At 71.8% G+C, this 56751-nt stretch carries 50 protein-coding genes and 1 tRNA gene; 33 read left to right on the top strand and 18 right to left on the bottom strand.

Annotated features, from left to right (window positions below; translation table 11 throughout):
- Positions 1–326: 326 nt before the first annotated feature.
- A tRNA-Arg gene (locus tag ACF09K_RS04270) sits at positions 327–398 on the bottom strand.
- A 111-nt stretch (positions 399–509) separates the two neighbouring features.
- Here ACF09K_RS04270 and ACF09K_RS04275 point away from each other — a divergent pair.
- From ACF09K_RS04275 to ACF09K_RS04400, 26 genes are all read left to right on the top strand, one after another.
- Positions 510–1052 (top strand): response regulator, encoded by a 543-nt coding sequence (locus ACF09K_RS04275; RefSeq protein WP_392240909.1) that lies wholly within the window; start codon positions 510–512, stop codon positions 1050–1052.
- A gap of 110 nt (positions 1053–1162) precedes the next feature.
- Entirely contained in the window at positions 1163–2296 is a 1134-nt protein-coding gene (gene nrtL / locus ACF09K_RS04280; protein ID WP_392240910.1) for an ArgS-related anticodon-binding protein NrtL, read from the top strand.
- Between the two features lie 15 nt (positions 2297–2311).
- Positions 2312–3703 carry a diaminopimelate decarboxylase gene (lysA, locus tag ACF09K_RS04285; protein ID WP_392240911.1) on the top strand — a complete coding sequence of 464 codons (1392 nt, stop codon included), beginning with the start codon at positions 2312–2314 and terminating at the stop codon, positions 3701–3703.
- 163 nt (positions 3704–3866) lie between these two features.
- On the top strand, positions 3867–5159 hold the full coding sequence (locus ACF09K_RS04290; protein ID WP_392240912.1) for a homoserine dehydrogenase: 1293 nt from the start codon (positions 3867–3869) through the stop codon (positions 5157–5159).
- 6 nt (positions 5160–5165) lie between these two features.
- Positions 5166–6224, top strand: coding sequence for a threonine synthase (thrC, locus tag ACF09K_RS04295; RefSeq protein WP_392240913.1), 1059 nt, complete (start codon positions 5166–5168; stop codon positions 6222–6224).
- A gap of 363 nt (positions 6225–6587) precedes the next feature.
- A complete protein-coding gene (gene thrB / locus ACF09K_RS04300) occupies positions 6588–7517 on the top strand; it encodes a homoserine kinase (protein ID WP_392240914.1) in 930 nt (309 codons plus the stop codon).
- Between the two features lie 405 nt (positions 7518–7922).
- The gene (gene rho / locus ACF09K_RS04305) at positions 7923–9935 is read left to right on the top strand and encodes a transcription termination factor Rho (RefSeq protein WP_392240915.1); all 2013 of its coding nucleotides are present in this window, start codon (positions 7923–7925) and stop codon (positions 9933–9935) included.
- A gap of 137 nt (positions 9936–10072) precedes the next feature.
- Complete coding sequence (locus tag ACF09K_RS04310) at positions 10073–11848, top strand: trypsin-like serine protease (RefSeq protein ID WP_392240916.1); 1776 nt, start codon at positions 10073–10075, stop codon at positions 11846–11848.
- A 163-nt stretch (positions 11849–12011) separates the two neighbouring features.
- The gene (locus ACF09K_RS04315; protein WP_392240917.1) at positions 12012–13166 is read left to right on the top strand and encodes an LCP family protein; all 1155 of its coding nucleotides are present in this window, start codon (positions 12012–12014) and stop codon (positions 13164–13166) included.
- A 244-nt stretch (positions 13167–13410) separates the two neighbouring features.
- Complete coding sequence (gene rpmE, locus ACF09K_RS04320) at positions 13411–13632, top strand: 50S ribosomal protein L31 (protein ID WP_382783064.1); 222 nt, start codon at positions 13411–13413, stop codon at positions 13630–13632.
- A 108-nt stretch (positions 13633–13740) separates the two neighbouring features.
- Positions 13741–14817, top strand: coding sequence for a peptide chain release factor 1 (gene prfA / locus ACF09K_RS04325; protein ID WP_392240918.1), 1077 nt, complete (start codon positions 13741–13743; stop codon positions 14815–14817).
- A gap of 81 nt (positions 14818–14898) precedes the next feature.
- A complete protein-coding gene (prmC, locus tag ACF09K_RS04330; protein WP_392241041.1) occupies positions 14899–15738 on the top strand; it encodes a peptide chain release factor N(5)-glutamine methyltransferase in 840 nt (279 codons plus the stop codon).
- Positions 15739–15871: 133 nt separating this feature from the next.
- Positions 15872–16519: an L-threonylcarbamoyladenylate synthase gene (locus tag ACF09K_RS04335; protein ID WP_392240920.1), complete on the top strand. Its 648-nt coding sequence runs from the start codon at positions 15872–15874 to the stop codon at positions 16517–16519.
- A complete protein-coding gene (locus tag ACF09K_RS04340) occupies positions 16516–17193 on the top strand; it encodes a protein-tyrosine-phosphatase (RefSeq protein WP_392240921.1) in 678 nt (225 codons plus the stop codon). The genes ACF09K_RS04335 and ACF09K_RS04340 overlap by 4 nt, the downstream gene beginning before the upstream one ends.
- 91 nt (positions 17194–17284) lie before the next feature.
- Complete coding sequence (gene glyA / locus ACF09K_RS04345) at positions 17285–18523, top strand: serine hydroxymethyltransferase (RefSeq protein ID WP_392240922.1); 1239 nt, start codon at positions 17285–17287, stop codon at positions 18521–18523.
- A gap of 129 nt (positions 18524–18652) precedes the next feature.
- Positions 18653–19984, top strand: coding sequence for an MraY family glycosyltransferase (locus ACF09K_RS04350; RefSeq protein ID WP_392240923.1), 1332 nt, complete (start codon positions 18653–18655; stop codon positions 19982–19984).
- Positions 19985–20299: 315 nt separating this feature from the next.
- Positions 20300–20746 carry a hypothetical protein gene (locus ACF09K_RS04355; RefSeq protein ID WP_392240924.1) on the top strand — a complete coding sequence of 149 codons (447 nt, stop codon included), beginning with the start codon at positions 20300–20302 and terminating at the stop codon, positions 20744–20746.
- A gap of 210 nt (positions 20747–20956) precedes the next feature.
- A complete protein-coding gene (gene atpB / locus ACF09K_RS04360; protein WP_366057223.1) occupies positions 20957–21793 on the top strand; it encodes a F0F1 ATP synthase subunit A in 837 nt (278 codons plus the stop codon).
- A gap of 76 nt (positions 21794–21869) precedes the next feature.
- Positions 21870–22109, top strand: a complete 240-nt coding sequence (locus tag ACF09K_RS04365) for an ATP synthase subunit C (RefSeq protein ID WP_005311859.1) — start codon at positions 21870–21872, stop codon at positions 22107–22109.
- Positions 22110–22152: 43 nt separating this feature from the next.
- A complete protein-coding gene (locus tag ACF09K_RS04370) occupies positions 22153–22701 on the top strand; it encodes a F0F1 ATP synthase subunit B (RefSeq protein WP_392240925.1) in 549 nt (182 codons plus the stop codon).
- Positions 22698–23513: a F0F1 ATP synthase subunit delta gene (locus tag ACF09K_RS04375; protein ID WP_392240926.1), complete on the top strand. Its 816-nt coding sequence runs from the start codon at positions 22698–22700 to the stop codon at positions 23511–23513. Before ACF09K_RS04370 ends, ACF09K_RS04375 begins: the two co-directional genes overlap by 4 nt.
- A 126-nt stretch (positions 23514–23639) precedes the next feature.
- The gene (gene atpA, locus ACF09K_RS04380; RefSeq protein WP_392240927.1) at positions 23640–25229 is read left to right on the top strand and encodes a F0F1 ATP synthase subunit alpha; all 1590 of its coding nucleotides are present in this window, start codon (positions 23640–23642) and stop codon (positions 25227–25229) included.
- 20 nt (positions 25230–25249) lie between these two features.
- A complete protein-coding gene (locus ACF09K_RS04385; RefSeq protein ID WP_392240928.1) occupies positions 25250–26167 on the top strand; it encodes a F0F1 ATP synthase subunit gamma in 918 nt (305 codons plus the stop codon).
- On the top strand, positions 26167–27603 hold the full coding sequence (gene atpD / locus ACF09K_RS04390; RefSeq protein ID WP_392240929.1) for a F0F1 ATP synthase subunit beta: 1437 nt from the start codon (positions 26167–26169) through the stop codon (positions 27601–27603). The genes ACF09K_RS04385 and atpD overlap by 1 nt, the downstream gene beginning before the upstream one ends.
- Before the next feature lie 132 nt (positions 27604–27735).
- Entirely contained in the window at positions 27736–28110 is a 375-nt protein-coding gene (locus ACF09K_RS04395) for a F0F1 ATP synthase subunit epsilon (RefSeq protein ID WP_392240930.1), read from the top strand.
- 138 nt (positions 28111–28248) lie between these two features.
- Positions 28249–28695, top strand: coding sequence for a DUF2550 domain-containing protein (locus ACF09K_RS04400; RefSeq protein ID WP_392240931.1), 447 nt, complete (start codon positions 28249–28251; stop codon positions 28693–28695).
- A gap of 371 nt (positions 28696–29066) precedes the next feature.
- On the opposite strand, the gene ACF09K_RS04405 is transcribed toward ACF09K_RS04400, so the two are convergent.
- From ACF09K_RS04405 to ACF09K_RS04415, 3 genes are all read right to left on the bottom strand, one after another.
- Positions 29067–30887 (bottom strand): glycosyl hydrolase family 18 protein, encoded by a 1821-nt coding sequence (locus ACF09K_RS04405; RefSeq protein WP_392240932.1) that lies wholly within the window; start codon positions 30885–30887, stop codon positions 29067–29069.
- Positions 30888–31026: 139 nt separating this feature from the next.
- Positions 31027–31668, bottom strand: a complete 642-nt coding sequence (locus ACF09K_RS04410; RefSeq protein WP_392240933.1) for a response regulator — start codon at positions 31666–31668, stop codon at positions 31027–31029.
- A gap of 112 nt (positions 31669–31780) precedes the next feature.
- Positions 31781–32956, bottom strand: coding sequence for a sensor histidine kinase (locus ACF09K_RS04415; protein WP_392240934.1), 1176 nt, complete (start codon positions 32954–32956; stop codon positions 31781–31783).
- A 152-nt stretch (positions 32957–33108) separates the two neighbouring features.
- Between ACF09K_RS04415 and ACF09K_RS04420 the strand changes: the two genes are divergently transcribed.
- Positions 33109–33711, top strand: a complete 603-nt coding sequence (locus tag ACF09K_RS04420; RefSeq protein WP_392240935.1) for a hypothetical protein — start codon at positions 33109–33111, stop codon at positions 33709–33711.
- 255 nt (positions 33712–33966) lie between these two features.
- On the opposite strand, the gene ACF09K_RS04425 is transcribed toward ACF09K_RS04420, so the two are convergent.
- Entirely contained in the window at positions 33967–34539 is a 573-nt protein-coding gene (locus ACF09K_RS04425) for a cob(I)yrinic acid a,c-diamide adenosyltransferase (protein WP_392240936.1), read from the bottom strand.
- Positions 34540–34987: 448 nt separating this feature from the next.
- Between ACF09K_RS04425 and ACF09K_RS04430 the strand changes: the two genes are divergently transcribed.
- Positions 34988–35311 carry an STAS domain-containing protein gene (locus ACF09K_RS04430; RefSeq protein ID WP_392240937.1) on the top strand — a complete coding sequence of 108 codons (324 nt, stop codon included), beginning with the start codon at positions 34988–34990 and terminating at the stop codon, positions 35309–35311.
- 244 nt (positions 35312–35555) lie between these two features.
- The gene (locus tag ACF09K_RS04435) at positions 35556–38111 is read left to right on the top strand and encodes an ATP-binding protein (RefSeq protein ID WP_392240938.1); all 2556 of its coding nucleotides are present in this window, start codon (positions 35556–35558) and stop codon (positions 38109–38111) included.
- Positions 38112–38228: 117 nt separating this feature from the next.
- On the opposite strand, the gene nucS is transcribed toward ACF09K_RS04435, so the two are convergent.
- Positions 38229–38900 carry an endonuclease NucS gene (gene nucS / locus ACF09K_RS04440; protein ID WP_363090937.1) on the bottom strand — a complete coding sequence of 224 codons (672 nt, stop codon included), beginning with the start codon at positions 38898–38900 and terminating at the stop codon, positions 38229–38231.
- 308 nt (positions 38901–39208) lie between these two features.
- Here nucS and ACF09K_RS04445 point away from each other — a divergent pair, with 308 nt between their 5' ends.
- The gene (locus ACF09K_RS04445; protein WP_363090936.1) at positions 39209–39601 is read left to right on the top strand and encodes an SCO5389 family protein; all 393 of its coding nucleotides are present in this window, start codon (positions 39209–39211) and stop codon (positions 39599–39601) included.
- 71 nt (positions 39602–39672) lie between these two features.
- Here ACF09K_RS04445 and ACF09K_RS04450 read toward each other — a convergent pair whose 3' ends face one another.
- Positions 39673–40701 (bottom strand): LLM class flavin-dependent oxidoreductase, encoded by a 1029-nt coding sequence (locus ACF09K_RS04450; RefSeq protein ID WP_392240939.1) that lies wholly within the window; start codon positions 40699–40701, stop codon positions 39673–39675.
- Between the two features lie 232 nt (positions 40702–40933).
- Between ACF09K_RS04450 and ACF09K_RS04455 the strand changes: the two genes are divergently transcribed.
- A complete protein-coding gene (locus ACF09K_RS04455; protein WP_392240940.1) occupies positions 40934–41266 on the top strand; it encodes an ATP/GTP-binding protein in 333 nt (110 codons plus the stop codon).
- A 27-nt stretch (positions 41267–41293) separates the two neighbouring features.
- On the opposite strand, the gene ACF09K_RS04460 is transcribed toward ACF09K_RS04455, so the two are convergent.
- From ACF09K_RS04460 to mce, 7 genes are all read right to left on the bottom strand, one after another.
- Positions 41294–42160 (bottom strand): ABC transporter permease, encoded by an 867-nt coding sequence (locus ACF09K_RS04460; RefSeq protein WP_392240941.1) that lies wholly within the window; start codon positions 42158–42160, stop codon positions 41294–41296.
- Positions 42157–43470: an ABC transporter ATP-binding protein gene (locus ACF09K_RS04465; protein WP_392240942.1), complete on the bottom strand. Its 1314-nt coding sequence runs from the start codon at positions 43468–43470 to the stop codon at positions 42157–42159. The genes ACF09K_RS04460 and ACF09K_RS04465 overlap by 4 nt, the downstream gene beginning before the upstream one ends.
- Before the next feature lie 111 nt (positions 43471–43581).
- On the bottom strand, positions 43582–44352 hold the full coding sequence (locus ACF09K_RS04470) for an ABC transporter permease (protein ID WP_392240943.1): 771 nt from the start codon (positions 44350–44352) through the stop codon (positions 43582–43584).
- 1 nt (position 44353) lies between these two features.
- A complete protein-coding gene (locus ACF09K_RS04475) occupies positions 44354–45307 on the bottom strand; it encodes an ABC transporter ATP-binding protein (protein ID WP_392240944.1) in 954 nt (317 codons plus the stop codon).
- Positions 45308–45424: 117 nt separating this feature from the next.
- Positions 45425–46360: a cellulose-binding protein gene (locus tag ACF09K_RS04480; RefSeq protein WP_392240945.1), complete on the bottom strand. Its 936-nt coding sequence runs from the start codon at positions 46358–46360 to the stop codon at positions 45425–45427.
- Between the two features lie 341 nt (positions 46361–46701).
- Complete coding sequence (gene scy / locus ACF09K_RS04485; protein ID WP_392240946.1) at positions 46702–50583, bottom strand: polarized growth protein Scy; 3882 nt, start codon at positions 50581–50583, stop codon at positions 46702–46704.
- A 236-nt stretch (positions 50584–50819) separates the two neighbouring features.
- Entirely contained in the window at positions 50820–51260 is a 441-nt protein-coding gene (mce, locus tag ACF09K_RS04490) for a methylmalonyl-CoA epimerase (RefSeq protein ID WP_392240947.1), read from the bottom strand.
- Between the two features lie 150 nt (positions 51261–51410).
- Between mce and ACF09K_RS04495 the strand changes: the two genes are divergently transcribed.
- Positions 51411–52613: an acetyl-CoA C-acetyltransferase gene (locus ACF09K_RS04495; RefSeq protein WP_392240948.1), complete on the top strand. Its 1203-nt coding sequence runs from the start codon at positions 51411–51413 to the stop codon at positions 52611–52613.
- A gap of 46 nt (positions 52614–52659) precedes the next feature.
- A complete protein-coding gene (meaB, locus tag ACF09K_RS04500) occupies positions 52660–53619 on the top strand; it encodes a methylmalonyl Co-A mutase-associated GTPase MeaB (protein WP_392240949.1) in 960 nt (319 codons plus the stop codon).
- 443 nt (positions 53620–54062) lie between these two features.
- Here meaB and ACF09K_RS04505 read toward each other — a convergent pair whose 3' ends face one another.
- The 4 genes from ACF09K_RS04505 to ACF09K_RS04520 form a co-directional block, all read right to left on the bottom strand.
- Positions 54063–54539 (bottom strand): MarR family winged helix-turn-helix transcriptional regulator, encoded by a 477-nt coding sequence (locus ACF09K_RS04505; protein WP_392240950.1) that lies wholly within the window; start codon positions 54537–54539, stop codon positions 54063–54065.
- Positions 54540–54631: 92 nt separating this feature from the next.
- The gene (locus ACF09K_RS04510; protein WP_392241042.1) at positions 54632–55384 is read right to left on the bottom strand and encodes an AIM24 family protein; all 753 of its coding nucleotides are present in this window, start codon (positions 55382–55384) and stop codon (positions 54632–54634) included.
- A gap of 38 nt (positions 55385–55422) precedes the next feature.
- A complete protein-coding gene (locus tag ACF09K_RS04515; protein WP_392240951.1) occupies positions 55423–56073 on the bottom strand; it encodes an AIM24 family protein in 651 nt (216 codons plus the stop codon).
- 1 nt (position 56074) lies between these two features.
- Complete coding sequence (locus tag ACF09K_RS04520; protein WP_392241043.1) at positions 56075–56707, bottom strand: AIM24 family protein; 633 nt, start codon at positions 56705–56707, stop codon at positions 56075–56077.
- Between the last annotated feature and the right edge of the window lie 44 nt (positions 56708–56751).

Consider the following 56751-nt stretch of genomic DNA (forward strand, 5'->3'; position numbering starts at 1 on the left):
GCTCGACCAAGAGGATCGTTCCCATCGGCACCGGCCTCTTCTACCGCTACGTCGCTGAGGCCGTGCTGCTCGCCGCGCCCCACGCTTGCTGAAGCGTCACGCATGTGTTCGGGCCCTCATGTGGTCCCAGACCGAAACGACGAGGAGTGGCTCCACTCGGCTCCGCAGAGCCTCATTACCTGCAACGATGCCTCAAGATCCCGTCCACGCCTCGTCCACGGACCCCGACATGCAGCCGCTCCGGGCTGCATCCGCCTGCACAAACGCGAAGACCCCGGCTCCAGCGTTTCCGCTGGTGACGGGGTCTTTGGGCACCTTCTGCAAGGTGCCCCCGGCAGGATTCGAACCTGCGCACACGGCTCCGGAGGCCGTTGCTCTATCCCCTGAGCTACGGGGGCGTGTCGGTCGCGTTGCTCGCGGCGACGGACAGAACACTACCAGCTCCCTCGGGGTGATCAGGAACGGGTTTCCCCGGGTGGGGGACGGGGCGGGGCCCGGAGGGGGTGGAAGTGGGGAAAACCCGGACGCGGTGGCCGGGGCCGACCTACTCTCGAGTGGTGTCAGGCGCTTCGGGCCGGGTGCTTGTTGTGGACGACAACAAGGTCATCAGGCAGCTGATCAGGGTCAATCTCGAGCTGGAGGGCCTCGAGGTCGTGACCGCGTCCGATGGTGCCGAGTGTCTGGAAGTCGTGCATCAGGTGCGGCCCGATCTCGTGACCCTCGATGTCGTCATGCCCCGGCTGGACGGCCTGCGGACCGCCGCGCGGCTCCGCGCCGACCCGCGTACCCGCGGACTCCCCCTCGCCATCATCAGCGCCTGCACGCAGTGCGAGGTCGAGGCCGGCCTCGAGGCGGGCGTCGACGCCTTCCTCTCCAAGCCCTTCGATCCCGCCGACCTCGTCAGCCTCGTGCACCGGCTCATCGAGGGGAAGCGAGGGGAGGGGGCCGGCGGTGACGCTCCCGGCCGTCCGGCCGGCGCCGACGGGGGACCTGGGCTCGGCGTCTCACCCCGTACGGCCCCCGCCCCCCTGGTCGAGCCCGTCGCCGAATGAGTCACCGGCTGCCGTCTCCTCCGTCCCGGGAGGCACCCCGCCCCGTCCACATCCCGGACACCCCCGAATCGGCTCGCATACCCACCCCCCTCCTCCCCTACGCTGGTCCCGTGACCCCCGTCGAGTTGTCCCGCACCGTGCTGCACGCAGTGCGGTGTGCCGTCGACGACGGGGCGCTGAGTGTGGCCGTTCCCCCGCGGGTGCGGGTCGGGCCGCCCGGGGCGGGAGGGTGCGGGGACTACGCCACCAACGTCGCCCTCCAGCTGGCCCGCCCCGCCGGGCAGCCCCCGCTGCGGGTCGCCGCGCTGCTCCAGCCGTACCTCGTGCGGGAAGCCGGCGTCACCGACGTCGCGATCACCGGGCCGGGGTTCCTCAACATCAGCCTCGACCGGGCCGTCGCCTCCGCCGAACTGGTCCGGCGGATCCTCGACGAGGGGCCGGGGTACGGCCGTACCGACGCCCTCGCCGGTCAGGTGTTCGTGGTGCGCGTGCCGTACGAGGTCCGTGCCGAGGTGGTGGCCGACGTGCTCGCGCGGATGGTCGGCTCGCAGGGCGGGCGCGTCGAGATCACGCACGGCGACGGCGACGGCGACGGGGTGGACCTGCGGCCCGTGCCGGCGCCGGAGGATCCCGCTCCGCTCGGGCCGGACGCCGCCCGCTGGGCCCTGCTCCACCCCGCCCCGCACGACCGGCCCCGCATCACCGCCGATCATCTGGTCCAGCGCGAGGGCAACCCCCTCTTCCGGATCCGCTACGCCCACGCCCGCACCCGCGCCGTCGGCCGCAACGCCGCCGACCTCGGATTCGACGCCGCCACCCGGCCCGAGACGCCCCCCGCGGCGGCGGACCCCACGGCGGCGAACCCCACGGCGGCGGACCCCGCGGCAGCGGACCCGGTGACCCCAGCGGCAGCGACCCCAGCGGCACCGGACGCAGAGGCGCCGGACGACCCGGACGCCCCGGTCACCCCGGACCTCGTAGCGCTGCTCGCCGACCACCCCCGCGTCCTCGCCACCGCCGGCGGGCTCCCGCACCCCGACGCCCTCGCCGCTCCCTCCCGGCTCACCCGGCACCTCCTGGCCCTCGCCGACGCGACCCTGGCTCACCTGCCCGCCGTGCTGCCCCGCGGGGACGAGAAACCCTCGGCCGCCCACCGGTCCCGGCTCGCCCTCGCCGAAGCCGCCGGGACGGTGCTGGCCGGCGGCCTGTCCCTGCTCGGCATCGACGCACCCGACCACCTCTGAGAGAGCACGCCCACGATGAGCCGTTCCGCACACCCCGCCGGGCCCCGTCACGCCGACGTCCTGCCGGAGGGGCATTATTCGGCGCCGCCCGCCGACCTCAACTCCCTCGACCCCAAGGTGTGGTCGCGCACCGTCACCCGGGACGCCCTCGGGGTCGTCAGCGTCGGCGGGATCGACGTGAAGACGCTCGCCGAGGAGCACGGCACCCCGGCCTACGTCCTCGACGAGGCCGACTTCCGGGACCGCGCCCGCGCCTGGCGCACCGCCTTCGGGACCGACGCCGACGTCTTCTACGCCGGAAAGGCGTTCCTGTCGCGCGCCGTCGTGCGGTGGCTGCACGAGGAGGGGCTCAACCTCGACGTCTGCTCCGGCGGCGAGCTGGCCACCGCGCTCTCCGCCGGCATGCCCGCCGACCGCATCGCCTTCCACGGCAACAACAAGTCGGCGCAGGAGATCGAGAGGGCCGTGCGGGCCGGTGTCGGGCGGATCGTCCTCGACTCCTTCCAGGAGATCGTCCGCGTCGCGCACATCGCCCAGTCGCTCGGCAGGCGGCAGCGCGTGCAGATCCGCATCACCGTCGGCGTCGAGGCGCACACGCACGAGTTCATCGCCACCGCCCACGAGGACCAGAAGTTCGGGATCCCGCTCGCCGGGGGGCAGGCCGCCGAGGCCGTGCGGCGCGCGCTGAAGCTCGACGGGCTGGAGCTGATCGGGATCCACTCGCACATCGGGTCGCAGATCTTCGACATGTCCGGCTTCGAGGTCGCCGCCCACCGGGTCGTCGGGCTGCTCAAGGACATCCGCGACGAACACGGCGTCGAGCTGCCCGAGATCGACCTCGGCGGCGGCCTCGGCATCGCCTACACCAGCGACGACGACCCGCGCGAGCCGCACGAGATCGCCAAGGCGCTGACGGAGATCGTCACCCGCGAGTGCGAGTCCGCCCGGCTGCGCACGCCCCGCATCTCCGTCGAGCCCGGCCGCGCGATCGTCGGGCCCACCGCCTTCACGCTGTACGAGGTCGGCACCGTCAAGCCGCTCGACGGACTGCGCACCTACGTCTCCGTCGACGGCGGGATGTCCGACAACATCCGCACCGCCCTGTACGACGCCGAGTACAGCGTGGCGCTCGTCTCCCGCTCCTCCGACGCCGCGCCGATGCTCGCGCGCGTCGTGGGCAAGCACTGCGAGAGCGGGGACATCGTGGTCAAGGACGCGTTCCTGCCGGCCGACCTGGCACCGGGTGACCTGATCGCCGTCCCCGCCACGGGGGCGTACTGCCGGTCCATGGCCAGCAACTACAACCACGTGCTGCGGCCGCCGGTCGTCGCCGTGCGCGAGGGCGAGGCCCGCGTCATCGTCCGGCGCGAGACGGAGGAGGACCTCCTGCGGCTCGACGTCGGGTAGCCCGCAGGGGGCGCGGTCCGGCGGGGTGGAGGAACGGGAAGATCTCCTGTCCGGCACTCCGAGAAAATGAAATAGATGTCTCACGATCCGGACCAGGGGCAGAAACCCCGGTCCGGTGAGTGAGACTGGAGCAACCGTAGACGGTATGAGGAAACGAGGTCGGATGATGCGTACGCGTCCGCTGAAGGTGGCGCTGCTGGGCTGCGGAGTGGTCGGCTCAGAGGTGGCGCGCATCATGACGACGCACGCCGACGACCTCGCCGCCAGGATCGGGGCCCCGGTGGAACTGGCCGGAGTGGCCGTCCGGCGGCCCTCCCGGGTGCGCGAGGGGATCGACCCGGCGCTCGTCACCACCGACGCCACCGCGCTGGTCAAACGGGGCGACATCGACGTCGTCGTCGAGGTCATCGGCGGTATCGAGCCCGCCCGCACCCTCATCACCACCGCCTTCGAGCACGGCGCCTCGGTCGTCTCCGCCAACAAGGCGCTGCTCGCCCAGGACGGCGCCGCCCTGCACGCCGTCGCCGGCGAACACGGCAGGGACCTCTACTACGAGGCCGCCGTCGCCGGCGCCATCCCGCTGATCCGTCCGCTGCGCGAGTCGCTCGCCGGCGACAAGATCAACCGCGTCATGGGCATCGTCAACGGGACGACCAACTTCATCCTCGACAAGATGGACTCCACCGGGGCCGGCTACCAGGAGGCCCTCGACGAGGCCACCGCCCTCGGGTACGCCGAGGCCGACCCCACCGCCGACGTCGAGGGCTTCGACGCCGCGGCCAAGGCCGCCATCCTCGCCGGGATCGCCTTCCACACGCGCGTGCGCCTCGACGACGTCTACCGCGAGGGCATGGCGGAGGTGACCGCCGCCGACTTCGCCTCCGCCAAGGAGATGGGCTGCACCATCAAGCTGCTCGCCATCTGCGAGCGGGCCGCCGACGGGGGGTCCGTCACCGCGCGCGTGCACCCCGCCATGATTCCGCTGTCCCACCCGCTCTCCTCCGTGCGCGGCGCCTACAACGCCGTGTTCGTCGAGTCGGACGCGGCCGGTCAGCTCATGTTCTACGGCCCCGGCGCCGGCGGTGCTCCCACCGCCTCCGCCGTGCTCGGCGACCTCGTCGCCGTCTGCCGCAACCGGCTCAGCGGGGCGACGGGGCCCGGCGAGTCGGCGTACGCCGCCCTGCCGGTGTCGCCGATGGGTGACGTCGTCACCCGGTACCACATCAGCCTCGACGTCGCCGACAAACCGGGCGTCCTGGCGCAGGTCGCCACCGTGTTCGCGGAGCACGGGGTGTCCATCGATACGGTTCGGCAGCAGGGTAAGGACGGCGAGGCCTCCCTCGTCGTCGTCACCCATCGCGCGTCCGACGCCTCCCTCACCGGGACCGTCGAGGCGCTGCGCAAGCTCGACACCGTGCGGGGTGTCGCCAGCATCATGCGGGTTGAAGGAGAGTAACCAGCAATGACCCACCAGTGGCGCGGAATCATCGAGGAGTACCGGGACCGGCTGCCGGTTTCCGACAGCACGCAGGTCGTGACGCTCCGCGAGGGCGGCACGCCCCTCGTGCCCGCGCAGGTGCTCTCCGAGCGCACCGGCTGCGAGGTCCACCTCAAGGTCGAGGGCGCGAACCCCACCGGCTCCTTCAAGGACCGCGGGATGACCATGGCGATCACCCGGGCCAAGGAGGAGGGCGCCAAGGCGGTCATCTGCGCCTCCACCGGCAACACGTCGGCGAGCGCCGCCGCGTACGCCGTGCGCGCCGGCATGGTCTCCGCCGTCCTCGTCCCCCAGGGCAAGATCGCGCTCGGCAAGATGGGGCAGGCACTCGTCCACGGCGCGAAGATCCTCCAGGTCGACGGCAACTTCGACGACTGCCTCACGCTGGCCCGCTCGCTGAGCGACAACTACCCCGTGGCGCTGGTCAATTCGGTCAACCCGGTGCGTATCGAGGGGCAGAAGACGGCCGCCTTCGAGATCGTGGACATGCTCGGCGACGCCCCCGACATCCACGTCCTGCCGGTCGGCAACGCCGGCAACATCACGGCGTACTGGAAGGGGTACACGGAGTACGCCGCCGACAGGATCGCCGGGCGCACCCCGCGCATGTGGGGCTTCCAGGCCTCCGGCAGTGCGCCGATCGTGCGCGGCGAGGTCGTCAAGGACCCGTCGACCATCGCCACCGCGATCCGCATCGGCAACCCCGCGTCCTGGCAGTACGCGCTCGCGGCGCGGGACGAGTCCGGCGGCCTCATCGACGAGGTGACGGACCGTGAGATCCTGCGCGCCTACCGGCTGTTGGCCGCCCAGGAGGGCGTCTTCGTGGAGCCCGCGTCCGCCGCGTCGGTGGCCGGTCTGCTGAAGGCCGCCGAGCAGGGCAAGGTCGACCCGGGCCAGACGATCGTGTGCACCGTCACGGGCAACGGCCTGAAGGACCCCGACTGGGCCGTGGCCGGCGCTCCGCAGCCGGTGACCGTCCCCGTCGACGCGGTGACCGCGGCCGAGCGCCTCGGGCTCGTCTGAACGACCCCGCGGGAAGCGGGGGCGCCGCGCGGAGACAGGGCGCCCCCGCCGAGGCATGAAGGTCCTCACCTGGGGAAGTTCCTCCACGGAGGGCTTTCCCCGGCGAGGGTGCACGGGGGGCTTGCGACACGCATCGTGCGCCTCCTGTGCGCCCTATGTCGCCACAGAACCTTCCTTCGATAGGCTGTACCGAACCCGCCTGCCGCATATGCCTCCGCATCTCGCGCGGGCAGCGGCGCCGCGCCGTCATCAGCGGCCCGAGGGTCTTCGTACGTCATCGAAGCCGATCGAAGTCAATCGAAGCCAAACGGATCCAGTCGAAGTCATTCGACCGTCACGCAGCTCAAGGAGAGTCAACGAGCGATGGCCGGTCCAGCGTTCCGCGCCGCCGCCGTCCGGGTGCGCGTCCCCGCCACCAGCGCCAATCTCGGTCCGGGCTTCGACGCCCTGGGCCTCGCGCTGGGGCTCTACGACGACGTCGTCGTCCGGGTGGCCGACTCCGGGCTGCACATCGACATCGCGGGTGAGGGCAGCGAGACGCTGCCGCGCGACGAGAAACACCTCCTCGTCCGCTCCCTGCGCACCGCCTTCGACGTCCTCGGCGGCCAGCCCCGCGGCCTCGAGATCGTCTGCGCCAACCGCATTCCGCACGGCCGCGGCCTCGGCTCCTCCTCCGCCGCCATCTGCGCCGGGATCGTCGCCGCCCGCGCGGTGACCATAGGCGGCGAGGCCCGCCTCGACGACGCCGCCCTGCTGGAGCTGGCGACCGAGATCGAGGGACACCCCGACAACGTCGCGGCCTGCCTGCTCGGCGGGTTCACGCTCTCCTGGATGGAGGCCGGCGCCGCGCGGGCGATCAGGATGGAGCCTTCGGATTCCATCGTTCCGGTGGTTTTCGTGCCCGGGAAGCCGGTCCTGACCGAGACCGCGCGCGGACTGCTCCCGCGCACCGTGCCGCACGTCGACGCCGCCGCCAACGCGGGCCGTGCCGCCCTGCTCGTCGAGGCCCTGACCAGGCGCCCCGAGCTGCTGCTGCCCGCCACCGAGGACCGTCTCCACCAGGAGTACCGCGCCCCCGCCATGCCGGAGAGCGCCGCGCTGGTGGAGCGGCTGCGCGCCGACGGGGTCCCCGCGGTGATCTCCGGCGCCGGGCCGACCGTGATGGCCCTGGCCGACGCGGAGTCGGCCGACAAGGTCGAGCGGCTGGCGGGTGCGGAATGGGCCGCCAACCGGCTGAGTCTGGACCTTCGGGGGGCGACCGTGCTGCCGCTCGCGCCCTCCGGCGACCTGTGAAGGCACACGGTTGCCGGATTTCGAGAGGGGGAATGTTTGTTGGATCCGGTAGTGTTAACCTCAAGTCTGCACCCGACCCCACCATGGCGCGGTGCTTCACGTCCCCCTCCGGGACAGACATTCTTCCGGGAGCTCCCCAAGCCGCACTGCGTTCCGTACGTCGTACCTGGGCAGTACGCCGTGCAGTGACGTCGAACGGTCCGACGGGCACGCTCCGGAATCGGTGCGACCACGCCACGTGACACTGGGTGTCACGGATCGTCGAGGAAGCGCCATCACCAGAAATCTCTTCCGCCGCTTTGGCGGACCACCGCCCCGGCTTCGCCACAGCAAGGACCGAAGCCGGACAGCACAACCGGTCGCCGAGCCAGACAGGCCGACGTCCGCTCCAGGGAAGGACCCTTCGTGAGCGACACCACCGATCTGATGGGCGCACGTGTCGAGGAGACCGCTGCCGCGCCCGCCACGGACGCCTCCGCGCCTGCTGCCGGTGCCGGCTCCCGGCGGCGCCGCGGTACCGGCCTCGAGGGCATGGTGCTGGCCGAGTTGCAGCAGGTCGCATCCGGCCTCGGCATCAGGGGCACCGCGCGGATGCGCAAGAGCCAGCTGATCGAGGTCATCAAGGAGGCGCAGGCGGGCGGGGGCGGCGCGCCGGCCGCGAAGGCTCCCGCCGGGGACGCCGCCGAGACCAAGCCCAAGCGCCGCGCCACCTCCAAGGCCCGCACGGGCGATGACGCCGCCGTGAAGAAGGCGGACGCCGCCCCGGCCGAGGCCCCCGCCGAGAAGGCCGCGGCCCAGCAGCAGATCGAGATCCCCGGCCAGCCGGCCGGCGGCAACGAGGCCCCCGTCGAGCGCCGTCGTCGCCGGGCCACCGCCGACGCGGGCAGCCCCGAGACCGTCACGGCCGAGGCGAAGAGCGCCCCGAAGGCCGACGTCGCGGTCGCCACGCAGACCGAGCAGTCCACGCCGCAGGGCGACGCCAGGAACGACGCCGACGGCGCCGACGGCCGGCGCCGCGACCGCCGGGAGCGCGGACGCGACCGCGACCGCCGCGGCAAGGGCGACGACCAGCAGGGCCAGGGCGGCGGTCAGCGCCAGCAGCAGGGCCAGCAGGGCGGCGGCCGTCAGGACCGCCAGGACCGCCAGCGGGACAACGGGCCGCAGGACGACGACGACTTCGAGGGCGGCCGCCGCGGCCGTCGCGGGCGTTACCGGGACCGCCGCGGCCGCCGTGGCCGTGACGAGATCGGCGCGGCCGAGCCGCAGGTCGCCGACGACGACGTCCTGATCCCCGTCGCGGGCATCCTCGACATCCTCGACAACTACGCCTTCATCCGTACGTCGGGCTACCTGCCGGGTCCCAACGACGTGTACGTCTCCCTCGCCCAGGTCCGCAAGAACGGCCTGCGCAAGGGCGACCACGTCACCGGCGCGGTCCGCCAGCCGAAGGAGGGCGAGCGCCGCGAGAAGTTCAACGCGCTCGTGCGCCTCGACTCCGTCAACGGCATGGCGCCCGAACACGGCCGCGGCCGCCCGGAGTTCAACAAGCTCACCCCGCTGTACCCGCAGGACCGCCTCCGTCTGGAGACGGACCCGGGCGTCCTCACGACCCGGATCATCGACCTCGTGTCGCCGATCGGCAAGGGCCAGCGCGGCCTGATCGTGGCCCCGCCGAAGACCGGCAAGACCATGATCATGCAGGCGATCGCCAACGCGATCACGCACAACAACCCCGAGTGCCACCTGATGGTCGTCCTGGTCGACGAGCGTCCGGAAGAGGTCACCGACATGCAGCGGTCGGTCAAGGGCGAGGTCATCTCCTCGACCTTCGACCGCCCGGCCGAGGACCACACCACGGTCGCCGAGCTGGCCATCGAGCGCGCCAAGCGCCTGGTGGAGCTGGGTCACGACGTCGTCGTCCTGCTCGACTCGATCACCCGTCTGGGCCGCGCGTACAACCTCGCGGCACCGGCCTCCGGCCGCATCCTGTCCGGTGGTGTCGACTCGACCGCGCTCTACCCGCCGAAGCGCTTCTTCGGTGCCGCGCGCAACATCGAGGACGGCGGCTCGCTCACCATCCTGGCGACCGCGCTCGTCGACACCGGGTCCCGCATGGACGAGGTGATCTTCGAGGAGTTCAAGGGCACCGGCAACATGGAGCTCAAGCTCGACCGCAAGCTCGCCGACAAGCGGATCTTCCCGGCGGTGGACGTGGACGCGTCCGGCACCCGCAAGGAAGAGATCCTGCTCGCCCCCGACGAGCTCGGCATCGTCTGGAAGCTGCGCCGGGTGCTGCACGCCCTCGACCAGCAGCAGGCGGTCGAACTGCTCCTCGACAAGATGAAGCAGACGAAGTCGAACGCCGAGTTCCTGATGCAGATCCAGAAGACGACGCCGGCGCCGGGCAACAACGACTGACGCCAGTCTTCGCAAGAGGGCCGCTCCCTTCCGGGGGGCGGCCCTCTCCGCTGCCCGGGGGAGGGATACGATCACGCCCTTCGATCGTCTTTTCGATGAAGATCTTCCTGAACTCCAGATCCCGAGGGGGGACTTGAGTGGGTACACCCACGCCCGGGAGCGGACGGCACAGACGCCGGATCCGCATCGCCCTGCCCGTCGTCGCGGCCGGTGTCGCCACCGCCGTGGCCGGTGCGCTGTTCATGTCGAGCGCCCAGGCCGCCGAGGCCCCGCCGTCGCCCGCCCACAGCGGCCCGTCGGCCGGGGAACTGCGCCAGCGCCTCGCGACCGCCGTCGCCGGTGACGACCTGCCCGGACAGAGCACGAAGGCCTCCCTGAGCGCCGGCACCGCCACCACCGTCGACCCGAAGATCATCGGCGGCACGACGACGACCGTCACCACCGCGCCCTGGATGACGCAGCTCTGGTACGGCGACGACCGGGGGACCGCCACCACCGGCGACGACATCGGCTTCTTCTGCGGCGGTGCCGTCATCGCGCCGACGAAGATCCTCACCGCGGCGCACTGCGTCAAGGGCTACGACTGGCACGCCCACGGCGCCGTCGTCACCGGCGCCACCCAGCTCGCCACCGGCACCGACCTGTACGGCGGGACCGTGACGGGCGTCTGGCGCCAGTGGAACCACCCGTCGTACAGCGCGGCGACCATCGACAACGACATCGCCGTCCTCACCCTGGCGAACCCGGTCAGGGCCACGCCGATCCGGACGACGACGGCCGCCGACACGACGTCGTACAAGGCCGGCACCAGCGCCAAGCTCTACGGCTGGGGGCGGACCACCTCCACCACCCAGGACATCTCCACCACGCTGAAGACGGCCACGCTGCCGATCCAGGCCGACGCGACCTGCGCGGGCTTCTACGGCGCCGACTTCGTCAAGGGCCACATGGTGTGCGCGGGCACCCCCGCCACCGGCGCCGACGAGGGCACCACCTCCGCCTGCAACGGCGACTCCGGCGGGCCGCTCGTGGTGAACAACCGCATCGTCGGCGTCGTCTCCTGGGGCGTGAAGGACTGCGTGGAGAGCGGCGCGTACAGCGTCTTCAGCAAGGTCTCCACGTACGTCGGCGCCGTCTCCCCGCGCGTCGACGACACCAACCTCAGCAACGACCACTACGCCGACCTGTGGATGCGCAACGCCGCCGACAAGACCGGCTACGAGCGCGACTCCAAGGGCACCTCGCTCGCCGCGCGCGAGTCCTGGGGCAACTGGAACGGGGTCAACCTCGTCCTGCAGACCGACCTCGACCGCGACGACTTCCAGGACCTGCTGGTGCGCCGCGCCTCCGACGGCGACGTCTTCTGGAAGCACTACGTGCCCTCCAGCGGCACCTGGGCCACCAAGCTGGTCGGCGACAACTGGAAGTCCCGGCTGAGCATCGTCGCCCCCGGCGACGTCACCGGCGACCACCTGCCCGACCTGGTCTCCGTCGACTCCGCCGGCGTCCTGTGGGTCTACCCCGGCAAGGGCAACGGCTCCTTCGCCACCCGCGTCAAGGCGGGCGTCGGCTGGAGCTCGTTCAACGCCGTCCGCGGCCACGGCGACTTCAACGGCGACGGTCTGGCCGACCTGATCGCCCGCAAGAAGACCGGCGGCGCGGTGTACCTGTACAAGGGCCGCGGCAACGGCACCTTCGCGGCCGGCGTCAAGGTCGCCACCTGGAGCACCACCACGTACAACATGCTCGCCACCGTCGGTGACGTCAGCGGGGACGGCAGGGCCGACCTCCTGGCCCGCACCCCCGCCGGCACGCTCTACCTGTACCGGGGCACCGGAAGCAACGGGAGCGCGGTCTTCTCCGCACGGCTCTCGCTCGGGACGACCTTCAAGCAGTACGACATCCTCGGCTGACACCGCGGACGAGCGGGGCGCCTCCCCGCTCACCCGGTGACGCTCCGTGCCCGGTCCGGCCCCCGCCGGGCCGGGCACGGAGCGTCGCGCCACCCCCTGCCGAGTTTCTCCGTCCCATCCGGCGGAGGACGATGGTGAGGACGACACAAGACGTGAGGAGCACATGTCCGCCGAGAACACACCGGGCCCCGGCATACCGGGGGAGCCCGGCACACCGGACGAGTCCGGCGCCGGTGATCCGCGGCAGCCGGCCGACGCCCGGCGCGGGAGGAGCCGCGCCCGGCGCAGGGGCCTGCTGATCGCGGCCTGGACCGCGGCCGGAGTAGTCGTCCTCGGCGGCACCGGCCTCGGGTACGTGTACGTCAGGCTCAACGGCAACATCGAGAGCCTCGACATCGACCACGCCCTCGGCACCGACCGGCCCACGAAGGCCGACAACGGCTCGCAGAACATCCTCGTCCTCGGTTCGGACACCCGCTCCGGCGCCAACAAGAAGCTCGGCGGCGGCACCGACGACGGCAGCGCCCGCTCCGACACGGCGATGATCGTCCACGTGTACGAGGGCCACAAGAAGGCGAGCGTGGTCTCCATCCCGCGCGACACCATCGTCGACCGCCCCGCCTGCACCGACACCGAGGGCGGTACCCACGACGCCGCGACCGGTGTGATGTTCAACTCGGCGTACACCACCGGCGGCGCGGCCTGCGCGGTCAAGACCGTCGAGGCCGTCACCGGCATCCGGATGGACCACTACCTGGAGGTCGACTTCTCCGGCTTCGAGAAGCTGGTCGACGAGCTGGGCGGGGTCGAGGTCACCACGACCGAGGACATCGAGGACCCCGACAGCCACCTGACCCTGAAGGCCGGCACGCACATCCTCGACGGCGAGCAGGCCCTCGGCCTGGTCCGCACCCGGCACGGCGTCGGCGACGGCTCCGACCTCGGCCGCATCCAGCTCCAGCAGGCCTTCGTCAAGGCCCTGGTCGACCGGGTGAACGACGTCGGCCTCCTGACCGGCGGCACGAAGCTGTACGCCCTCGCCGACACCGCCACCAAGGCCGTCACCACCGACTCCGGCCTCGGCTCCCTGAACTCCCTGATGTCCTTCGCCGGCGGCCTCAAGGGCATCGGCGCGGACGACATGACCATGGTCACGATGCCCGTGCGGTACGACCCCGCGAACCGCAACCGCGTCATCGTCGAGAAGGCGAAGGCCCAGCAGGTCTGGACGGCCCTGAAGGAGGACCTCCCGATCCCGGAGTCCGCCACCGAGGGCACCGCCACGGGCGAGGCCGCGGGCGTCGTGTCCTCCTCCTGACCGCCCCCGCCCCCGCCCCCGCCCCCGCCCCCGGCTCCGGCACCGCCCCCGGCTCCGGCTGTGGCGCCGACCACGACGCAGACCGCGGCACCCGCCGACCGCGGCACCCGCCGGGAATAGATCGCCCCACCCCCCGGTTTTGGGGGATGCGGCCAGTCCTGGCAGACTGGTACGTCGGCCCCGGTTCACGCTTCCGCACCCCGCGGACGGCGACCCGGAGCCCTCCCGAAACCTAGGAGACACCTTGAAGCGCGACATCCACCCCGAGTACGTCGAGACGCAGGTCAGCTGCACCTGTGGCGCGTCGTTCACCACCCGCAGCACCATCGACTCCGGTGCCATCCGTGCCGACGTGTGCTCCGAGTGCCACCCGTTCTACACGGGCAAGCAGAAGATCCTCGACACCGGTGGCCGTGTGGCCCGCTTCGAGGCCCGCTTCGGCAAGGCCGCCGGCTCCCAGAAGTAGCGAGCCCCATTCCGCCGGTCCACGGCCGCACCCCGCCCGGGGCGCGCGCCGGGACCGGCGTTTTTGGTCGTCCGCCTTCCCTTTCGTCCGCAGTACAGGAGCCCAGAGATGTTCGAGGCCGTCGAGGAACTCGTCGTGGAGCACGCCGACCTGGAGAAGAAGCTCGCCGATCCGTCGGTCCACTCCGACCAGGCCAACGCGCGCAAGCTGAACAAGCGCTACGCCGAGCTGACCCCGATCGTCGCCACGTACCGCTCCTGGAAGCAGACCGGCGACGACGTCGAGACCGCGCGCGAGTTCATCGCCGACGACCCGGACTTCGCCGCCGAGGTCAAGGTGCTGGAGAAGCAGCGCGAGGAACTGACGGAGAAGCTGCGGCTGCTCCTCGTCCCGCGCGACCCGAGCGACGACAAGGACGTCCTGCTCGAGATCAAGGCGGGCGCGGGCGGCGACGAGTCCGCGCTGTTCGCCGGCGACCTGCTGCGCATGTACCTGCGCTACGCCGAGCGGGTCGGCTGGAAGACCGAGATCATCGACGCCACCGAGTCCGAGCTGGGCGGCTACAAGGACGTCCAGGTCGCCGTGAAGACCAAGGGCGGCCAGGGCGCCACGGAGCCCGGCCAGGGCGTGTGGGCCCGCCTCAAGTACGAGGGCGGCGTGCACCGCGTCCAGCGGGTCCCGGCGACCGAGTCCCAGGGCCGCATCCACACCTCCGCGGCCGGTGTCCTCGTCACGCCCGAGGCGGAGGAGGTCGACGTGGAGATCAACCCCAACGACCTCCGCATCGACGTCTACCGCTCCTCCGGGCCCGGCGGGCAGTCCGTCAACACCACCGACTCCGCGGTGCGCATCACGCACCTCCCCACCGGAGTCGTCGCCTCCTGCCAGAACGAGAAGAGCCAGCTGCAGAACAAGGAGCAGGCGATGCGTATCCTGCGCTCCAGGCTGCTCGCCGCCGCGCAGGAGGAGGCGGAGCGGGAAGCCGCCGACGCCCGCCGCAGCCAGGTCCGCACCGTCGACCGCTCCGAGAAGATCCGCACCTACAACTACCCGGAGAACCGCATCTCCGACCACCGGGTCGGCTTCAAGGCGTACAACCTGGACCAGGTCCTGGACGGCGACCTCGACGCGGTGATCCAGGCCTGCGTCGACGCGGACTCGGCAGCGAAGCTGGCAGCCGCGTAAGGCGCGTACGCACGACCGAGGACGACACGGAGGACTTGCGTGCAGCGATCATCTGGGGGACGTACCCCGAGCCCCCGCAGCCTGCTGCTCGCTGAGGTAGCTCAGGCCACCCAGCGGCTGGCCGACGCCGGCGTGCCCTCGCCGCGCAACGACGCGGAGGAGCTCGCCGCGTTCGTGCACGGCGTGAAGCGGGGCGGACTCCACTCCGTCAAGGACTCCGACTTCGACGCCCGGTACTGGGAGGTCATCGCCCGGCGCGAGCAGCGCGAGCCGCTCCAGCACATCACCGGGCGCGCCTACTTCCGGTACCTGGAGCTCCAGGTCGGGCCCGGCGTCTTCGTGCCGCGCCCCGAGACCGAGTCGGTGGTCGGCTGGGCCATAGACGCCGTGCGCGCCATGGACGTGGTCGAGCCGCTGATCGTCGACCTGTGCACCGGGTCCGGCGCCATCGCGCTCGCCCTCGCCCAGGAGGTCCCGCGCTCGCGCGTGCACGCCGTCGAGCTGTCCGAGGACGCCCTGGTGTGGACCCGCAGGAACATGCAGGGGTCCCGGGTCGACCTGCGGCAGGGCAACGCCCTGGACGCGTTCCCCGACCTCGACGGCCAGGTCGACCTGGTGGTCTCCAACCCGCCGTACATCCCCCTCACCGAGTGGGAGTACGTCGCCCCCGAGGCCCGCGACTACGACCCCGAACTGGCCCTGTTCTCCGGCGAGGACGGCCTCGACCTCATCCGGGGCATCGAACGCACCGCGCACCGCCTGCTGCGGCCCGGCGGCGTCGTCGTCATCGAGCACGCCGACACCCAGGGCGGCCAGGTGCCGTGGATCTTCACCGAGGAGCGGGGCTGGGCCGACGCGGCCGACCACCCCGACCTCAACAACCGGCCGCGCTTCGCCACCGCCCGCAAGGCGCTGCCGTGACCTTCCCCCCGCCCGCGTCCGCTCCGCCCGCTCCACCGGTTCCACCCGCTCCATCAGCTTCACCCGCTCCATCAGTTCCGCCAGCTTCACCAGCTTCATCCCAGAGTCACGTGCACGAGGAGGCCCGCTAGACATGGCACGGCGATACGACACCAACGACGCGACCGAGCGCGTGACGGGTCTGCGCGAGGCGGCGTCCGCCGTCCGCCGTGGCGAGCTGGTCGTCCTCCCGACCGACACGGTGTACGGCATCGGCGCCGACGCGTTCTCCAAGGAGGCCGTCGGCGACCTGCTGGAGGCCAAGGGCCGGGGCCGCAACATGCCCACGCCCGTCCTCATCGGCTCCCCGAACACGCTGCACGGTCTCGTCACGGACTTCTCCGAGCTGGCCTGGGAGCTGGTCGACGCCTTCTGGCCGGGTGCGCTCACCCTCGTCGCCAGGCACCAGCCGTCCCTGCAGTGGGACCTGGGGGACACCCGTGGCACCGTCGCCGTCCGGATGCCGCTGCACCCGGTCGCCATCGAGCTGCTGACCGAGGTCGGCCCGATGGCGGTCTCCTCCGCCAACCTCACCGGCCACCCGGCGCCGGAGAACTGCGACTACGCCCAGGAGATGCTCGGCGACTCCGTCTCCGTCTACCTGGACGGCGGCCCCACCCCCGGCAACGTCCCGTCGTCGATCGTCGACGTCAGCCGCGAGGTGCCGCTGCTGCTGCGGGCCGGCGCGATCTCGGAGGAAGAGCTGCGCAAGGTGGTACCCGACCTCGAGGTGGCGAATTGACAGCCCCTGACGCGGGGCGTGGCATAGGCAACGGGGAGCGTGCCGCGGAACAGACGACGACCTTCGGGTTCCCGCGCGACACCTTCCGCATCCTCCACGTCAGCACCGGCAACGTCTGCCGCTCGCCGATCACCGAGCGGCTGACCCGGCATTTCGTGTCGCAGCGGCTCGGGGTGCTCGGCGGCGGGCTGATCGTGGAGAGCGCGGGCACCTGGGGCCACGAGGGCGCGCCGATGGAGGCCAACGCGGAGACCGTGCTGGCCGACTTCGGCGCGGACGCCTCCGGCTTCACCGGCCGCGAGCTGCTCGACGAGCACGTCATCATGGCCGACCTGGTGCTGACCGCCACCCGTGACCACCGCGCCCAGGTCATCTCCATGGGCCACTCGGCGGGCCTGCGCACCTTCACGCTGAAGGAGTTCACCCGCCTGGTCGACGCGATCGACCCGGCCACCCTTCCCCCGCTGGAGGAGGGCGTGGTGATGCGGGCCCGCGCCCTGGTCCGTGCCGCCGCCGCGCTCCGCGGCTGGCTGCTGGCCCCCACGGCGGAGGCGGACGAGGTGTACGACCCCTACGGCGCGCCCCTGCCCTTCTTCCGCTCGATCGGCGACGAGATACACCAGGCGCTGGATCCGGTGGTGACGGCGCTGACCGGAGTACCGGCGCGGGCCTGAGACGTGCCCCGGGGCGTGTCGGGTGCCGGGCGGTTCCCGAGGTGGCGCCCTACATTGGACGTACGTCACCGTCGTCGCCCCGGAGCCCATCATGCCGGTCACCCATGCCGGCGAGGCCGACGTCCTGCAACGGCAGGACCCCGCCCTCGCCGAGATCCTGCTCGGGGAGCGCGCGCGGCAGGCGTCGTCGCTGCAGCTGATCGCCGCCGAGAACTTCACCTCGCCCGCCGTACTGGCCGCGCTCGGCTCACCGCTGGCCAACAAGTACGCCGAGGGCTACCCCGGCGCCCGTCACCACGGCGGCTGCGAGATCGTGGACATGGCCGAGCGCCTCGCCGTGGAACGGGCCAAGGCGCTGTTCGGGGCCGAGCACGTCAACGTCCAGCCGCACTCCGGCTCCTCGGCCGTCCTCGCGGCCTACGCCGCCCTCCTGCGCCCCGGTGACACCGTCCTGGCCCTGGGCCTCGCCCACGGCGGCCACCTCACGCACGGCTCGCCGGCGAACTTCTCGGGCCGCTGGTTCGACTTCGTGCCGTACGGCGTGGACGCGGAGACCGGGCTCATCGACCACGAGCAGGTCCGGGCGCTGGCCCGCAGCCACCGTCCCAAGGCCGTCGTCTGCGGCTCCATCGCCTACCCCCGGCACATCGACCACGCCTTCTTCCGCGAGGTGGCCGACGAGGTCGGCGCCTACCTCGTCGCCGACGCCGCCCACCCCATCGGCCTGGTCGCCGGGGGAGCGGCCCCGAACCCGGTGCCGTACGCCGACGTCGTGTGCGCCACCACGCACAAGGTGCTGCGCGGGCCGCGCGGCGGCATGATCCTGTGCGGCGCCGAACTGGCGGAGCGGGTGGACCGGGCCGTGTTCCCGTTCACGCAGGGGGGTGCGCAGATGCACACCGTCGCCGCGAAGGCGGTCGCGTTCGGTGAGGCGGCGACGCCGGCGTTCGCCCGGTACGCCCGTCAGGTGGTCGCCAACGCGAAGGTGCTGGCGGCCCGCCTGGAGGCGGAGGGGATGGCCGTCACCACCGGCGGCACGGACACCCACCTCATCACCGTCGACCCGGCGCCCCTCGGCGTCGACGGGCGTACCGCCCGCGGCCTGCTCGCGGCGGCCGGCATGGTCCTGGACTGCTGCGCCCTCCCGCACGCCCACGTCCGCGGGCTGCGCCTGGGCACGGCCGCGGTGACCACGCAGGGCATGGGGGAGACGGAGATGGCGCGGATCGCGAAGCTGATGGCGGGCGTGCTGCGGGGCGAGGCGGAGGGCAGGCCGGTGCGGGAGGAAGTGCGGGAACTGGCCGCGGGATTTCCGCCGTATCCGGGGTGAAGCGGGGTACGCGCCGATCCGTGCACAGCCGCACGTGCAACCATCGTCGCTACCCGGAAGTCCCCAACCATATGCGCGCATCGCTAGGGTGTGGGGCTGAGATGGCCAGCGAGACCTGTGGGGAAGCCTGTGCGTGAATACCTGCTGACGCTCTGCGTGACGGCCGCGGTGACGTATCTGCTGACAGGGCCGGTGCGGAAGTTCGCGATCGTCGCGGGAGCGATGCCGGAGATCCGGGCCCGTGACGTGCACCGGGAGCCCACTCCGCGCCTCGGCGGGATCGCCATGTTCTTCGGCCTGTGCGCGGGCCTGCTGGTCGCGGACCACCTGACCAACCTCAACCAGGTCTTCGAGAAGTCGAACGAGCCGCGCGCCCTGCTCTCCGGCGCGGCGCTGATCTGGCTGATCGGCGTGCTCGACGACAAGTTCGAGATCGACGCCCTGATCAAGCTGGGCGGCCAGATGATCGCCGCGGGCGTGATGGTCATGCAGGGTCTGACGATCCTGTGGCTGCCGGTCCCCGGCGTGGGCACGGTCGCGCTGACCCCGTGGCAGGGGACCCTGCTGACGGTCGCGCTGGTCGTCATCACCATCAACGCGGTCAACTTCGTCGACGGCCTGGACGGTCTGGCCGCCGGCATGGTGTGCATCGCCTCCGCCGCGTTCTTCATGTACGCCTACCGCATCTGGTACTCGTACGGCATCGAGGCCGCGGCCCCCGCCACCCTGTTCGCGGCGATCCTGATGGGCATGTGCCTGGGCTTCCTGCCGCACAACATGCACCCCGCGCGGATCTTCATGGGCGACTCCGGGTCGATGCTGATCGGGCTGGTGCTGGCGGCGGGCGCGATCTCCGTCACGGGGCAGGTCGACCCGGACGTGATGAACCTGTTCTCCGGTTCGGAGCGCGCCACGGTCCACCAGACGGTCCCCGTCTACATCCCGCTGCTGCTGCCGCTGACCATCATCGCGATCCCGGCAGCCGACCTGATCCTGGCGATCGTGCGCCGCACCTGGCGCGGCCAGTCGCCGTTCGCGGCGGACCGCGGGCACCTGCACCACCGGCTGCTGGAGATCGGCCACTCGCACAGCCGCGCGGTGCTGATCATGTACTTCTGGTCGGCGCTGATCGCCTTCGGCGCCCTGACCTACTCCGTCAACTCCGCGTCCATGTGGATCGTCCTCGGTGTCGTGATCCTCAGCGCGATCGGCCTGGGCCTGCTCCTGCTGCCGCGCTTCACGCCCCGCGCCCCGCGCTGGGCGGAGTCCTTCGTGCCGCCCCGCTACCGGCGCCGCAAGGTCCTGCCGGAGTCGGCGCAGGTACCGGCGGCGGAGGCCGAGGGGGAGCCGGCGGACGACGTCCAGGACGAGCAGCGGGCGCACCGCACGCCCGTGGCGGCGGGCGTCTCGGGGGCCAACGGGGCGACCGCGGTCGGGCCCCGCTCGGGTGCGGCAAGGTAAGAATCTGACTAGAGCATTGCCAACTCGTGGGGAAAGCGTGGGTGGGCAAAGTTGCCCAATACCAGACAAGTGGTCGCGGTTCCCGCGCAGACGCGCACGGTCACTCTCATGTGTGACACCAGGCACACCATCCAGGTAAAGACCTCATCAAATAGTTTGTGATACGGTTCACGAGAACCCCGGATGGAACCGAAGGACCGTGTGCCACGGCCCTTCGGTCGCGAGGTCGGCGTGCGGTCCTTCGCCCCTCGGACGGGGACTACGCTCGTCCATGACGACACCCTGCCCCCCTTCTTTGAAAGCGGAGTTGCCGCCATGCCGTCCAACGACGTCCGGATCCTGGCCCAGGCCGCCGTGCCCACGGTTGCCGTCGGCGCGATCGCCGCCGTCGTCAGCGGCGTGATCGCGGGCGGCAAGGGTGCGATCGGGGCCGGCGTCGCCACGGTGGTGGTCATCCTCTTCATGGGGCTCGGTCTCTACGTGCTCCAGCGCACTGCCAAATCGCTTCCGCACCTGTTTCAGGCCATGGGCCTGATGCTCTATGCGGCGCAGATCCTGCTGCTGTTCATCTTCATGGCCGCGTTCAAGAACACGACGTTGTTCAACCCCAAGGCGTTCGCGGTCTCCCTGCTCGTCTGCACGCTGGCCTGGATCGCTGCTCAGGCACGGGCTCACATGAAGTCCAAGATCCTCTACGTCGAACCCGAGCCGAGCGCTTCAGCCAAGGACAAGCAGTCCCATAAATCGGGGCACTCGTCGTGAGGGGTAGGGCCGGGATAAAGGCGCCTGAGAGATCCTGCTATCGTCCGGTGCCAACTGCGGCATCGCGGGCGCGGGCATTCGAGCTGACGCCTGCTCCATCGCGAGGCGAGATGCCCCCAAGCCGCCCTCACATCCGTAACACCAGTCCCGTGCCGAACCGCGGCCCCGCGCCGCGCCGACACAACGAGGTTGCCGTACCTATGCGCCACGCTGAAGGAGCCCGCGGTGAGTGCTGACCCGACGCAGGTGCTCGCCTTCGAGACCGACTGCCACATCTTCGACGGTTGTGGCTTCCCGGCCCCCGGCCTGCACTCGTTCCTGTTCGAGCCCTTGCTGGGCCACCAGGACGACGCCGTCTACTTCAACAAGACGATGCTGCTGGCGCTGCTCGGCTCGATCGTCGTCATCGGCTTCTTCTGGGCCGCCTTCCGCAAGCCGAAGGTGGTCCCGGGCAAGCTCCAGATGGTGGCCGAGGCCGGCTACGACTTCATCCGCCGCGGTGTCGTCTACGAGACCATCGGCAAGAAGGAAGGCGAGAAGTACGTTCCGCTCGTCGTCTCCCTGTTCTTCTTCATCTGGATGATGAACCTCTGGTCGATCGTTCCGCTCGCCCAGTTCCCGGTCACGTCGATCATCTCGTACCCCCTGGTACTCGCACTGATCGTCTACGTGCTGTGGGTGTCGCTGACCTTCAAGCGTCACGGGTTCGTCGGTGCCTTCAAGAACTTCACCGGATACGACAAGTCGCTGGGCGCGGTGCTGCCGCTGTCGATGACGATCGAGTTCTTCTCGAACCTGCTCGTCCGCCCGTTCACGCACGCCGTACGACTTTTCGCGAACATGTTCGCGGGCCACACGCTGCTGCTGCTCTTCACGATCGCCAGCTGGTACCTGCTGAACGGCATCGGCATCGCCTACGCCGGCGTCTCGTTCATCATGGTCATCGTCATGACGGCCTTCGAGCTGTTCGTCCAGGCCCTTCAGGCGTACGTCTTCGTGCTCCTGACCTGCAGCTTCATTCAGGGCGCGCTCGCCGAGCACCACTGAGCACCGCCACCTCCCAACCCCCAGACGTCCGATGGCCAACCCCCCATCGGTCCTTGAAAGAGAAGGAAGAACTGGCATGTCCCAGACTCTCGCCGCTGTCACCGGTGACCTGAAGGCGCTCGGCTCCATCGGCTACGGTCTCGCCGCCATCGGCCCCGGCGTCGGCGTCGGCATCATCTTCGGTAACGGCACCCAGGCCCTGGCCCGCCAGCCCGAAGCCGCCGGCCTGATCCGCGCCAACCAGATCCTCGGCTTCGCCTTCTGTGAGGCGCTCGCCCTGATCGGTCTGGTTATGCCGTTCGTCTACGGCTCCTGATCACTCAGGCTGACGACCAGCAACCCAGACGAAAGGCAACGACATGAGCCAGCTGCTCATTCTGGCGGCTGAGGGGGAGACGGAAAACCCCCTCGTCCCGCCGATCCCCGAGCTTGTCATCGGCCTCATCGCCTTCGTCATCGTCTTCGGCTTCCTTGCCTGGAAGCTCCTTCCGAACATCAACAAGGTTCTGGAAGAGCGCCGCGAGGCCATCGAGGGCGGTATCGAGAAGGCCGAGGCCGCTCAGACCGAGGCAAAGAGCGTGCTTGAGCAGTACAAGGCTCAGCTCGCCGAGGCCCGGCACGAGGCCGCGCGTCTGCGCCAGGAGGCGCAGGAGCAGGGCGCCACGCTCATCGCCGAGATGCGCGCGGAAGGCCAGCGGCAGCGCGAGGAGATCGTCGCCGCCGGGCACACGCAGATCGCGGCCGACCGCAAGGCCGCCGCGTCCGCGCTGCGCCAGGACGTCGGCAAGCTCGCCACCGAACTGGCCGGCAAGCTCGTCGGCGAGTCCCTCGAGGACCACGCCCGCCAGAGCCGCGTCATCGACCGCTTCCTCGACGAGCTCGAGGAGAAGGCCGAGGCGTCGCGATGAACGGAGCGAGCCGCGAGGCCCTGGCAGCCGCACGCGAGCGTCTCGACGCGCTGACGGACAACACGTCCGTGGACGCGGCGCGGCTCGCCGCCGAGCTGGCGGCCGTCACCGCGCTGCTCGACCGCGAGGTGTCGCTGCGTCGGGTCCTGACCGACCCGGCGCAGTCCGGCGAGGCCAAGGCCGAGCTGGCCCAGCGCCTGCTCGGCACCCAGATCAGCGGTACCGCCGCCGACCTGGTCGCCGGCCTGGTGCGTTCCCGCTGGTCGCAGTCGCGCGACCTGGTGGACGCGCTGGAGCAGCTGGCGGACGTCGCGGACCTCACCGCCGCGCAGCGGGCCGGCACGCTCGACGACGTCGAGGACGAGCTGTTCCGCTTCGGGCGGATCGTCGCCTCGAACGTGGAACTGCGCGCCGCACTGACCGACCGGAAGGCCACCGCGTCGTCCAAGGGCGAGCTGCTGCGCAGCCTGCTCGGCGGTCGGGCGGACGCGGCCACCGAGCGTCTGGTGACGCGCCTCGTGACCGCGCCGCGAGGCCGTAGCCTGGAAGCGGGACTCGAGTCCCTGTCCAAGCTCGCCGCCGCGCGCCGGGACCGCATGGTGGCCGTCGTCACCTCCGCGGTGCCGCTGAGCGTCCCGCAGAGGCAGCGCCTGGGCGCCGCCCTCGCGAAGCTCTACGGCCGCACGATGCACCTCAACCTCGACGTGGACCCCGAGGTCCTCGGCGGGATCCGGGTGCAGGTCGGTGACGAGGTGATCAACGGCTCGCTCGCGGACCGTATCGAGGACGCCGCCCGCCGCATGGCGAGCTAGCAGCAACTCAACACGTAGCAGTACTTACGGCCCTGGTTGGGCCGTGCAGAGGATGCAAAGTTTCTGGGGGAGTCCCCAGATCCCCCAAAGAAACTTCGGGCCCAACAAGGAGAGCAGGGAACCCAGATGGCGGAGCTCACGATCCGGCCGGAGGAGATCCGGGACGCACTGGAGAACTTCGTCCAGTCGTACAAGCCGGACGCGGCCTCGCGCGAGGAGGTCGGTACGGTCAGCCTTGCCGGCGACGGCATCGCGAAGGTCGAGGGCCTCCCCTCGGCCATGGCCAACGAACTGCTGAAGTTCGAGGACGGCACCCTCGGTCTCGCCCTCAACCTCGAGGAGCGCGAGATCGGCTGCGTCGTCCTCGGCGAGTTCAGCGGCATCGAGGAGGGTCAGCCGGTCACGCGTACCGGTGAGGTCCTCTCGGTCGCGGTGGGCGAGGGCTACCTCGGCCGCGTCGTCGACCCCCTCGGCAACCCGATCGACGGCCTCGGCGAGATCGAGACGTCCGGCCGACGCGCCCTGGAGCTTCAGGCGCCGGGCGTCATGGTCCGCAAGTCGGTGCACGAGCCGATGGAGACGGGCTACAAGGCCGTCGACGCGATGACCCCGATCGGCCGTGGTCAGCGTCAGCTGATCATCGGTGACCGTCAGACCGGCAAGACCGCTCTGGCCGTCGACACGATCATCAACCAGCGCGACAACTGGCGCAGCGGCGACGTGAACAAGCAGGTGCGCTGCATCTACGTTGCCATCGGCCAGAAGGGCTCGACCATCGCGTCGGTCCGCCGCGCGCTGGAGGAGAACGGCGCGCTGGAGTACACGACCATCGTCGCCGCCCCGGCGTCCGACCCGGCCGGCTTCAAGTACCTGGCGCCGTACACCGGTTCGGCCATCGGTCAGCAGTGGATGTACGAGGGCAAGCACGTCCTCATCATCTTCGACGACCTGTCGAAGCAGGCCGACGCCTACCGCGCCGTGTCCCTGCTGCTGCGCCGCCCGCCGGGCCGCGAGGCCTACCCGGGTGACGTCTTCTACCTGCACTCCCGTCTGCTGGAGCGCTGCGCGAAGCTCTCCGACGAGATGGGTGCCGGTTCGATGACCGGTCTGCCGATCGTCGAGACGAAGGCCAACGACGTCTCGGCATTCATCCCGACCAACGTCATCTCCATCACCGACGGCCAGTGCTTCCTGGAGTCGGACCTGTTCAACGCCGGTCAGCGCCCCGCGCTGAACGTCGGTATCTCCGTCTCCCGAGTCGGTGGTTCCGCGCAGCACAAGGCGATGCGACAGGTGTCCGGCCGTCTCCGCGTCGACCTGGCCCAGTTCCGTGAGCTGGAGGCGTTCGCCGCCTTCGGTTCCGACCTGGACTCCGCGTCGAAGGCGCAGCTGGAGCGCGGTTCGCGCATGGTCGAGCTGCTCAAGCAGGCTCAGTACCAGCCGATGGCCACCGAGGACCAGGTCGTCTCCATCTGGGCCGGCACCACCGGCAAGATGGACGACGTTCCGGTCAACGACGTGCGCCGCTTCGAGAAGGAGCTCATCGAGTACCTGCACCGCAAGGAGCAGGGCCTCATGACCTCCATCCGTGAGGGCGCCAAGATGTCGGACGACACCCTGACCGCCGTCGCGGACGCCATCGCCGAGTTCAAGAAGCAGTTCGAGACCTCGGACGGCAAGCTGCTCGGCGAGGACGCCCCGTCCGCCGCCAAGTGACGTAGGAAGGGACCTGACTCATGGGAGCCCAGCTCCGGGTCTACAAGCGTCGCATCCGATCCGTCACCGCGACCAAGAAGATCACCAAGGCGATGGAGATGATCGCCGCCTCGCGCGTCGTCAAGGCGCAGCGCAAGGTGGCGGCCTCCACGCCGTACGCGACCGAGCTGACCCGCGCGGTCACGGCGGTCGGCACCGGCTCGAACACGCGGCACCCGCTGACCACGCAGGCCGACAAGGTCGTGCGGTCCGCGGTGCTGCTCCTGACGAGCGACCGCGGTCTCGCGGGCGCCTTCAACGCCAACGCCATCAAGGCCGCGGAGCAGCTGACGGCGCGCCTCGAGTCCGAGGGCAAGCAGGTCGAGACGTACATCGTCGGCCGGCGTGGTCTCGCCCACTACAACTTCCGTGAGCGCAAGGTCGCGGAGTCGTGGACGGGCTTCACCGACGAGCCGACGTACGCCGACGCCAAGAAGGTCGCGGGTCCCCTGATCGAGGCCATCGAGAAGGAGACGGCGGACGGCGGTGTGGACGAGATCCACATCGTGTTCACCGAGTTCGTGTCGATGATGACGCAGACGGCGCTCGGCGACCGTCTGCTGCCGCTCAGCCTCGACGAGGTGGCCCAGGAGTCGAAGGCGAAGGACGAGATCCTCCCGCTGTACGACTTCGAGCCGTCGGCGGAGGACGTCCTCGACGCGCTGCTGCCCCGCTACGTGGAGAGCCGCGTCTACAACGCGCTTCTCCAGTCGGCCGCCTCCAAGCACGCCGCCACGCGGCGCGCGATGAAGTCGGCCACCGACAACGCCGGAGAGCTGATCGAGACGCTCTCCCGGCTTGCCAACGCGGCCCGCCAGGCCGAAATCACCCAGGAAATCAGCGAGATCGTCGGTGGCGCCAGCGCCCTGGCCGACGCGACCGCGGGGAGTGACCGCTAATGACCACCACTGTTGAGACCGCGACGGCCACGGGCCGCGTCGCCCGGGTCATCGGCCCGGTCGTCGACGTGGAGTTCCCCGTCGACGCGATGCCGGAGATCTACAACGCCCTCCACGTCGAGGTCGCCGACCCGGCCAACGCCGGCGAGAAGAAGATCCTGACCCTGGAGGTCGCCCAGCACCTGGGTGACGGCATGGTCCGCACCATCTCCATGCAGCCCACCGACGGCCTGGTCCGTCAGGCCGCCGTCACCGACACCGGCACGGGCATCACCGTCCCGGTCGGCGACTTCACCAAGGGCAAGGTGTTCAACACCCTCGGTGAGGTGCTGAACACCGACGAGCGGTACGAGGGCGAGCGCTGGTCCATCCACCGCAAGGCCCCGAACTTCGACGAGCTCGAGTCGAAGACCGAGATGTTCGAGACCGGCGTCAAGGTCATCGACCTCCTCACCCCGTACGTCAAGGGTGGAAAGATCGGTCTGTTCGGTGGTGCCGGCGTCGGCAAGACGGTGCTCATCCAGGAGATGATCTACCGCGTCGCCAACAACCACGACGGTGTCTCCGTGTTCGCCGGTGTCGGCGAGCGCACCCGTGAGGGCAACGACCTCATCGAGGAGATGTCGGACTCGGGCGTCATCGACAAGACCGCCCTCGTCTTCGGCCAGATGGACGAGCCCCCGGGCACCCGTCTGCGCGTGGCCCTCGCGGGTCTGACCATGGCGGAGTACTTCCGCGATGTGCAGAAGCAGGACGTGCTGTTCTTCATCGACAACATCTTCCGCTTCACGCAGGCCGGTTCCGAGGTGTCGACCCTGCTCGGCCGCATGCCCTCCGCGGTGGGCTACCAGCCGAACCTGGCCGACGAGATGGGTCTCCTCCAGGAGCGCATCACCTCGACCCGTGGTCACTCGATCACCTCGATGCAGGCGATCTACGTCCCCGCGGACGACCTGACCGACCCGGCCCCGGCCACCACCTTCGCCCACCTCGACGCGACGACGGTTCTGTCCCGTCCGATCTCCGAGAAGGGCATCTACCCGGCCGTGGACCCGCTGGACTCCACGTCCCGCATCCTGGACCCGCGGTACATCGCGCAGGACCACTACGACGCCGCCATGCGCGTCAAGACGATCCTGCAGAAGTACAAGGACCTCCAGGACATCATCGCGATCCTCGGTATCGACGAGCTGGGCGAAGAGGACAAGCTCGTCGTCCACCGCGCCCGTCGCGTGGAGCGCTTCCTGTCCCAGAACACCCACGTCGCCAAGCAGTTCACCGGCGTCGACGGGTCGGACGTGCCGCTGGAGGAGTCCATCCGGGCCTTCAACGCGATCTGCGACGGCGAGTACGACCACTTCCCGGAGCAGGCGTTCTTCATGTGCGGTGGTCTCGAGGACCTCAAGAAGAACGCGAAGGAGCTCGGCGTCTCCTGACCTGGGGAGCCGCTCGTTCCTGAGCTGTGAGTTCGTGTGAGGGGGCGGGGGCGTCCCGCCCCCTCTTCCACGCCTATTAGACTTGTAACCAACACCCGGCAGACCCGCCGGGTGGTGACCCGAGGAGCCACCTTGGCTGCTGAGCTGCACGTCGCGCTGGTCGCGGCCGACCGAGAGGTCTGGTCCGGCGAGGCCACCCTGGTCGTCGCGCGCACCACGTCCGGCGACATCGGCGTCATGCCCGGTCACCAGCCGCTGCTCGGTGTGCTGGAGTCGGGCCCGGTGACCATCCGTACGAGTGACGGTGGAACGGTCGTCGCCGCGGTGCACGGCGGTTTCATCTCGTTCGCGGACAACAAGCTGTCCCTGCTGGCCGAGATCGCCGAGCTGTCGGAGGAGATCGACGTCCAGCGCGCGGAGCGGGCGCTGGAGCGCGCGCAGGCGGAGGCCGACGCCGCCGCCCAGCGCCGGGCCGACGTACGACTGCGTGCGGCGGCGGTCCACTGAACAGGCTCGCTGTGTGACGTCACTCAGCCGCGGCCGGCACCGGAGCTATCCGGAGCCGGCCGCGGCTGAGGCAGATCTGGATGTTTTTTCCGTTCCGTTACCTATTTCGGTACCCAGGAGACGAGGAGGTCGGTGTCGATGGTCCTCGCTCTGACTGTGTGCGGAATTGTCGTGGCCCTGGTGGTGCTGGGGCTGTTCGTCTTCGGCCTGCGCCGCAGACTCATCCAGCGTTCCGGCGGGACCTTCGACTGCTCCCTGCGCTGGGACGTCCCCGAGAACGCGGACACGAGCGGAAAGGGCTGGAGCTACGGCGTCGCCCGCTACAACGGCGACCGCATCGAGTGGTACCGCGTCTTCTCCTACGCCTACCGCCCGCGCCGTGTGCTGGAGCGTGCCTCGATCGAGGTGGCCGGCCGCCGGCTGCCCGAGGGCGAGGAGGAACTGGCGCTGCTGTCCGACGCCGTCGTCCTCGCCTGCGTGCACCGGGGCACGCGTCTCGAACTGGCGATGAGCGAGGACGCGCTGACCGGTTTCCTCGCCTGGCTCGAGGCGGCCCCGCCCGGCCAGCGGGTCAACGTCGCCTGAGGGCGGACACCGCGTGGCCCGGGAGCCGGGAGCCGGGTGTCGGCGTCGCCCGGGACCGGGTGCCGGTATCGCCCGGAACCGGCCGGCGGGTCGATGTCGCTCCGGGCCGGATACCGGTGTCGTCCGGGAGCGGGTGTCGGCGTCGCCCGGGATCGGCCGGCGGGTCAAGGCCGCTTGAGGCCGGGTGCCGGGTGCCGGTGTTGCTCGGGGCCGGATACCGGCGTCGTCCGGGAGCGGGTGCCCGGGCGGACCGGCGGCACATCGGCGCGGCGTACACGACGGCACCGCGGGCGGGCCCTGGGGCCCGCCCGCGGTGCCGGTGCGGGGAGGTGCGGTGGCAGGGGAGACGGCCGGTCCTGCGGCCGCCGGACCTACAGGCCGCTGTTGATGGCGCTCACCAGCTCACCGTTCGCGGTGTCGCCGCTGAACTCCCAGAAGAAGGCGCCGCCCAGGCCCTGGTTCTTGGCCCAGGCCATCTTTCCGGCGATCGTCGACGGGGTGTCGTAGGACCACCAGTTGGTGCCGCAGTACGCGTAGGCCGTGCCGGCGATGGTGCCGGTGACCGGGCAGGACGTCTTGAGGACCTTGTAGTCCTCGATGCCCGCCTCGTAGGTGCCGGGGGCCGCGCCGGTCGCCGTGCCGCCGGGGGCGGCCTGGGTGACGCCGGTCCAGCCGCGGCCGTAGAAGCCGATGCCGAGCAGCAGCTTGGCGGACGGGACGCCCTTGGCCTTCAGCTTGGCGATGGCGTCGGCGGAGTTGAAGCCCGCGGCCGGGATGCCGGCGTACGAGGTGAGCGGGGAGTGCGGGGCGGTCGGGCCGTCCTTGTCGAAGGCGCCGAAGTAGTCGTACGTCATCACGTTGTACCAGTCGAGGTACTGGGCGGCGCCGCCGTAGTCGGCCGCGTCGATCTTGCCGCCGGAGGAGCCGTCGGCGGTGATGGCCGCGGTGACCAGGTAGTTCGGGCCGAACTCGGTGCGCAGGGCCTGCGAGAGGGTCCTGAACGCGGCGGGGCCTGAGGTGTCGCAGGTCAGGCCGCAGGCGTTCGGGTACTCCCAGTCGATGTCGATGCCGTCGAAGACGTCGGCCCAGCGCGGGTCCTCCACGACGGCCTTGCAGGACTTGGCGAAGGCGGTCGCGTTGGCCGCGGCCTGGCCGAAGCCGCCGGAGTAGGTCCAGCCGCCGAAGGAGTACAGCACCTTGATGTGCGGGTACTTCGCCTTGAGCTGGCGGAGCTGGTTGAAGTTGCCGCGCAGCGGCTGGTCCCAGGTGTCGGCGGTGCCGCTGACGGACTGGTCGGCGGTGTAGGCCTTGTCGTAGGCGGCGTAGGTGTCGTCGACGGTGCACTGCCCGTTCTTGACGTTGCCGAACGCGTAGTTGATGTGGGTGATCTTCGCGGCGGAGCCGGAGGTCACCAGGTTCTTGACGTGGTAGTTGCGGCCGTAGACGCCCCACTCGGTGAAGTAGCCGAGCTTGACCTTGCCGCCGGGGGGCGGGGGCTCGGTGGTGCCGCCGGTGGTGCGCACGGCGCGGGCGCCGCTGACCGGGCCGGTCTGGTCGGCGGTGTCACGGGCCCGCACGGTGTAGGAGTAGTCGGTGCCGGCGGTCAGGCCGGAGTCGGTGTACGAGGTCGTCGTCACCGTGGCGATCTTGGCGCCGTCGCGCAGGACGTCGTAGTTCTTGACGCCCTTGTCGTCGGTGGCCGCGCTCCAGGCCAGCTTCACCGAGGTGTCGGTGATGTCGGAGGCGCTGGGGGTGCCCGGCGCGGAGGGGGCCGCGTCGCCGGGGACCGAGGTGCCGTCGCAGCTGCCGCCGTTGAGCTTGCAGTTGGAGGGGGAGCCGGTGCCGGTGCCGTTGAAGCCGAAGGAGACGGAGGCGCCGGGGGCGAGGGAGCCGTTCCAGGACTTGTTCCTGGCGGTCCAGTGGGTGCCGGCGGAGGTGACGTCGGCGTCCCAGGCGGAGGTGACGGACGTGCCGGAGGGGAAGTCCCACTCGACGGTCCAGGAGCTGATGGCCGTGGTGCCGGTGTTCTTCACCGTCCACTTGCCCTCGAAACCGGTGCCCCAGTCGGAGGGCTTGGCGTAGGTGGCGGTGGCGGATGTCGCGGCCTGGGCCGGGCTCGCGAGGCCGACCAGACCGGCCAGGGGGAGCAGCAGGGTCGCGAGACCTGCCACGGCTCTGTGTCCGAAGCGCATGCAGCGCCTCCTCTGTGAAAGAGCGGGGGTGGGGGGGTGTGACTGAGCCTTCACACCCACGGTGCCGCGAGAATAGAAAGGTCTGGACCACGGGTCAAGAGGTCTGGACCACTTTGCGGTGCCCGTTTCCCGCCCGGCTCTAGATCCCCAACTCCTGCGCCAGCACGGCCGCTTGCACCCGGCTGCGCAGCTCCAGCTTGCCCAGCAGCCGGCTGACGTGCGTCTTCACCGTCGCCTCGGCCATGTCCAGGCGCTCCGCGATCCCCGCGTTGGACAGCCCCTCGCCGAGGCAGACCAGTACCTCCCGTTCACGCCGGGTCAGCGAGTCCAGCACCGCCGGATCGGCCTTCGGACCCGGCGCCGGGCTCGCGGCGAACTCCGCGATGAGCCGCCGCGTCACGGCGGGCGCCACGACGCCCTCGCCGCGCGCGACCGTGCGGACCGCCTCGATCAGGTCCCTCGCCTCGGTGTTCTTCAGCAGGAACCCGGCCGCGCCCGCCCGCAACGCCCCGAACACGTACGCGTCGAGGTCGAAGGTGGTCAGCACCAGCACGTCCGCGAGCCCCTCCTCGACCACCTTCCGGGTCGCCGACACCCCGTCCAGGCGCGGCATCTGCACGTCCATCAGCACCACGTCCGGCCGCAGCTCGCGGGCCAGCGACACCGCCTGCTCCCCGTCCGCCGCCTCGCCGACCACCTCCAGGTCGGGGGCGCTGCGCAGGATGAGGACCAGACCGGCGCGTACGGCGGACTGGTCCTCGGCGACGAGGACACGGATCACGGGGTGACTCCCTCGGTGGCGGTGGCGGTGGCGGTGGCGATGGTGATGGTGATGGTCGCGGTGGTGGTGGCAGCGGTGGCGTCGGTGACGGCGACGGGCTCGGGGGCGCGGGTCACTCGGGAGGGTCCCCCTCGGTGATCGGCAGCGAGGCGCGGACGGTCCACGACGTGTCCTCGGGACCGGCCGCGAAGGTGCCGCCCAGCAGCGTGGCCCGCTCCCGCATCCCGACCAGGCCGGCCCCCGAGCCGGGGGCGCGAGGGCCGTCCCGGTCGCCGTACGGGCTGGTCACCCGCACGTCGAGAGCCCCGTCCCGCCGGGCGAGCGTGACGGCGACCGGACCCGCCGAGGCGTGCTTGAGGGCGTTGGTCAGGGACTCCTGGACGATGCGGTAGGCGGCCAGTTCGACCGGCGCGGGCACCGGGCCGTGGTCGGTGCGCAGGGTGACGTCCAGCCCGTTGGCGCGGGCGCCCTCCACCAGGTCGCCCAGCCCGTCGAGGGTGGGGGCGGCGGCCGGTTCGCGGTCCCCGCTCCCGTCCCGCAGGATCCCGATCAGCCGCCGCATCTCGGCCAGACCGGCCACGCTGTTCTCCCGGATCACCGACAGCGACTGCCGCGAGGTGTCCGGGTCGTCCAGGGAGAGGGCGGCCGTGGAGTGGATGGCGATCGCCGAGAGGTGGTTGGCGACCATGTCGTGCAGTTCGCGGGCCATCCGGGCGCGTTCCGCGGTCACCGCCTGGGTGCGGTCCATCTCGGCGAGCAGCGCGGTCTGTTCGGCGCGCAACCGGGCCGCCAGGGCGGCGTCGCGGTGGTTGCGGACGATCAGGCCGGTGGAGGCGGGCGCGAAGGACACCACCCCCACGGCCACCCCGATCAACAGCGCCTCGGGCACCCGCCAGAGGGCGAACGGCACCACCGTCGCCGCCACCGTCAGCAGCCCGGTGACCCACGGGACGCGCCGGGCCGCGGCGGGCGTGCCGTACAGCACGGCCGCGTACACGAGGTCGGTGAACATGATCAGCGTCACGACGCTGCCCCGGGTGAGCGTGTCCAGGATCAGGGCGGCCGTGCCGGTCAGCAGCGCGGTGCGCGGGGCGGCCCGGCGCAGCAGTTCGCAGCCGGCCATCGCCAGGAGCGGCGGCAGGACCGGCCAGGGGCCGTCGAACAGCACGAGCGGGTCGTCGGCCGGCCGGACGCCCAGGCCGATGCCCAGCAGCAGCACCCCGCCGAGCAGCCCGCCGACGGCGGCGACCACGTCGAACCGGTGCGGGCGGGGGAGTCGGACGGCCATGTCCCCATCCAACACGGCCCGCGCGTGCGCCGCCTTGTGCCCGGGAACGGTTCCGCACTGCATCTTTCGATGTACCGGAGGTTCGTCACCGGCGACGACGAACCGGGGCGCTCCGCGCGGGAGCCTGGGGAGGTGAGCGAGAGGAGCGAACCGTGGTCGTCTGGTTGATCGCCGCCTGTGAGATCGGCTTCTGGGTGCTGCTGGCCCTCGGGCTGGCCGCCCGCTACCTGCTCGGGTGGCGGCGCACGGGCGTGGTGCTGCTGCTGTGCGAGCCGGTGCTGGAACTGGTCCTGTTCGCCGTCACGGCGGTCGACCTGCGCGACGGCGCCGAACCCGGCTGGGAACACGGACTGGCGGCGCTCTACATCGGCTACACCGTCGCCTTCGGCCACTACACGATCCGCTGGCTCGACGGCCATGCCGCCCACCGCCTGGGCGGCGGCCCGCCGCCGCCCAGGCCGCCCCGCTACGGCCGCGCCCGCGCCCGCCACGAGGCGAAGCTGTGGCTGCGGGCCGTGTTCGGCGGAGCCGTCGCCCTGGCCCTGCTCGAGTGCGCCGTCCGCTACGTCGGCGACTCCGGCGACGTCAGCTCGCTGCGCGCGTTCCAGTGGACGACCGTGCGCGCGGTCGGCATCTACGGCCTGATCGCCCTGTCCTACACGGTCTGGCCCCGCAGGGCCCCGGCGGGCGGCCGCGCGGAGGACGACGGGGCCGCGAAGGACCGGCCGGCGCGCACCTCCGCCGGCAACCGCTAGCGGGTCCTCGGCGCTCGCCGCCGGGAGCCCGCGGCGCGCGGCCCGTCACCCCGTCCGCGGTGCGCCGCCCGTCACCTTGCTCGCGGCGCGCGGCCCGTCACCCCGTCCGCGGTGCGCCGCCCGTCACCCCGTCCGCGGTGCGCCGCCCGTCACCTTGCCCGCGGCGCGCCGCCCGTCGCCCTGCTCGCGGTGCGTGCCGGGATGCCGCCCGTTCCGGGGGTGACGCCCGGAACGGGCGGTCAGGGGCGGGTCCCGTCAGCGCTCGCCGCCGGGAACCCACAGGACGTCGCCCGTCGCCTTGTTCGCCGACCGCGCCAGGATGAACAACAGGTCCGACAGCCGGTTGAGGTAGGTCGCCGTCAGGGGGTTCATCACCTCGCCGTGCGCCTCCAGCGCGGCCCAGGTCGAGCGCTCGGCGCGGCGGACCACCGTGCACGCCTGGTGCAGCAGGGCCGCGCCGGGCGTGCCGCCGGGCAGGATGAAGGACCGCAACTTCTCCAACTCCGCGTTGAAACGGTCGCAGTCGGCCTCCAGCCGGTCGACGTAGAACTGCTCGACCCGCAGCGGCGGGAACTCCGGGTTCTCCGCCACCGGCGTCGACAGGTCCGCGCCCACGTCGAACAGGTCGTTCTGCACGCGCGTGAGGACCTCGACGATCGCCTCGTCGAGCCCGCCCAGCGCGACCGCCGTACCGATGACCGCGTTCGCCTCGTTCGCGTCCGCGTACGCCGCGATGCGCAGGTCGGTCTTGGCGACCCTGCTCATGTCGCCGAGGGCGGTGGTGCCCTGGTCGCCGGTCCTGGTGTAGATGCGCGTCAGATTGACCATGCCGTCAATCTAGACCGTCCCCGGCGCCGCGCGGCGTGCCGTCCGTCACGGTGGCCGGACGCCCTCCGGGAGGGGGCCAATCGGTGCGAATCCGGCAGGAATTGAGGACGTGACCGGCGTCTCACGCCCTGAGACGTGAAACGCGTTACTAACCGGTCACACAGCGCCTCGCGCCCGCTAGTGTCCGGCCGAGAGCCATGCGGAGGGGAGTTCGCTCCGCCGGCGCGGAATGCGCCGGATGGTTGACGCCGGTGATATCGGACGCCGGAGCGGGCAGGGCTTTCTGGAAGCGCTGAAACCGCCCAGGCCCCACGGGCCTCACCCCTGCGGGTGAATTCGGTATCGGTTCGCTCACAGACGGCAACCTCTGACCGCTTGGTGCAGTCAGACGATGCAACACCGGACATTCACCACCGCGGAGCACGAGACGCACGCCTAGGGGAGCGCTATGCACATCAGGGGCGACCACGTCGAGCTGGTCGTCGGGGGCCGCCTCGACGTCCGCAGCGCGGCGGACGCCCGTACGGTCCTGCACACGGCGGTCGACGACGGCGTCGGCGACCTGGTGCTCGACCTGTCCGAACTCGACTCCTGGGACGCCACCGGACTCGGCGTCATCATGGGCGTCCACCGCCGGGCGGGCCGCTGCGGCCGGCGCCTGGTGCTGCGGGGCGTACCGCCCCAGATGCAGCGCCTCCTGGTGGCCACCCGGCTGCACCGGATCCTCGCCATCGAGGGCGGCATCGGAGTGGAGTCCCTCCCGCGCGTGTGAGGCCGCCGACGGCGGGCACCCGAGGCGCGCAAACCTCACATGTACGACGCGCGCAATCCTCACCGGACCGTGACGTCTCGGACGGCCCGGCACCCCGGGCTGTCGTGGATACTGTGCGAAGGTTTACGGTTCGTCTGCCCGCGCCCGCAGCCCCCGAGCGGGCACCGGACCAGAAGCGACAGCGCAGTGTGCGGCGAGGCCGGGAGGGGCTGTCTCCACACCACGCTCTTGGGGAGCTTGACCTATGGACCCGACGCACCGCGGACCCGAGGAGTACGGCCGCGACGGTGACGGCGACGGCCACGCGCCGCGCCCGCGCCCTTCCAGGGATCCCCTCACCCCCGACTTCGCGCAGCACGCGCCCACCCTCGCCCGCACCGTGCGCGTCGTCGCCGGCGAGCACCTCCTCACCGTCAACCCGGTCGACGGCAGCGAGATCGAACTCTCCCCGCCCACCGGGCGGCCCGGACGCCCCGCCAAGCGCACCCTCGAGGAGCGCGCCGAGGTCGACGAGGCGGCCCGGCCGCCCGCCCCCGCGGGACCGGCCCTGCCCGAACAGCCCCTCCTCGGCCGCCAGGAGGAGCGCGAACAGCTCGTCCGGCTGCTGGCCCGCGGCCGTTCCGTCCGTCTCACCGGCCCCGCCGGCTCCGGCCGCACCAGCCTGCTCGACCTCGTCGCCGAGGACTGCGAGGACCTCGCGCCCGACGGCGTGGTCCGCCTCACCGGCTACCGCCGCACCACCGCCGACCTCCTCCACGACCTCTTCCACACCGTCTACGACGCCCCGCTGCGCCGTCTCGACGACGACGAACTGCGCGCCCTCGTGGGCGAGATCGGCGCGGTCGTCGTGGTCGACGACCTGGAGTTCGGCGGCGCCGACCTCGACGGGCTGCTGGAGGCCACCCCCGAGTGCGCCTTCCTGTTCGGCGCCACCCCCGACACCCCGCCGCCCACCGCCGGCGCGGCCGTCGCGGAGGTCGCCCTGAGCGGCCTCGACCGCGCGGGCGGCGTCGAGGTGATCGAGCGGGCCGTCGGCCGCGTCCTCACCGAGGAGGAGGCCAACTGGGCCGGCGACCTCTGGTTCGAGTCCGAGGGCCTGCCGCTGCGGTTCGTCCAGGCCGGCGCCCTGCTGCGGCAGCGCGACCGGCTGCGGGCCGAGACCGCCGCGGTCGACGAGTTCGGCGTCTTCGAGGACGCCCGGCCGTTCGCCGGCCCCGCCCCCGCCGACACCCCGCCCGCCGAAGCCGGGCGGACCCCCCTGCCCTCGCTGGGCGAGGCCGCCGCGCCCGCGCCGCTGCTCGCCGCCCGGCTCAGCGCCTCCGCCCGCACCGCCCTGCGCTTCGCCGTCGCCCTCGGCGGCGAGGTCCCGCACCAGGCCCATCTGCCCGCCCTGGTCGGCGACACCCACGCCGACGCGGCCCTCGGCGAGTTGGTCGCCTGCGGGCTCGTCACCCCGGTCGGCGCCCGCTACCGCCTCGCCGCCGGCGTGCAGGCCCAGCTGGAGGCCGCCGGATACGCCGACGACGTCACCGCACGCGCCCGCACCGCCGCCCGGCACTACGCCTGGTGGGCCGGACACCCCTCGGTCACCCCGGCGCGGGTGTGCGCGGAGGCCGACGCCGTGCTCGCCGCCCTGGCCGCGACCGTCCCCGCGACCGAGCGGCCCGCCGAGGACGAGCAGGCCACCGCGGTCGAGCTGGCCCGCACCGCGGCGCCCGCCTTCGCCGCCGGACTCAGCTGGGGCGCCTGGGAACAGGCCCTGCACGAGGGCGCCGAAGCGGCCCGCCTCGCGGGGCAGTCCGCCGACCGGGCCTACTTCCACCACGAACTGGGCGTCCTCGCCCTGTGCACCGGACAGCTCGACCGGGCCCGCTCCGAGCTGGAGGCCTCCCTCGGGCTGCGCGGCTCCCTCGCCGACAAGCGGGGCACCACGGCCGGCCGGCGCGCACTCGCCCTGGTCGCCGACCACTCGGGCGACATACCCGGCCTGTTCCTGGCCGCGCCGGGGGAGGAGACGCCCGACGCCGGCTCCGCGGAGCAGGCCCTCCCGCTCCGCGACAGCACCGCGCCCCTCCCGCCGACACCGCCCACCGGGTCCACCTGGCCCACCGCCGTCCCCGGGCCCACCGCCGTCACCGGGCCCACCGCCGTCACCGGCCGGCCCGCCGTCGCACCCCCGGCCCACCGCGGCCGGGGCGGCCTGCGGGGCCTGGCCAGGCGCAACCTCGTCGCGGCCGGAGCGGGCGCCCTGCTCGTCGCCGTCCTCGGCACGGTGGTGACCCTCGGCGCCACCTCCGGCAACGACCCGAACGCCCCCTCCGACACCGGGCGCGTCAACCCCACCGTCGACGCGGGCCCCGGCGACGACGACCTCGTCGGTGACACCCCGGGCGCCGACCCGGGCGCCGGCGGCACCGGGGACGCCGCCGGTGCGCCCACGGACCCGGGACCCGACGGGACGATGGGGACGTCGGACGACCCGACGCCCACGGGAACGGCGGAGCCGTCGCCGTCGGCGAGCAGCTCGCAGGGGGGCGGCGAGCCCTCCGGCTCGCCGAAGCCGTCCTCGTCGAGTACGGCCCCCGGGCCCTCGTCCACCCCGCCGGCCTCCCCCTCGACGTCTCCCTCCACTCCCGGGACGACTCCCTCCTCGACACCGCCGACCGAGACCGTCGACCCGTCACCCCCGGACAGCACCGACCCGTCGACGTCCACCTCGGCCGGCGGTTCCGCCTCCGGCACCCCCGTCGCCTCGGCCGGCACCACCGCCGGGCCGAGCCCGTCGGACCCCCTGATCTGACCCCGCGGCACGACCGGGGCGTGTCCGGCCGTCGGCGTCGCGCGCCCGACGGGAACGGTCGGACACGCCCGAGGGGGCGGGCCCTCGCAGGACCCGCCCCCTCGTCGTGCGCCCCTCTCAGAACAGCCGGAGCTTGTCGTCCTCGATGCCGCGCATGGCGTCGTAGTCGAGGACCTGGCAGCCGATGCCGCGGTCCGTGGCCAGCACCCGGGCCTGCGGCTTGATCTCCTGGGCGGCGAAGACGCCCCGCACCGGCGCCAGATGGGGATCGCGGTTCAACAGCTCCAGGTAGCGCGTGAGTTGCTCGACGCCGTCGATCTCGCCGCGCCGCTTGATCTCGACCGCGACGGTCCGGCCCTCGGCGTCGCGGCAGAGGATGTCGACCGGACCGATGGCCGTCATGTACTCGCGGCGGATCAGGGTGTAGCCCTCGCCGAGGATCTCGATGCGGTCGGCGAGGAGTTCCTGGAGGTGGGCCTCCACGCCGTCCTTGATCAGGCCGGGATCGACGCCGAGTTCGTGCGAGGAGTCGTGCAGGACCTCCTCCATGGTGATGATGAGCTTCTCGCCCGCTTTGTTGACGACGGTCCAGACGCCGTCCTCCGCGTCCGTGCCCTCCTTCAGCGTGCAGGGCGGCGACATCCAGTTGAGGGGCTTGTAGGCCCGGTCGTCCGCGTGGATCGAGACGCTGCCGTCCGCCTTCACCAGGATCAGACGGGGGGCGGAGGGGAGATGGGCGGTGAGCCGGCCCGCGTAGTCCACGGAGCACCGGGCGATGACGAGGCGCATGGTCGGCAACGCTACTCGACACCCCGCACGCCACGCGATTCGCCCGCCCCTCTCCCCGTACCACCGTGCACGCGGGTCCCGGGAGCCGCGCGATTTCACCTGGAAAACACACGTTCGACAGTGGCCGATACTGCGCCCCACGACAGCGCCCTATGTGCCCGTTCTCCTGGTGCGGTCACGGTCCGTTGCCTACCGTAGGGAACGGGAGGTCGCGGCGCGTGTACGCAGCGTGCTCGCTGTCCGTGCGCGGCGAACTCCCTCCATCTGTCCGGCAACCCCTGCGCCTCGGGGGTGCGAGAGGAGTATCCATGTCGCTCGACGTCTCACCGGCCCTACTCGAACAGGCCGAGCGAGGCGAGGTCGACGAAGCGGAATTCGTCGACTGCGTCCGGACCTCCCTGCCCTACGCATGGGAGATGATCAGTTCCCTGGTGGCCCAGCTGAAGGTGGACGGCGGCCAGTTCGCCGACAACCAGACGCCCCCGCCGGACGAGAAGGCCCGCGGACAGCTGCTGCGAGCGCTGGCGAGTGACGCGATACGCGGCGCCCTGCAGCGGCACTTCGGTGTCCGGCTCGCCTTCCAGAACTGCCACCGGGTGGCGGTGTTCCCGTTGGACACGTCGGTCGACGAGTCGCTGTCCCGCTTCACGTCGGTCCGCAGCCAGGTCCTCAACCAGTCCCCGGAGTTCCGGGACTGCTGAAGCTCTCGCCCGCCGCTCCCGACCGGGGAGGAATCAGCACGGAGCGGCAGGCTTCCCGGCGGCGGGGCCGCTCACCGGAGGTGGGGGAGGACCTCCGAGCCCAGCCGCCGTACGTTCTCCTCCGTGGCCGCGAGGTCGCCGGAGCCCTCGACGAGCAGGGCGAAGCGCGAGATGCCGGTTCGCTCGCTGGTCGCCGCGAGGCGGTCGACGCACAGCCGCGGGGTGCCCACCGGGTGCAGCCCGCAGAGGAGTTCGGTGTACGCCACCGGGTCCCGCATGCCGCGGGCCCGGCCGTCCACCGTCACGTGGGCGTCGAGGCCCTGCCTCAGCCAGCCCGGCATCGCCTTCACCAGCGTCTCCACGGCGTCGGTGCGGCGGTCCGCGATCTGGCAGACGCCCGCCGAGACGTGGCCGGCGCCCCGGATCTCCGCGGCGGGCCGCCCCGCCGCGTGCGCGTGCCGCCCCCACAGGGCGACCATCTCGGCCTTCTCCTCGTCCCCGACGTGCATGCCGAGCAGCATCGGCAGGCCCCGCTCGGCGGCCAGCCGCACACTCGCCGGGGAGGTGCAGGCGACGACCACCTCCGGGCCCGCCCCGTCCGTCAGGGCCTCCGAGGGCCGCGGCACGACGGGGACCTCACGGAAGCGGAAACGCTCGCCGTCCGCCCCCACGGAGGGTTCGCGCAGCCAGCGCACCAGCAGATCGAGTGATTCGGGAAACCCCGACTCGTACGCCTCCAGGCCCGAACCGAACACCTCCAGGTCGACCCAGGGGCCGCCGCGTCCCACGCCCAGCGAGAAGCGGCCGCCGCTCGTCAGGTGGAGCAGCGCGGCCTGCTCGCCGAGGGCGACGGGGTGCACGGTGGGCAGTACGCTCACCGCCGTGCCCACCCGCAGGCGCCGGGTGCGGCCGAGCAGCAGGGCGGCCAGGGTGACCGCGGACGGGCACGTGCCGTACGGCACGAAGTGGTGCTCGGCCAGCCAGACCGAGTCCAGCCCCGACTCCTCGGCGACCTCCGCGGAGCGGACGGCGCGGTGCAGTGCCTCCCCCTGGCCCTGCCCCGGGAACTGGGCCGCCAACACGAAACTTCCAACACGCATGGGACTTTCCTGCTTCCTCGGCTCCGACGCGGAGCTCCCCCACCCGGCATAACCGCCTGACACGTGCCGAGGTCACGGTCCGGTGAGGAGATTTGCGGATTGTCTGGAGAATGCGCCGTCCGGCGGTGGGCCCGGCAGTGGCCCGGAGGCACCGGTCCGCCCGGGTACCCGGTGCGGCTCCGCGTAGGCTGGTCGGCAACCCTGAACCCCGTACAGCCCCGTGAGGTGTCCCTTGTCCCCGCGTCGCAACCGCCCCAAGGGCGACGACTCGTCCGGCCGGAGCGCCGAGGACGACCGCGCGAGCCGTTACGGCGGCTGGCAGTCCAGCGTCAGCTGGGCGGGCGAGGAGTGGAGCGTGCGGCACGTGGCGGGCGCGAGCGCGCAGGGCAAGACGTACCGCTGTCCCGGCTGCGACCAGCTGATCCCCGGCGGCATGCCGCACGTCGTCGCGTGGCCCGAGCACTCGGGGGTCGACGAGCGCCGGCACTGGCACAAGGCGTGCTGGAACGCACGGGACCGCCGCACCCCGGGGGTGCGGCGGTCCCGTAACGCGCCGAGGTTCTGAGACCTCTCCTTCCCGGACCGGGCCGGATCAGACGTCGCGCTTCTCCAGCAGGGCGAAGGCGCCGCCGAGGGCCGCGGCCGTCACGCCGAGCGCGATCCACAGCGGGTCCCAGCCGGACGGCCCGGTCTCGGTGAGCGAGGCGGAGTAGAACACGCCGAGCTGGTTCGGGATCGAGTACTCGAACAGGGCTTCGCGCAGGTCCTCCAGCGAGGACGCGAACATGAACAGCGCGATCACCAGCGGTGCCAGGACGAGGCCGATCATGATGGTGATGGCGCCCGCCGAGTGCCGGATGACCGAGCCCACCGCCAGCGAGAGCAGGCCGAGCAGCGCGATGTAGAGGGAGACGCCGACGGTGCCCTTCAGCCATTCCGCGGTGGAGGGGTCCCGGGCCTCCGTCAGCAGGGCCACGTCCACCAGCGCGACGATGAGGGACGACACCAGCGTCACGGTGAAGGCCACCAGGAAGAACACCACGGCCTTGGCGCCGAGCACGCGGCCGCGCGAGGGGCAGGCCACCATCGTCGTGCGGATCATGCCGGTGCCGTACTCCGAGGCGGTCGTCATCACGCCGAGGGTGATGACGCAGATGCTGCCCAGGAGCAGCCCGAAGAAGCCGAAGGACAGCGGGTTCTCGCCCTCCAGGGCGCCGTCCGAGTTCGCGGCGACGAACACCGCGGTCAGCAGCCCGATGCCGACGACCAGCAGGACGAACACGCCCAGCGTCCACATCGTGGAGCGCACCGACCGGATCTTCGTCCACTCCGAGGCGACGGCGTGCCCGAGGTGCGTGCGCACGACCGGGATCGGCGAGGTGTAGCCGGGGTACGAGGGACCGGGCGCCGCCTGCCAGGCGGGCGCGGCCTGCGGGGCCGGGGTCTGGGGCGTGCTCATCGGGCGTCCTCGGTCGTGGTCGGGGCGGATGCCTGCGGCGCGTCGGCGGGCCGCTCCGGCGCCTGCGGAGCGGCGGCCGGGGCCGCGGGCGCCGGCGTGGCGGGTGCCGGTGCGGCGGCGGGGGGCGCGGGGGCGGCGGCCGGCTGCGCGGCCGGCGGCTGCGCGGAGGCCGGTGCGGGAGCCGTCGGCGGGACCGCCTGGGCGTACGGGTTGGGCACGCCGGGCGCCCCGGCACCGTACGGGCCCGGAGCGGCACCGGGCGGGGGCTGCGGGGGCGCGTAGCCCTGCTGCGGGGGCGGCGGGGCGTACCAGCCGGGCTGGCCCTGGCCGGGCACCGGCATCGGGGGCTGCGCGCCCGGCGGCAGCGGCTGCTGGAGCCCGGCCTTCTGGTCGACGGTCGACCGGTAGTCGACGGCCCCCTGCGTCATCCGCATGTAGGCCTCCTCCAGCGAGGCCTGGTGCGGCGACAGCTCCCACAGGCGTACGTCCGTGTCGTGGGCGATGTCGCTGATGCGGGGGAGCGGCAGGCCGGTCACGCGCAGCGCGCCGTCCTGCTCGGGCAGGACGTGGCCGCCCGCCTCGGCGAGCGCGCCGGCGAGCTTCTCGCGCTGCTGCGGCTCGGTGTGCGGGGTGCGCACGCGCGCGAAGTCCGCGGAGTTGGCCGAGATGAAGTCGGTCACGCTCATGTCGGCGAGGAGCTGGCCGCGCCCGATGACGATCAGGTGGTCCGCGGTCAGCGCCATCTCGCTCATGAGGTGCGAGGAGACGAACACGGTCCGCCCCTCCGCCGCGAGGGACTTCATCAGGTTGCGCACCCAGAGGATGCCCTCGGGGTCGAGGCCGTTGACCGGCTCGTCGAACAGCAGGACCTGCGGGTCGCCCAGGAGCGCGGCGGCGATGCCGAGCCGCTGGCCCATGCCGAGGGAGAAGCCCTTGGACCGCTTGTTCGCCACGTCCTGGAGGCCGACCACGCCGAGCACCTCGTCGACCCGCCGGGCCGGGATGCCGGAGAGCTGGGCGAGGCTCAGCAGGTGGTTGCGGGCGTGCCGGCCGCCGTGCACCGCCTTGGCGTCCAGCAGGGCGCCGACCTGGCGGGGGGCGTTCGGCAGCTTCCGGTAGGGGTAGCCGCCGATCGTCACCGAGCCCGCGGTCGGGTTGTCCAGGCCGAGGATCATGCGCATCGTCGTCGACTTGCCCGAGCCGTTGGGTCCGAGGAAGCCGGTGACGGCGCCGGGCCGCACCTGGAAGGAAAGGTTGTACACAGCGGTCTTGTCGCCGTAGCGCTTGGTCAGGCCGACTGCTTCGATCATGCTCCGCACCCATCGACAGGTTCAGGACAGCGGGGCACGCGCCCCCCGTAAGGCTTAGGAGGATATCGAGGCGCTGACGGTTCCGCTCACCTCGGAGCAAAGCCCAAAGCTTCACGCATCGCGTTTCTTCAGCAGCAGGTACCCGCCCGCGAGCGCCGCCACCACCCAGGCCGCCATGATCGCCAGCCCGCCCCAGGGACCGTACGGGGTGTCGTCGTCGAGCGGGGTGACCACCTGCATGATCCTGCTGCCGGCCTGGTCGGGCAGGTACTGGCCGACCTTCTTCGTCGCGTCGACGTTGCCCAGGATCTGCGAGATCAGGAAGAAGAACGGCATCAGGATGCCCAGCGACAGCATCGGCGAGCGCAGCATCACGGCCACGCCCATCGAGAACATCGCGATCAGCGTCATGTAGAGGCCGCCGCCGATCACCGCCCGCAGCACGCCGCTGTCGCCGATCGACGCCTTGAGGTCGCCGAGCATGGCCTGGCCGAGGAAGAACGCGGCGAAGCTGGTCGCCATCCCGACGACCAGCGCGAGCCCGGTCGCCACCGCGATCTTGCTGAACAGGAAGGTGCCCCGCTGCGGCACCGCCGCCAGCGAGGTGCGGATCATGCCCGTGCTGTACTCGTTGGACACCACGAGCACCCCGAACACGATCATCGCGAGCTGCCCGAGACTCATCCCGGCGAAACTGACGAACGTCGGGTCGAAGGAGAGCCGGTCGCCCCGGCTCATGTCGTCGAACTGGTTGCTCGACAGCGCGGAGATCAGCATGCCGAGGGCGATGGTGACCACCACGGCGAGGGACAGCGTCCACACGGTGGACGCCACGGAACGGATCTTCGTCCACTCCGAACGGATGACCTGGGTCGCCGCCATCTCAGTCCTTCCTCCATCCGTCGCCCCAGGGCTGCCGCTCCACCGGGTCGCCGCTGTGCGCGTGGTACTCGACCGACTCCGCGGTCAGCTGCATGAACGCCTCCTCCAGGGAGGCCCGCTGGGGACTCAGCTCGTGCAGCACGAGCTGGTGCTGCGCGGCCAGCTCACCGATCCGCTCCGACTTGTCCCCGTCCACCTCCAGCACCTCGCCGCCGGTCTCCACCACGGTGATCCCGGCCCCGTGCAGCACGTCCAGCAGCCGCTCCCGCTGCGGGGTGCGGATGCGGACGTACGACCGCGAGTTCTGGGCGATGAAGTCGGCCATCGAGGTGTCGGCGAGCAGCCGGCCCTGGCCGATGACGACGAGGTGGTCGGCGGTCAGCGCCATCTCGCTCATCAGGTGGGAGGACACGAACACCGTCCGGCCCTGCGCGGCGAGCGATTTCATCAGGTTGCGGATCCAGTGGATGCCCTCGGGGTCGAGGCCGTTGACCGGCTCGTCGAACATCAGGATCCGCGGATCGCCGAGCAGCGCTCCCGCGATGCCCAGCCGCTGCCCCATGCCCAGCGAGAACCCCTTGGCCTTCTTCTTCGCCACCGACGTCAGACCGACGGTCTCCAGCACCTCGTGCACCCGCCCGGTGGGGATGCCGTTGCTCTGTGCCAGGCACAGCAGGTGGTGGAAGGCGCTGCGCCCGCCGTGCACGGCCTTGGCGTCGAGCAGCGCGCCGATGTACTTCAGCGGGTCCTTGAGCCGGTCGTAGTGCTGTCCGTCGATGCGGACGTCCCCGGCGGTCGGCCGGTCGAGGCCGAGCATCATCCGCATGGTGGTGGACTTCCCGGCGCCGTTCGGACCGAGGAAGCCCGTGACGATGCCCGGTCTGACCGTGAAGGTCAGGTTGTTGACCGCCACTTTCTCGCCGTACCGCTTGGTCAGCCCCTCGATCTCGATCATGCGGCCACGCTAGGGCCGGTGTGCGGCCGGTGCCAACCCGGCGGGCGAACGGTGGCCGAAACCGACGTGAAAGGGGCGGTGGGAACAGGCCCCACCGCCCCTGATCACCTTCGGCGACTACCGGGTCTGCTGCGCCGGCACACCGCGGGAGATCGGCTCGTCCTCGGCCGGGGAGCTCGCCGCGGCCACCGCGGCGCCCGTGAGGGTGGCGAGCATCTCGCGCACGTTCGTCAGCTGGGCGTTGATCGAGTCGCGGCGGTTGGTGAGGGCCGCCAGCTCGCGCTCCGATTCCGAACGGATGCGGTCGGCCTTGGCGTTCGCGTCGGCCACGATGTCCTCGGCCTGGCGCTGCGCCGTCTCGACGGTCTGACGGGCCCGGCGCTCGGCGTCCGTGCGCAGCTTCTCCGCCTCCAGACGCAGCTGCTCCGCGCGGTGCTCGATCTCCGCGAGGCGCTTCTCCGCCTTCTGCTGGCGCGAAGCGAGGTCGCGCTCGGACTGCTCGCGGCGCTTGGCGAGGTTCGTCTCGAAGTCGGCGGCGGCCTGCGCGGCCTTGGCGCGGGTCTCCTCGAAGAGGGCGTCGGCCTCCTCGCGCTTGGACTGCGCGTCCTTCTGGGCCTCGGAGCGCAGCTGCTGGGCCTCGCTCTTGGCCTTCTCGATGACCCGGACGCCCTCGTCCTCGGCCTTGGCCTTGCGCTCCGCGGCGAACGACTCCGCGTCGTTGCGGACCTGCTGGGCCGCCGACTCGGCCAGCTCGCGGTGCTGCTCGGCCGCGCGACGGGCCTCCTCGCGCAGGTCCTTGGCCTCCTCCTCGGCGAGACGGAGGATCTTCTCGACACGCGCGCCGAGACCGGCGTACGACGGCTCGGCGTCGGTCACCTGGGCCTGGGCGTTCTGCGTCTCGAGGTGAAGCTCCTCGATGCGCTTTTCCAGAGCAGTGATGCGGGCCAGAGCGCTGTCACGGTCGGAGACGAGCTTCGAGATGCGTTCGTCCACCTGAGCGCGGTCGTACCCACGCCGCACAAGCTCGAAGCCGTAGGGGGAAGTGTCGCTCATGGGGTTCCTGTCGAATGAGACCGGTGAGGTGATAGGGGGAATCCTAGGGGCCGAAGCGGTGTGTCATCGAGCGGATGCGCGTTTGATACGGAGAATGAGACCCCTTTTGGGTGGCTAAGCGTCAGACGGCTTGCGCAAGACCGGGACAAAGGCCTCAGACTTCGACGGAACGCCCCGCCTGTCCGGCATGATCCGCCGGACAGGCCCCGGCGGTACGGGAACCGGGGCCCCGGGAGCCGGCGCCCCGGGAGCCGGGGGCCCGAGGACCCGCGGTCCGGGATCCGGCGGTCCGGGAACCAGCGGTCCGGGATCCGGTGGCCCGGGATCCGTCGGTCCGAGGACTAGCGGTCCGAGGACTTGCCCCCCGACCGGGGAGCACCCACCGTCGCACCCGCCTTGACGCCGCCGTCCTTGTTCCCCGGCGGGGCCTCGAAGGACTCCAGCGCCTCCAGCACGTCCTGGACGCGCGAGATCTCGGCGTTGATGTCCTCGCGCCGCCGCACCAGGACCTCCAGCTCGCGCTTGCCCTCCTCGACCGTGCGCCGGGCCTCGCGGATCGCCTCGGCCTTCAGCTCCTCGGCCTCGCGGATCAGCGTGGCCTTCTTCTGCTCGGCCTCCTTGAGGAGCCCCTCGGCCTTCTTCACGGCGGCGATGCGGACCTTGCCGGCCTCCGAGTTCGCCTCCGACACCAGCTCCTTGGCCTTCGCCTGGGCCTTGCCGAGCTGCTCCTCGGCCGCCTTGATGAGCGCGTCGCAGCGGTCGCCGGTCGACCTCATCGTCTCGGCGGCCTCGCGGCGGGCCCGCTCGTGCAGCTCCTCGATCTCGGAGGTGATGCGGTCGCGCAGCTCCTCCGCGCGTTCCCTGATGGCGGTCGCGTCCCGGCGGGCGCCGACGAGCAGCTCGTCCGCGTCCGTACGGGCCTTCTCCACGCGCGAGTTGCCCTCGACCGTCGCCTCGGAGACGAGCCGCTCGGCCTCGGAGCGGGCCGCGCCGACCATCGTGTCCGCCTGCGCCTCCGCCTCCGCGGTGGTCTTCAGCGCCTGCTGCTGCGCCTCGGTGAGCAGCTTGTCCGCCTCGGCGGCGGTCTCCGTGATGAGCGTGTCGACCTGCTCGGCGGCCTCGGAGCGCCGCTTGTTGGCCTCCTTGCGCGCCTCGTCGAGCGTCGAGTCCGCCTCGTCGCGGGCCACGCTCAGCATGCGGTCGGCCTCCGCGGCCGCCTCCCGCTTGACCCGCTCGGCCTCGGCACGCACCCGCTCGGCGTGCTGCCGCGCGGAACCCACCGTCTCGGCGGCCTCGGCGCGCAGCCGCTCGGCGTCGCCGGAGGCGTCCCCGATGAGCTTCTCCGCCTTCGCCACCGACTCGGCCCGCAGCCGCTCGGCCTCCGCGGCCGTCTCCGACTGGAGCCGCTCGGCCTCGGCGATGGTCTCCGTCTGGAGCCGCTCCGCCTCGGAACGGGCCTCGGTGATGAGGGTGTCGGCCTGCGTCGCCGCGTCCGACCGGATGCGGTTGGCGTCGTCCCGGGCGTCCGCCCGGGTGCGCGACGCGTCCTGCTCGGCCTGCGCGATGGTGTCGGAGGCCTCCGTGCGCACCCGCTGGGCGTGCGCGGACGACTCCGAACGCAGCCGCTCGGCCTCCGCGATGGCGTCGCCGACGGTCCGCTCGGCCAGCGCGCGGGCGGCCTCGGTCTCCTCGCTCGCCTCGCGTCGCAGCCGGCTCGCGTCCTCCGCGGCCCGCTCCCGCTCGGAGTAGGCGTCGGCGCGGACCCGGTCCGCCTCCTCCTCGGCCTCCCGGCGGGTGCGGTCCGCCGCGTGCTCGGCGGCGGAGCGCAGCCCGGCGATCTCGTCCTGCGCCTGCTCGTGCAGCCCGGCGACGGAGTCCCGCACCTGCTGCGCGTGCTGCTCGGCCGCCGCCACCGTCTCGGTGGCCCGCCGGTCGGCCTCCTCCACCAGCCGTACGGCCTCGGCCTGGGCGTCCTCCACGCGCTTGCGCGCCGACGCCAGCAGTTCCTCGCTCTGCTCGCGGGCCCGCTCCCGCTCCTGGTCGGCCTCCTGGCGGGCAGCGCCGAGGTAGTCCTCGGCCTCGCGGCGGCGCCGGGCGGCCTCCTCCTGGGCGGCGGCCAGCGTCTCGGACGCCTCGGCGGCCAGCCGCTCGGCGGCGGCCTGCGCCTCCGCGCGCATCCGGTCGGCGGTCTCCTGCGCCTCGGTGCGCAGCCGCTCCGCCTCCGCGGCGGCCTCCGACCGCAGCCGTACGGCGACGGACTCGCCCTCGGCCCGGGAGGCGGACGCGTCCGCGGCGGCCTCGGTGCGCAGCCGCTCGGCCTCGGTCTCGGCCTGCTGCCGGAGCGTACGGATCCGCTCGGCGGCCTCGCCGCGCAGCCGTTCGGTCTCCTCGGCGGCCTCGCGGCGGATCCGCGCGGCCTCCTCGCGGGCGTCACCGAGCGCCTCCTCGGCCGCGGCGAGCCGGGTCTCCGCCTCGGTGTGCAGCCGGGTCAGTTCCTCGGTGGCCTCCGCCTGCCGCGCCTCGACGGCACGCTCGGCCTCCTCGCGCAGGGCGAGCGCGGCCCGCTCGGCGTCGGCCGTGACGGCCTCGGCCTGCTCGGCGGCCTCGGCGCGGTGCCGTTCGGCCTCCTGGCGGGTGCGCTCCAGGGTGTCCTCGGCCTGCCGGCGCAGCGTCGTGGCCCGCTCGATGGCCTCCGTGCGGACCTTCTCGCTGTCCGCGGTGGCCTTCTGACGCAGCTCGTCGGCGTCCTGACGGGCCTTCGCCAGCAGCTCCTCGGCGGTCTTGGCCGCCTCCTCGATCTGCTGGACGGCCTCCTTGCGGGCCTCCGCGCGGATCTTCTCGCCCTCGGCGACCGCGTCGGCGCGCAGCTGCTCGGCCTCGCCGCGCAGCCGGCGGGCCTCCTCCTGGAGCTCGACCGTCCTGGCCCGGTACTCCTTGGTGTCGTCCTTCGCCGCGCCCTTGAGCTCCTCGGCGATGTCGTGCGCCTCGGCGCGCAGCCGGTCGGCCTCGGTCTCCGCCTCCCGGCGGATCCGCTCGGCCTCCTCGGCGGCGGCCCTCGTGGTGCGCTGCGCGTCCTCCTGCGCCTTGTTGAGGACGTCCTCGGCGGTCTTGGCCGCCTTCGACAACTGGGTGGCGCTCTCCTCGGCGGTGAGCGTGCGGGCCTTCTCGGCGGCCTCCGCGAGGAGCTTCTCGGCCTCGGCGCGGGCGTCGGCGACGAGCTGCTCGGCGTCCGCCCTGGTGGCCTCGGCCTCCTTGGTGGCCTCGCCGACCAGCCGGGCGACCTGCTCCTTCGCCGTACGGGTGCGCTGCTCGTTGGCGGACTCGGCGCCGGCGAGGGTCTTCTCGGCGGCGGCCCTGGCCTCCGCGAGGACCTTCTCGGCCTCGGACTGCGCCTTGCGCAGCGCCTCCTCCGCCTCGGCCATGCGCTGCTCGGCGGTCCGGCTCAGCTCGGTCGCCTGGCGGCGGGCCGCGTCGGACTCGGTGGCCGTGGAGCTGCGCAGCGCCTCGGCGTGCTCGGTGGCCTCCTGGGCCTGGGTGGAGGCGGCGTTCAGCAGGCGCTCGGCGTCCGCGCGGGCGCGCCGCAGCAACTGCTCGGCCTCGGCACGGGCCGACTCGGCCTCGCTCTGGAGCCGCTGACGGGCCTCCGCGGTGACCCGTTCGGCCTCGGCGCGCGCGGCCGCCATGGCCTGCTCGGCCTCGGCGCGCGACTCCTCCAGGAGACGGCGGGCCTGGGCCTCGGTGCGGGCCCGCAACTGCTCGGCCCACGCCACGTTCTCGTTGACGTGCGACTCGACGGTCTGCCGGCGCTCGGCCAGCTCCTGGTCGAGCTGCTGGCGCCGGGTCACCGCCTCCTGGTGCAGCTCCGCCTGGAGCCGGGCCGCCTGTTCGGCGTGCTCCTGGAGGATGCGCTGGGTCTGCGAGCGGGCCTGGCTCAGCTCCCGCTCGGCGTCCGCGCGCAGCTGGTCGGCCTGCATCTGCGCGTTGCGCAGCAACTGTTCGGCCTGGTAGCCGAGGTCCCCGCCGTCGAAGGAGGGCCGGGACATGATGGTGCGCCGCGCCTCGTGCAACTTGGCGCGCAGCACCTCGACCTGGTAGCCGAGGTCCTCGGCGTGCTGGATCGCCTTTTCCCGTTCGGTCTTCAGCCGTTTCATCTCGGCTTCGAACCGAGTGAGGTGGTCGACGTCAGCCGCCGGATCCCGCTCCTGGCTCTCGTAGCCCCGCACTGCGCGGTCCCATCCGTCCCCTGGTCGCAAGCTTCTCCGTACGAGCTCCGTCCATCCGCCGGACGGGGCCCCCGGGGAATGGTGTCAGATCAACGGCGGAGCACGGGCTGCTGCCCCGACGCTCGTCCCCCGAAACCCGGACCCCGGACGGGTCCTGCCGACATGGCGGCAGGACACCGGTCGCCCTGGCTGGAGCGGCGACCGACCCCAACCCTACCGGCCCATATGTACGGGGGTCAGTGCTCAGGTGACTCAACGGGGGCCGATGTGACCAGTTCTGTCAGGACTCCGTGGCAATCCTTTGGGTGGAGGAAGGTGATTCGTGACCCCATGGAGCCGCGCCGGGGCTCCTCGTACAGCACGCGCACACCCTTGTCGCGGATGTCCGCGGCGTCCGCGTCGACGTCCGCGGTGCCGAAGGCGATGTGGTGGACGCCCTCGCCGTTCTTGGCGAGCCACTTGGCGACGGTGGAGTCCTCCCGGGTCGGTTCCAGGAGCTGGAGGTACGAGGCGCCGCCGTCGGACGTATCGTTGATCTTGAGCATGGCCTCGCGGACGCCCTGCTCCTCGTTGATCTCGGAGTGGAACACCTCGAAGCCGTACGTCGCCCGGTAGAACTCGACGGTGGCGTCGAGGTCGTGGCAGGCGATCCCGATGTGGTCGATTCGCGTCAGCATGGTGTCAGTGCAACGCGGCGGAGGTGGTTACGCAACGTGCGCGCGATCACACCGACGGCCCGATGACGGGTGAAGTGCCTGTCAGTACATTCGAAGTAAACCCTCGTTCACTCCTCGGCCCGTGCAAGGCCGGTAAGGGGATCGCAGCTCATGACTGGAACCAACAGCACGACCTCGGTGATCGTCGCGGGTGCCCGTACGCCCATGGGGCGGTTGCTGGGCTCGCTGAAGTCCTTCTCCGGAGCCGACCTCGGCGGCTTCGCGATCAAGGCCGCCCTCGACCGCGCGGGGATCGCCGGCGACCAGGTGCAGTACGTGATCATGGGCCAGGTGCTCCAGGCCGGCGCGGGCCAGATCCCGGCCCGGCAGGCCGCGGTCAAGGCCGGCATCCCCATGAACGTCCCGGCCCTCACCGTGAACAAGGTGTGCCTGTCGGGCCTCGACGCCATCGCGCTGGCCGACCAGCTGATCCGCGCGGGTGAGTTCGACATCGTCGTGGCGGGCGGCCAGGAGTCCATGACCAACGCCCCCCACCTGCTGCCGAAGTCCCGCGAGGGCTTCAAGTACGGGGCGATCGAGATGCTCGACGCGATGGCCCACGACGGGCTGACCGACGCCTTCGAGAACATCGCCATGGGCGAGTCCACCGAGAAGCACAACACGCGCCTCGGCATCGCCCGCCCCGAGCAGGACGAGATCGCCGCCCTGTCCCACCAGCGGGCGGCCGCGGCGCAGAAGAACGGCCTGTTCGAGGCCGAGATCACGCCGGTGGAGATCCCGCAGCGCAAGGGCGAGCCGGTCGTCTTCAGCAAGGACGAGGGCATCCGCCCCGAGACCACCGCCGAGTCGCTCGGCAAGCTGCGCCCCGCCTTCGCCAAGGACGGCACCATCACCGCCGGCTCCGCCTCGCAGATCTCCGACGGCGCCGCGGCGGTGGTCGTGATGAGCAAGGCCAAGGCGCAGGAGCTGGGCCTGGAGTGGATCGCCGAGATCGGCGCCCACGGCAATGTGGCGGGCCCGGACAACTCGCTCCAGTCGCAGCCCTCCAACGCCATCCTGCACGCCCTGGAGAAGGACGGCCTGGAGGTCTCCGACCTCGACCTCGTCGAGATCAACGAGGCCTTCGCCGCCGTGGCGGTGCAGTCGATGAAGGACCTCGGGGTGTCGACGGAGAAGGTGAACGTCAACGGCGGCGCCATCGCCCTCGGCCACCCCATCGGCATGTCCGGCGCCCGGCTCGTGCTGCACCTGGCCCTGGAGCTGAAGCGGCGGGGCGGCGGCATCGGCGCGGCCGCGCTGTGCGGCGGCGGCGGTCAGGGCGACGCGCTGATCGTGCGGGTCCCCAAGGCCTGAGTTCCCTGTACGGCCTCACGTACGTCATTACCTGAACGGAGCTGTGATGCAGGACGTCTCCTCGCTGGTCGCCCAGGCCAGGGAAGGCCGGCCCCGGGCCGTGGCCCGGCTGATCTCCCTGGTGGAGGGGGCGTCGCCGCAGCTCAGGGAGGTCATGGCGGCGCTGGCCCCGCTGACCGGCAACGCCTACGTGGTGGGCCTGACCGGCTCGCCCGGCGTCGGCAAGTCGACGTCCACCTCCGCGCTGGTCACGGCGTACCGCAAGCAGGGCAGGCGGGTCGGCGTCCTGGCGGTCGACCCGTCCTCGCCGTTCTCCGGCGGCGCCCTGCTCGGCGACCGCGTCCGGATGTCGGAGCACGCCTCCGACCCCGGCGTCTACATCCGTTCCATGGCCACCCGCGGGCACCTCGGCGGCCTGGCCTGGGCGGCCCCGCAGGCCATCCGGGTGCTCGACGCGGCGGGCTGCGAGGTGATCCTCGTGGAGACGGTCGGCGTCGGCCAGTCCGAGGTCGAGATCGCCTCCCAGGCCGACACCAGCGTGGTCCTGCTGGCCCCCGGCATGGGCGACGGCATCCAGGCCGCCAAGGCGGGGATCCTGGAGATCGGCGACGTGTACGTCGTCAACAAGGCCGACCGCGACGGGGCCGACGCCACCGCCCGCGAGCTGAACCACATGCTGGGCCTCGGCGAGTCCCGCGCCCCCGGCGACTGGCGCCCGCCGATCGTGAAGACGGTCGCCGCCCGCGCCGAGGGCGTCGACGAGGTCGTCGAGGCGCTGGAGAAGCACCGCGCGTGGATGGAGGAGCACGGTGTCCTCGCCGAGCGCCGCCGTGCCCGCGCGGCCCGCGAGGTGGAGACGATCGCCGTGACCGCCCTGCGCGAGCGCATCGGCGACCTGCACGGCGACCGCCGGCTCAGCACGCTCGCCGAGCGGATCGTCGCCGGCGAACTGGACCCGTACCGGGCGGCGGACGAGCTGGTGGCGGGACTGACCCAGGGGTCGTGAGGCCCTCCGCGGGCGACCCGGTGGCCGCCTGCCCGGCGGTCGCCGACTCGGTGTCGGCGCCGGTGCTCCGACGCCCGCGTTCCTCTTCCTGCCTCTTCCTGGCGTAGGGCGTACCGTGCCGCGTCCCGCCGTGCACCGGCCGCCGCGGCCCCAGGCGTTCTCTGCCTCCGCCTCACGTCGGGGAGCCCACCCGTGTTCGCGGCCCTTCCGCGCGCCCTCCGGGGTCCTTCCGCGGCCGGCCCGTCCGCCGTTCCCCCGGCCCGGCCGTCCGACGTCCCCTCGTCCGCCGTGAGCCCGCCGTCGTTCGGGGGGCGTCCTCGTAGCGTTCCTTCGCCGACGAGCCGTCGGCCTCCGCTTGCAGGGCCGGGGAACGCCGGAAGGCGGAACCCTGTTCGGGCTCCGCCTTCCACCGGTCCGGATGCTTTCGTCCGGACCGGGCCCGCTCAGGGGCGTCCCCGCTGCTCGCGGAGGTGGTCCGCGATGGGCGTCAGGGCCTTGTCGAGTTCCGTCAGGGCCTCGGGGGAGAGCAGGTCGATGAAGTGCCGGCGCACGGACGCCACATGATGGGGCGCCACCTTCCGCATCGTCTCCATGCCGTGATCGGTGAGGACCGCGAACAGACCCCGGCGGTCGGACTCGCAGTTCTCACGGCGCACCAGCCGGGCGTTCTCCATGCGGGTGATCTGGTGCGAGAGCCGGCTCTTGGACTGCAGGGTGGCGGACGCGAGGTCGCTCATCCGCATCCGGACGTCCTCCGACTCGGACAGGTTCACCAGGATCTCGTAGTCGTTCATGGTCAGCCCGAACGGCTGAAGATCCTTTTCGAGCTGGTACGTCAACAGCCTGTTGACCTCCAGGTGGGTGCGCCAGGCGCACTGCTCCGCTTCGGTCAGCCAGCGCGTGGCCGTGTCGGTCTCCATAAATGAAGTCTACCTAAAATGTTGAAAGGCGAACTAGTAAGGGTGGTGTGACAGTGCGCACGCGTTCGACGTCACACTCCGCAGACTACCGCTCACAGCCCGAAGCGACGCTGGAGGTCTCCCAGCTGTCCGGGAAGGCGCGGTGCGCCCGCCTGACCTCCGAAACCCCCCGGCCCGCCGCCGCCGGGCACTCCCGGCTCGGCGGGGAGCGCTCCCGTGGCCTGCTCGGCCATGAGCGTCTCGGTGGACTGCAGCAGCACCGTGCCGGCGCCCACGAACTCGAACTGGTGCTCCTCCCCGGAAGCCCCGCCCAGGCCCGTCAGCGCACGTAGGCCGCCCATCACGCCCGTCATGTACCCGTGGTCGTAGTGGTGGCACGGGGACGGGCAGTCGGCCCAGCCGACGAGCGCCTGCGGGTCCACCCGGATCGGGGGTTCCATGAACACCACCGGACCGTTCGACGCGGCGACGAACTTCCCGGTTCCGATCAGTGTCAGGAAACCCGGAACGATCGACTGTTTGAGTGCGAGAGTTGGCTGAAAAGCGAGCAGATTGCCCGAGCGAATGGTCAGGTTGCCGTCTTCGAGGTCGTACGAGTTCACGTCGAAGGCCCGGTCGGCGAGGAGCATCTTGCCCGAGCCCTCCGCCACGACCCAGTCGCTCGCGTGCAGAGGCGAATGGAACGACGTGCGCACCAGGCGGTCCAGCCGGCCGTGCCCGATGCCGTTGAAGTCGATCGAGCCGTAGTAGGCGATCATCTTCCCCTTCTGCAGGAACCACTGGCTCCCCTTCAGCTCCACGCAGAAGGTGTACGCGTTCACGTTGTCGTCGGCCGGCAGGGTCATGGGGTCGAAGACGGTGGGGCCGGTGCCCGGGTGGGTGGTCACAGCTTCTCCTCCGACGCCTGGACGTACACCGTGCCGCTGCCGCTCAGCTCCAGCTGGAACGCCTCCCCGGAACCGCGGCCCACCATGTCCCGCCAGCCCAGGGCGGTGGACAGCCTGTTGCGCACGTCGCCGTGGTGGGCGACGTAGGCCTGCGGGTCGACGTGGACCGGGCGCTGGGGGGTGATGGGCACCTCGAAGACACCGCCGTGGGCCATCACGGCGACCGCGCCGTGGCCCGCCAGCGTCGTGGTGAACAGGCCCTGGCCGCTGATCTGGCCGCGGACCATGCCCATCACGCCGCCCTGGGAGCCCATGAACATGGTGCCCTGCTGCAGGGTGCCCTCGAAGGCGAGGAGGCGGTCCGCCTCGACGTGGAGCGTCTCGCCGGTGAGGTGGACGACCTGGACGTGGTGGCCGCCGTGCCCGAACAGGACCGTGCCGCTGCCCTCGACGGACATCAGGGGCGTGTCCTCGTTCGCCAGGCGGCGGCCGATCATCGACATCACACCGCCCTGACCGCCCTGCATGTTCGGGGTGAAGGACACCTCGCCCCGGTAGGCGAGCATCGCGCCGCGCTGACTGAACAGGCGCCGGCCGGGCACCACGGTCGCCTCGACCATCTTGGAGTTGATCTCGCGGAAGGACATGTCACACGTCCCCCGCGATCGTGTTCCGCTCGCTGGGCTGGACGTACACCAGGCCGTCCCCCTCGAAGCGGATCTGGAAGGCCTCGCCGCCGCCCTCGCCCATCAGGGTGCGGAACGTCACACCGGACTGGAAGGACTGCCGGACGTCACCCTGGTGCGCGACGTACGCCCCCGGGTCCACGGTCAGCGGGAACTGCGGGCTCACCCGGAGCACCACCGCCGGACCGTCCGAGGTGATCGCCGCCAGGCCGTGCCCCTCGACGGTCGTCGTGAACAGCCCGTTGCCCTGCGAGGCGCCGCGCAGGCCGGTGAAGGACGTGCCCGTCCGCAGCCCCGCGTCCGTCGCGAGCAGATTGCTCGACTCCACGTACAGCTTGTCCCCCCGGAGGTTCACGAGGTTGATCTCGGAGGCACGGTCCGCGAACCAGCAGGTCCCCTGCCCCCGCACCTCCATCACGGTCATCTGCTCGCCGGTGAGCCGCCGGGTCACCATCCCCCGCAGGCCCTCGCCGCCGCCGCTCATCTTCTTGAAGGCCATCTGCCCGTCGTACGCGACCATGGAGCCGTTCTTCGCCTTGACGGCGTCCCCGGTCATGTCGACGGCGAGCACCTTGCTGCCTTGGAGTCGAAACATCGCCACGCTGCGAAGGTAGCCTCTGGGACGCCGTGCCGACAGGG

It is taken from the genome of Streptomyces sp. NPDC014882 (assembly GCF_043081325.1).
In the GTDB taxonomy this organism is placed as follows: domain Bacteria; phylum Actinomycetota; class Actinomycetes; order Streptomycetales; family Streptomycetaceae; genus Streptomyces.

What these genes read in the sequence shown, in the direction of transcription:
- lysA (WP_392240911.1), top strand. Translation starts at nt 2,312, where the DNA reads ATGAGCCGTTCCGCACACCCCGCCGGGCCCCGTCACGCCGACGTCCTG.
- ACF09K_RS04290 (WP_392240912.1), top strand. Translation starts at nt 3,867, where the DNA reads ATGATGCGTACGCGTCCGCTGAAGGTGGCGCTGCTGGGCTGCGGAGTG.
- thrC (WP_392240913.1), top strand. Translation starts at nt 5,166, where the DNA reads ATGACCCACCAGTGGCGCGGAATCATCGAGGAGTACCGGGACCGGCTG.
- thrB (WP_392240914.1), top strand. Translation starts at nt 6,588, where the DNA reads ATGGCCGGTCCAGCGTTCCGCGCCGCCGCCGTCCGGGTGCGCGTCCCC.
- ACF09K_RS04315 (WP_392240917.1), top strand. Translation starts at nt 12,012, where the DNA reads ATGTCCGCCGAGAACACACCGGGCCCCGGCATACCGGGGGAGCCCGGC.
- prfA (WP_392240918.1), top strand. Translation starts at nt 13,741, where the DNA reads ATGTTCGAGGCCGTCGAGGAACTCGTCGTGGAGCACGCCGACCTGGAG.
- ACF09K_RS04335 (WP_392240920.1), top strand. Translation starts at nt 15,872, where the DNA reads ATGGCACGGCGATACGACACCAACGACGCGACCGAGCGCGTGACGGGT.
- glyA (WP_392240922.1), top strand. Translation starts at nt 17,285, where the DNA reads ATGCCGGTCACCCATGCCGGCGAGGCCGACGTCCTGCAACGGCAGGAC.
- ACF09K_RS04355 (WP_392240924.1), top strand. Translation starts at nt 20,300, where the DNA reads ATGCCGTCCAACGACGTCCGGATCCTGGCCCAGGCCGCCGTGCCCACG.
- ACF09K_RS04365 (WP_005311859.1), top strand. Translation starts at nt 21,870, where the DNA reads ATGTCCCAGACTCTCGCCGCTGTCACCGGTGACCTGAAGGCGCTCGGC.
- ACF09K_RS04370 (WP_392240925.1), top strand. Translation starts at nt 22,153, where the DNA reads ATGAGCCAGCTGCTCATTCTGGCGGCTGAGGGGGAGACGGAAAACCCC.
- ACF09K_RS04375 (WP_392240926.1), top strand. Translation starts at nt 22,698, where the DNA reads ATGAACGGAGCGAGCCGCGAGGCCCTGGCAGCCGCACGCGAGCGTCTC.
- atpA (WP_392240927.1), top strand. Translation starts at nt 23,640, where the DNA reads ATGGCGGAGCTCACGATCCGGCCGGAGGAGATCCGGGACGCACTGGAG.
- ACF09K_RS04385 (WP_392240928.1), top strand. Translation starts at nt 25,250, where the DNA reads ATGGGAGCCCAGCTCCGGGTCTACAAGCGTCGCATCCGATCCGTCACC.
- atpD (WP_392240929.1), top strand. Translation starts at nt 26,167, where the DNA reads ATGACCACCACTGTTGAGACCGCGACGGCCACGGGCCGCGTCGCCCGG.
- ACF09K_RS04400 (WP_392240931.1), top strand. Translation starts at nt 28,249, where the DNA reads ATGGTCCTCGCTCTGACTGTGTGCGGAATTGTCGTGGCCCTGGTGGTG.
- ACF09K_RS04405 (WP_392240932.1), bottom strand. Translation starts at nt 30,887, where the DNA reads ATGCGCTTCGGACACAGAGCCGTGGCAGGTCTCGCGACCCTGCTGCTC.
- ACF09K_RS04415 (WP_392240934.1), bottom strand. Translation starts at nt 32,956, where the DNA reads ATGGCCGTCCGACTCCCCCGCCCGCACCGGTTCGACGTGGTCGCCGCC.
- ACF09K_RS04425 (WP_392240936.1), bottom strand. Translation starts at nt 34,539, where the DNA reads ATGGTCAATCTGACGCGCATCTACACCAGGACCGGCGACCAGGGCACC.
- ACF09K_RS04430 (WP_392240937.1), top strand. Translation starts at nt 34,988, where the DNA reads ATGCACATCAGGGGCGACCACGTCGAGCTGGTCGTCGGGGGCCGCCTC.
- ACF09K_RS04435 (WP_392240938.1), top strand. Translation starts at nt 35,556, where the DNA reads ATGGACCCGACGCACCGCGGACCCGAGGAGTACGGCCGCGACGGTGAC.
- nucS (WP_363090937.1), bottom strand. Translation starts at nt 38,900, where the DNA reads ATGCGCCTCGTCATCGCCCGGTGCTCCGTGGACTACGCGGGCCGGCTC.
- ACF09K_RS04445 (WP_363090936.1), top strand. Translation starts at nt 39,209, where the DNA reads ATGTCGCTCGACGTCTCACCGGCCCTACTCGAACAGGCCGAGCGAGGC.
- ACF09K_RS04450 (WP_392240939.1), bottom strand. Translation starts at nt 40,701, where the DNA reads ATGCGTGTTGGAAGTTTCGTGTTGGCGGCCCAGTTCCCGGGGCAGGGC.
- ACF09K_RS04460 (WP_392240941.1), bottom strand. Translation starts at nt 42,160, where the DNA reads ATGAGCACGCCCCAGACCCCGGCCCCGCAGGCCGCGCCCGCCTGGCAG.
- ACF09K_RS04465 (WP_392240942.1), bottom strand. Translation starts at nt 43,470, where the DNA reads ATGATCGAAGCAGTCGGCCTGACCAAGCGCTACGGCGACAAGACCGCT.
- ACF09K_RS04470 (WP_392240943.1), bottom strand. Translation starts at nt 44,352, where the DNA reads ATGGCGGCGACCCAGGTCATCCGTTCGGAGTGGACGAAGATCCGTTCC.
- ACF09K_RS04475 (WP_392240944.1), bottom strand. Translation starts at nt 45,307, where the DNA reads ATGATCGAGATCGAGGGGCTGACCAAGCGGTACGGCGAGAAAGTGGCG.
- ACF09K_RS04480 (WP_392240945.1), bottom strand. Translation starts at nt 46,360, where the DNA reads ATGAGCGACACTTCCCCCTACGGCTTCGAGCTTGTGCGGCGTGGGTAC.
- mce (WP_392240947.1), bottom strand. Translation starts at nt 51,260, where the DNA reads ATGCTGACGCGAATCGACCACATCGGGATCGCCTGCCACGACCTCGAC.
- ACF09K_RS04495 (WP_392240948.1), top strand. Translation starts at nt 51,411, where the DNA reads ATGACTGGAACCAACAGCACGACCTCGGTGATCGTCGCGGGTGCCCGT.
- meaB (WP_392240949.1), top strand. Translation starts at nt 52,660, where the DNA reads ATGCAGGACGTCTCCTCGCTGGTCGCCCAGGCCAGGGAAGGCCGGCCC.
- ACF09K_RS04505 (WP_392240950.1), bottom strand. Translation starts at nt 54,539, where the DNA reads ATGGAGACCGACACGGCCACGCGCTGGCTGACCGAAGCGGAGCAGTGC.
- ACF09K_RS04510 (WP_392241042.1), bottom strand. Translation starts at nt 55,384, where the DNA reads ATGACCCTGCCGGCCGACGACAACGTGAACGCGTACACCTTCTGCGTG.
- ACF09K_RS04515 (WP_392240951.1), bottom strand. Translation starts at nt 56,073, where the DNA reads ATGTCCTTCCGCGAGATCAACTCCAAGATGGTCGAGGCGACCGTGGTG.
- ACF09K_RS04520 (WP_392241043.1), bottom strand. Translation starts at nt 56,707, where the DNA reads ATGTTTCGACTCCAAGGCAGCAAGGTGCTCGCCGTCGACATGACCGGG.